The sequence below is a fragment of the Caulobacter sp. CCG-8 genome, assembly GCF_037402475.1.
Taxonomy (GTDB): Bacteria; Pseudomonadota; Alphaproteobacteria; order Caulobacterales; family Caulobacteraceae; genus Caulobacter.
Map to the genome: position 1 here is coordinate 1 of NZ_JBBEUD010000032.1, position 47508 is coordinate 47508.

The window sequence follows — 47508 nt, forward strand, 5'->3', positions numbered from 1 at the left end:
GGGCATGTCCCCGGCCTGCGCTCGCGTCCACCTCCGTCACCCTCGGAACAAGTCCCAGGATGACGGTTGAAAGGCGGGGCTCTTCACGTCGAAGACCGGCCGAACGACCGCGTTTCATTCGGTGAGGGTGTAACCACTCACCCTCCCATGGCTTCGCCATGGGCCCCTCCCTCTCTCAAAGAGAGAGGGAAACATGACGCCGCCTCAGTAGAAGCTGTCGCCCGCCTCCAGCCGGTCCTGCCGCGTCCCGTCGCACAGGGCGTAGCTGAAGCCCTTCTGGATCGACCAGGCGCCGACCTGGCCCGTCTTGCTCAGCGCCAGGAAGCCCACCTGCAGGTCCTTGGCGTCCGGCTTCTTCTTCAGGATGCGGGCGACGGCCTCTTTGCAGGCGTCCTGGGGCGAGCGGCCCTGGCGCATCAGCTCGACCACCAGGAACGAGCCGACGTTGCGGATCACCTCCTCGCCGACGCCCGTCGAGGTGGCCGCGCCGACGTCGTTGTCGACATAGAGCCCGGCCCCGACGATGGGCGAATCGCCGACCCGGCCGCGCAGCTTCCAGGCCATGCCGCTGGTGGTGCAGGCGCCCGACAGGTTGCCGGCCGCGTCCAGGGCCAGCATGCCGATGGTGTCGTGATTGCCCTTGCCGCCGGGCGTGCCCAGCTGTCCGGACGTCTTCCCGTAGTCGCCGACCTCGCTGTTGGCCCTGGGCGCGTACTTGGCCTCCTTCTTCCAGGCCTCCCAGGCGGCACGGGATTCCGGCGTCAGCAGTTCCTCGCGCGGAAAGCCCTGCTCCTGGGCGAACTGCAGGGCGCCGGCCCCGACCAGCAGGACGTGCGGGGTCTTCTCCATCACCGCTCGGGCCACCGAGATCGGGTGGGCGATGTGCTCCAGGGCCGCGACCGCGCCGCAGCCGCCGTGCTCGTCCATGATCGAGGCGTCCAGCGAGACGTGGCCGTCGCGGTCGGGATAGCCGGCCCGGCCGACGCTGTGGTTCTTCAGGTCCTGCTCGGGCACGCGGGCCCCGGCCTCGACCGCGTCCAGCGCCCGGCCGCCCTTCGACAGGATCGCCCAGGCCGCCTGGTTGGCCGGCACGCCGAAGTCCCAGGTGGAGATCACGCAGGGCTTGGTCAGCTGGATTCCGCCCGAGGGACCGGCCGCCGAGGCCGCGCCGCCCCCCATCAATCCCGACCCGACGAGCGAGGCGCCGATCAGGCCTCTACGATTCAGCATGGGTAAGCTCCCCGAAAGGCGCCAAAAGAACGCCGGTCACGAATCCGTACCACGAGCCTGGGAGCCGCCAAGATGTCCGACCGCGTGATCCTGGAAGTCTGTGTCGATACGCCCGCCGGATTGGCGGCGGCGATCGCCGGTGGCGCGGATCGCATCGAGCTGTGCTCGGCCCTGGCCCTGCAGGGCCTGACCCCGGCGCCGGGGCTGATGGCCATCGCGGCCGAGGCGGCGATCCCGATCTATCCGATGATCCGCCCGCGCCACGGCGACTTCGTCTACGACGCCCGCGAGGTGGACGCGATCTTCCGCGACATCGACGCCGCGCGGAAGGCCAGGCTGGCGGGGGTGGTGGTCGGCGCCAACCGGCCCTCGGGCGAGCTGGATGTCGATGTGCTGGCCATGCTGGTCGCCCACGCCGACGGGATGGGCGTGACCCTGCACCGGGCCTTCGACCTGACGCCCGACCCGTTCGCGGCCCTGGAGACCGCCATCGACCTGGGCTTCGAGCGCATCCTGACCTCGGGCGGCGCGCTGAACGCCATGGCCGGCTCGTCGATGATCGCCGCCCTGGTCGGCCAGGCGGCCGGCCGCATCGCCATCCTGGCCGGCGGCGGGGTCAATCCGTCGAACGTGGCCGAGCTGGTCGCCCGCACCGCCGTGCGCGAGGTGCACGGCTCGTGCAGCGCGCCGATGGTCGAGGGCCTGGCCCAGGGGCACGAGCACCGCGCCCACGAGCTGGGCTTCGTGCCGGACGGCCTGCGCGACACGGACGAGGCCGTGGTGAAGGCGGTGGTCGAGGCGCTTAGGGGGCTCTGAGCCTCATCCGCCATTTCTAGCGGTTGTCATCCCGCAAGCGCGTAGCGCTGTCCGGGACCCAGGTGAACCGCACCGCTTTCGCCCAGTCCCCTGGGTCCCGGACAGCCTCTGCGAGGCTTCCGGGATGACAACTTTAAGAGCGGAAGATCAGAACCGCGTGTCCATCGCCGGGATCGCGATCACCCCGGCCTCGCCGTCTTCATCCCCCCAGGCCAGCCGGCTCCCATCCGCCGAGACCGACAGCGAGCTGATCGCCGCGCCCTTTTCGGCCTTCAGGGTCTCGATGCGGCCCGATCGCATGTGGGCGCCCCAGATCTTGCCGTTGTCCTGGCCGGCGAGGGCCACCGGCAGCGCGTCGACGCCGGCGACCTGCACCACCATCGAGTCGCGCGAGAAGCCGATCTCGGCCGCTTCCTTGCCCATCGGGCCGTTGGACCCGGCGAACGGCCAGACCACGGCGCCGTTGGCGCCGGCGGTGACCATCAGATTGCCCTTGTCGAAGAAGGCCAGGCTCTTGATCTTGGACGGATAGCCGCCCATCCGCATGTCCTTGCCGTCGGCCAGCCGCCAACCGTGCAGCTGGTTGTCCTGCATGGCCGTGACCATGAACTTGCCGTCGGGGCTGAAGACCGCGGCGATATGGCTGCCGGCCCATTTCAGCGCCTGGGGCTTCTGGCCGTCGATCTTGGCCCACCACAGCCAGGCGCCGCCGTAGCCCACCGTGGCCAGGCGGCGGCCCTTGGGGTCGAAGGCCAGGCCCGAGACGGTCTTGTCGTGCGGGAAGACGCGCAGGAACTTGGCGTCGGCCACGTCGCGGACGTGGGCCTCCTTGCCGGCGGTGAAGGCGATCAGGCCCGAGGCGGCGCTGGCGGCGACGTGCTCGATCCAGCGGCCCTTGACCTCGGCCACCAGGGTGGCGGCGACCTCGTCGCCCTCGATCCGGCTCCAGACCACGCGGCCGTCGTCGCCGCCGGTGACGATTCCCCGGCCCGAGGGGTGGACGGCGGCGGCCAGCACCGCGCCGTCGTGGGCCTCGACGGTGACGAAGCCGCCCTCGTTCTCGAATCGCACCGTGCCGTCGCCCAGGGCGAAGGCGGCGCGACCGGCGCGGTCGAACAGGGCGGCGGTGACGTAGGCGTCGAAGGAATAGATCATTCGCGCGCCATACCGCGCCCCGACGCGGGCGCCTAGTCGGGCGTCAATACGCGCTCAATGCGCGTGGGGCGCGAGCCAGGCCCGGAGAACCCGTCCCCTGAACGGCGTTCCGTCAAAAAGAGTCACAAAAGGGGTTGCCATCGCGGCCTCTCGTCGGGCTTTACTTCCGCGCCCGTCTGCGCCAGACGTGGCCTCTAACATTTTTCGGGACCGCCACAGAGGCGGCCCTTGGGAGACAGTCAGGCAATGGCGGCTAAACTTGCTGGCGGGGGTGGTGGTCGCTACTCCCTCGGCCAGAACTCCGAAATCAACGTCACGCCCTTCGTCGACATCCTGCTCGTGCTGCTGATCATCTTCATGGTCGCCGTGCCGATGGCGACCGTGGCGATCAAGGTGGACCTGCCGCCGGCGACCCCGCCGCCGCCGAACGCCCCCAAGCCGAAGGAACCGGTGTTCATCTCGATCCAGAAGTCGGGCGCCCTGTACGTGGCCGACAAGCAGACGAGCCTGGACAACCTGCAGTTCGACCTGGACGCCAAGTTCACGGCCACCGGCCAGGCCGGACCGAAGGACGACCAGCGCGTCATGGTCCGCGCCGACGCCGACGTGACCTATGCCGACTTCATGGGCGTGCTGAACGCCCTGCAGACCGCCGGCTGGTACAAGGTCGGCCTGATCAACGAAGACATCCACTAAGGATCTCTTCCGCGATCATGCGAAAGATCAGGGGCCGGACGCCATGTCCGGCCCCTTTTTCGTGCCTGTCTCAGGGCTTGGGAGCTTGGCGCTTTACAAGCGTAAGAAACGGTAGAAAACTACACCTGTAACTTCAATCGATCCCGAACGGGGCATGGAGAGGAGACAGGTCATGGCGGCGAAACTGGCTGGGGCGGGCGGCGGGGCCTATGCGATCCGGCAGAACGCGGACATCAACGTCACGCCGTTCGTCGACATCCTGCTGGTGCTGCTGATCATCTTCATGGTCGCCGTGCCCATGGCCACCACCTCGATCAAGCTCGACATGCCGCCGGCCCGCAAGACGGACGTCCCGCCCAAGCCGCCGGTGCTGATCTCGATCCAGAATTCGGGCGCCCTGTACCTGGCCGGCCAGCCCACGCGGCTGGACACCCTGGCCGGCGACGTCAGCGCCCGGTTCGCCGCCGACGGCCAGACCGGCCCGCGCAAGGACCAGCGCCTGATGGTCAGCGCCCAGGCCGACGTGCCCTACGAGGCGCTGATGGGCGTGATCGACAAGGTCCACGCCGAGGGCTGGACCCAGATCGGGATCGTGAACGAGGATATTCGCTAGGCATTACGAGAAAGCCCCGTGCCGATGGTCCGGGGCTTTCTGACTTGTGCGGGCGAACACTTGCCCCCTACGGATCGCTTCGCGATCGTCTTCCCCCAGAGGGGGAAGAGCCTCGCGGGTAGGCTCCGCCCCCTATGGGGGCGGACAGACGGCGAAGCCGTCAGGTGGGGGCAAGTCGGTGTGAGCCTTCCTAAGCCGCCGTCGCCTCGAAACCGGCCTTCAGTTCGGCCTCGTCCAGGTCGCGGCCGATGAACACCATGCGGCTGTAGCGCTTGTCCTTGTCGGTCCACGGGCGCTGGAAGTCGCCTTCCAGGATCATGTGCACGGCCTGGAACACCAGACGGCGCTCCTCGCCCTTCACGTCGATGATGCCCTTGGCGCGCAGGATGTCGACGCCGCGGCGGGCCAAGAGGTCGTTGAGCCAGGCGGTGATCTTCTGGCCGTCCACCGGCTTGTCCAGCGTCAGGGATATGCCCTTCACGCCGTCGTCGTGGATGTCGCTCTTGTGGTCATGGTGGTGATGGTGGTCGTGACCGTGGTGGTCATGATCATGGTCGTGGTGATGGTGATCATGGCCGCAGTGCTCGTCGTGGACGTGGCCGTCCTCGCCGTGGGCCGGGTTCAGGAACTCCGGCTCCAGCTCGGTGATCCGCTCCAGGTCGAAGCTGTGCTTGCCGATGATGGTCTCGAGCGGGACGTTCGAGCGCTGGGCGCGGTGGATCGGGGCCAGCGGGTTGATGCGCTTGATACGGGCCTCGACGTGGCGCAGGTCGTCTTCCGAGACCAGGTCGGTCTTGTTCAGCACGATCTGGTCGGCGAAGGCGATCTGCTCGACCGCTTCCTTGGAATCGGAAAGCCGCAGCAGGATGTGCTTGGCGTCGACCACGGCGGTGACCGAGTCCAGATAGGTGCGGGCCTTGACGTCGTCGTCGACGAAGAAGGTCTGGGCCACCGGGCCGGGATCGGCCAGGCCCGTGGTCTCGACCACGATGGCGTCGAAGCCGCCCTTCCGTTTCATCAGGCCCTGGAGGACGCGGATCAGGTCGCCGCGCACCGTGCAGCAGACGCAGCCGTTGTTCATCTCGAACACTTCCTCGTCGGCGCCGACCACCAGGTCGTTGTCGATGCCCACCTCGCCGAACTCGTTGACGATCACGGCGTAGCGCTTGCCGTGCTCCTCGGTGAGGATGCGGTTGAGGAGGGTGGTCTTGCCGGCGCCGAGATAGCCGGTCAGCACGGTGACGGGGATCTTGCCGGAATTGGATGTGGTGTCGGTCATGGCCGCTATTTAGGTGTGAAGAGGCCTCGGTGGAAGCACCTCCAAACGCCGCTCATCCCGGCGAACGCCGGGACCCAGATCCTAAAGCGGGGAATCTGACGGGATGAGCGCCGCGTTCAAGGAACCCACCTCAAAGCCATTCCATCCGGGTCCCGGCGTTCGCCGGGATGAGCGGATCAAGAAGTCTAGGTCTTGAGGAACGCCACCGCCGCGCCGATCACGATCAGCGCGCCGCCCAGGATCAGCTCCTCGTACTGTTCCAGCCGAGCCAGGCCCAGGCGGTTGAAGCCGGCCAGGCTCAGGCCCGTGAAGATCAGCATGCCGGCCGAGGTGGCCGCCAGCAGCACCGCCGAAAGGGTCAGGAAGCCGGCCACGCCGTGCTCCATCCCCGCCAGATAATAAGGAAGGAAGGCCTCGCACGGCGACAGGGTCAGCAACACCACCAGGGCGGTGATGGCGGCGCGGTCGGAGGCGAACTTGCGGCCGGTCTCCAGGGTCGCGTGCTTGTGCCGGCCCTTGACCAGATAGAAGACGCCCAGCGCCGCCATCAGCCCGCCGACCACCCAATGGAAGGAATCGCCCAGGTGCGGCTGGGCCACCAGGCCCGCGGCCACCACGGCCAGGCCCAGCACGATGGTCAGGCCCACATGGCCCAGGCCCGCCAGCAGGGTGACGCCCAGGGTCCGCCCCGTCGTCCATTTCTGGGCGCGGCCCACCAGCACGAACGGCAGCCAGTGCGTGGGCAAGGCCGCATGCAGGAAGGCCACGACGAACCCGGTGGCGGCGACGGAGGCGAAGAAGGTCGTGTTCACGTCTGCGGCTATAGCCTGTTATAAAGTAACATACCAGAGGCTCTCTTCATGGAGCCGCGCATCGGACCGCGCCGGCGGGGGCTCCTGATTCCCCGTACGCGAGGCGCGAGGCGGGGCGGGACCTCCAAAGCTTCGCCCCTCTCCACTTCCATGCGGGCCGACGTTCGGCGCGGCTAGGGCTGCGTCGTGGATTTCGTCAAGCGTCAGGGCGCCGTTCGCCGTTGACTCAGGGGCTTTCGCCGGTATAAGTGCGCCCCTCTCGCCCGCAGGGTCTCCCAGCGGGCGTTCCCCATTTTGCGAACGCACGTTTCTTAAGGCGCTAACCTATGTACGCGGTGATCAAAACCGGCGGCAAGCAGTACCGGGTCCAAGCCGGCGATCTGCTGGTTGTCGAAAAGCTCGACGGTGAACCGGGCTCGGAAGTCGCTTTCGGCGAAGTCCTGATGCTTGGCGAAGGCGAGGCCGTGACGGTCGGCGCCCCCACGGTGGACGGCGCTGTCGTCTCCGGCACCCTGATCGAAACCCGCAAGGGCGAGAAGGTGAAGATCTTCAAGAAGATCCGCCGTCAGGGCTATCGCCGCACCCGCGGTCACCGCCAGACCGAGTCGGTCATCCGCGTGACCTCGGTCGCCGGCGCCGGCAAGACCAGCAAGTGGGACGGCACGGTCGACCTGACCCCGAAGGTCATCCTGAACGCGCGCGCTCGCGGCCTGGGCGACGCCGCCGTCGCCGCCGTGGCTCCGGTCACCCCGGCCAAGGTTGAAGTCGAGACCGTCGCCAAGAAGGCCTCGAAGTCGTCCGCCAAGGTGGAAGCCGTCGTCGTCGAGCACGCCGAACCGACCGCCGCCCCGAAGAAGAAGGCCGCGCCTAAGAAGGCCGCCGCCAAGGAAGACGGCGAAGCCTAAGCGGCTGCGCCTCTAAGGATCAGGAGAGCACAATGGCTCACAAGAAATCTGGTGGTTCGTCCAGCAACGGTCGCGACTCGGCTGGCCGTCGTCTTGGCGTGAAGAAGTTCGGTGGCCAGAAGGTCGCCGCCGGCAACATCATCATCCGTCAACGCGGCACCAAGTTCTGGCCGGGCGCCGGCGTGGGCATGGGCAAGGACCATACCCTCTTCGCGCTCGTCGAAGGTGCGGTGGGCTTTGTCACCAAGCGCAACAATCGGACCTACGTGAACGTGGCTCCGGTGGCCCAGGCCGCCGAATAGCGCGAACCTCGTAGAGATCCGGGTCGCGCTTTCCTCCAAGAAAGACGATCCGGACAGACGAAACCTAAGCGGGGAGTCCGGACGCCGGGCTCCCCGCTTTTGTTTTGTCCGCGCTCGAAATTTCCTGGCCGCAAAAGGACCCCAGGCCTGAAATCCGAGCGTCACGGTCCCCACCTAGAAGGACCGAGAACGGGAGGCGCGCCCAGGTGCGTAACCAAGACATGTGCGTGATCGAGAAGAGTCCGATCATCGAGACGCGGCGGCTGACGCTGCGGGCTCCTGAAGCCGACGACGCGCCGCGGATCGCGGCGCTGTGCGGCGACTATGCGATCGCCAAGATGACCACCCGCATGCCCTGGCCCTACAGCCAGGCCGAGGCCGACGGCTTCGTGGCCCGCTGCCAGGTCCAGGACCGGGGCAGGGACGCCACCTTCGTGATCGACTTGGAGGACACCGGCGTGGTCGGGGTGCTGGGCTTCTTCACCCCGCCCGTCGGCCACCTGGAGATCGGCTACTGGATCGGCCGGCCCTACTGGGGCCGCGGCCTGGCGACGGAAGCCGTCCAGGGGGCCATGGCCTGGGCCAAGGCTGATTGGCGCAAGAAGGTGGTCGTCGCCGGCCATTTCGCCGACAACCCGGCGTCGGGCCAGGTGCTGGTCAAGGCCGGCTTCCTGTACACGGGCGTGGTCGAGACCAAGCCCTCGGTCGCCCGCGGCGAGCCGGTGGACACCCGGATGATGGTGTGGCTGGCGTGAGGCCTAGGCCGCGCGGTGCGTGGCGATGGTCTTCTGCGGGCCTTCGCGGAAGCGCTTCTCGGCGACGATGATCCGTTCGCACAGGGCGTCCAGGTCGCTGAGCAGCGAATAGGTCGCGTAGATGGGGATCTCCATCATCGCCACCTGCGCCCGGGGCATGAACTCGCAGTACTTCTTCCACGCCACGTGGCCGTCGCGCGCGTTCATGGCGCGCTGGCCCAACGGGTTCCAGAGGTTCAGGGCCATCAGCTCGTCGCGGCATTCCCGCATCACGGGCAGGGCGATGAACAGGAACAGGAAGGTCGGCGTCGCGGCGCGGGCGAACTGCGGCTGCACCTGCATGTGCCAGATGCGGAAGGCCTCGAAGAAGTTGGCCTTGCGGGTCGGGTCCGGCGGCAGCCACTGCAGGTCCGGATTGATCAGCTCCTGGGCCGAGCCCGAGCGCTTGACCAGTTCGTCGGCCGTGCGGCCGTCGGCCATGGTCTTGTTCAGGGCGCCGATCGGGATCGCCAGGCGCTTGGCCACCTCGGTATAGGAGACCTGGCGGCCGGCCATCGGGGTCCACTGGCCGAAGTTGGCGGCGTTGGGCGCGCTGGCGCGCTTCATCGCCGCGGCCTGGTGCATCAGCTGATGGGTTTCGCGGCTCTTGGCGGCCTGCTGGCGGTCGAACTCTTCCTCGTGGACGGCCTGTTCGTCGGGCGTCATCCAGCGGGCCCGTCCGGGGCCGTAGGTGCGTTCGTGGCGATTGAGCAGGACGAAGTCGTGCTCTTCGGTGGGGCGGCGGCCGATGGCGGTCAGGAAGGCGCGGAAGTCGCGCCATTCGGGCGCCAGGCCCGTGCCCCGGCTCATCAGCATGTTCCGATGCAGCGACGCCTCGTGGGTGTACTTCCGACACAGGGTCGGCAGCGTCAGATCCTGCAGATCATGCGCAAAATCGGCGTCAGTAATTGTCGTCGTCAACGCCAGCCCTCCCCGCGCAATGGTCCTGTCGGCTTCCTCATGAGGTCGTTTGTCGCATGATCTCTTTTAACATTTCGTCACGATGACGAACGCGGTTCGACGCGTCAAAGTGTCGCCTAGACGACAAAAGACCGAGCCTGAACGCGGCGAGGCTTTGCCGTAGACCGGTTTCGGCTCGACGGACACGCCGCCTTACGACAAAAGACGCTCATGAAATTCTTGGACCAGTGCAAAATCTATGTCCGCTCCGGAAACGGCGGCGGCGGCGCGGTCTCGTTCCGACGCGAGAAGTACATCGAATACGGCGGCCCCGACGGCGGGGACGGCGGCCGAGGCGGCGATGTTTGGATCGAGGCGGTCGAGGGCCTCAACACCCTGATCGACTACCGCTATCAGCAACACTTCAAGGCCGGCACGGGCGTGCACGGCATGGGCCGCCAGCGCCACGGCGCGGCGGGCGAGGACGTGATCCTGAAGGTCCCCGTCGGCACCCAGGTGCTGGAGGAGGACAAGGAGACCCTGATCGCCGACCTCGACACCGCCGGCATGACCCTGCGCCTGGCCAAGGGCGGCAACGGCGGCTGGGGCAACCTGCACTTCAAGGGCCCGGTCAACCAGGCCCCGAAGTACGCCAATCCCGGCCAGGAGGGCGAGGAGCTGTGGGTCTGGCTGCGGCTGAAGCTGATCGCCGACGTCGGCCTGGTCGGCCTGCCCAACGCCGGCAAGTCGACCTTCCTGGCCGCCGCCAGCGCCGCCAAGCCGAAGATCGCCGACTATCCGTTCACCACCCTGACCCCGAACCTGGGCATGGTCGACCTGTCGACCAGCGAGCGCTTCGTCATGGCCGACATCCCCGGCCTGATCGAGGGCGCCAGCGAGGGCGCGGGCCTGGGCACCCGGTTCCTGGGCCACGTCGAGCGCTCGGCGGTGCTGATCCACCTGGTGGACGCCACCCAGGACGACATCGCCGGCGCCTGGACCACGATCCGCGGCGAGCTGGAAGCTTATGGCGACGAGCTGGCCGACAAGTCCGAGATCCTGGCCCTGAACAAGGTCGACGCCCTGGACGACGAGACCCGCGCGGCCAAGGCCGCCGAGCTCGAGGCCGTGGCGGGGATCAAGCCGATGCTGGTCTCCGGCGTCTCCGGCGAAGGCGTCACCGAGCTCCTGCGCGCCGCCTACACCCAGGTGCGCATCCGTCGCGGCGACGCGATCGAGGAGATCGAGGACGACGAGGACCACATCGAGGAGACCCCCGGGGGCTGGAAGCCCTGATGTCGGCGTCGGGGGGAGCGCTCAGCCGCGCCAAGCGCATCGTCTTCAAGGTCGGCTCGGCCCTGCTGGTCGACGCCGCCACCGGCGCGGCGGACCGCGCCTGGCTGGACGCCTTCTGCGCCGACGTCGCCCGGCTGCGGGCCCGGGGGCAGCAGGTGGTGGTGGTGTCGTCCGGGGCCGTGGCCCTGGGCCGCAGGCGCCTGGGCCTGACCGGCCGCAAGTCCCTGACCCTGCCCGAGAAGCAGGCCGCCGCCGCCGCCGGCCAGTCGGTGCTGATGCGGGCCTGGGAGGAGGCGCTGGAGCCGCACGGCGTCGGCGCCGCCCAGATCCTGCTGACCCGCGACGACACCGAGGTGCGCCGCCGCTGGCTGAACGCCCGCGCCACCGCCGAGACCCTGATCGCCCTGAACGTCGTGCCCGTGGTCAACGAGAACGACACGGTGGTGACCGAGGAGATCCGCTACGGCGACAACGACCGCCTGGCCGCCCGCGTGGCCCAGATGGTCGGCGCCGACCTGCTGGTGCTGCTGTCCGACATCGACGGCCTCTACACCGCCGACCCGCGCCGCGATCCCTCGGCCACCCACATCGAACGGGTCGCCGAGATCACGCCGGAGATCGCCGCCATGGCCGAGGGGGCCAACGCCTCGGCCGGGGTCGGCACCGGCGGCATGGCCACCAAGATCGCCGCCGCCCGCATCGCCCGGGCCGCCGGCTGCGCCACCCTGATCACCCTGGGCTCGCGCCCCGCGCCGCTGCAGGCCATCGAGGACGGGGCCCTGGCCACGGTGATCGAGGCCGGCGCCTCGCCCGCCGCCGCCTACAAGGCCTGGATCGCCGGCTCGCTGGCCCCCCAGGGCTGGCTGACCGTCGACGCCGGCGCCGCGGTCGCCCTGGCCAGCGGCAAGAGCCTGCTGGCCGCCGGGGTCCGCGCCGTCGAGGGGCCGTTCGACAAGGGCGACGCCGTGCGCGTCCGCGACGAGACCGGCCGCGAGGTGGCCCGGGGCCTGGTCCGCTACGACAGCGCCGACGCCCACAAGATCGCCGGCCTGCGCAGCGACGCCATCGAGGCCGAGCTGGGCTTCACCGAAGGCCCGATGATCCACGCCGACGACCTGGCGGTGGGCGGCTGATGGGCCGGGTCGCGCTCCTGACCCTGGCGGTCGGCGCGACGCTTCTCTCCAGCTGCGCCAGCCTGGCGCCCGCCCCGACGTGTCCGGTCGGCCAGAGCCCCGGCCGCCTGGTCCAGCTGGGCTTCGGCCGCAAGATCGGCGACCAGGTCGGCGTCTCCGAGGTCGACTTCGCCCGCTTCGTCGACGAGGAGCTGACCCCGCGATTCCCCGACGGCCTGACCGTGCTGGACGCCGCCGGCCAGTGGCGCTCGAACGCCGGCCCGATCGTGCGCGAGCCGTCGAAGATCGTCATGCTGGCCCTGCCCGGCCGCACCGGCGGCGAAGACCGGATCGAGGCCGTGCGCGCGGCCTATGTGCGGCGGTTCTCGCAGGAGGGCGTGATGGTGGTCACCCAGCCGGCCTGCGTGGGGTTCTGAGGCCCGGTTGACGGCCTTTCGACGGCCGGGCGATGATCGTACCGGGGAGGCGCGGTAGGAGACCTGGCATGACCACCCTGTTCGAAGTCCGCCCGATGACCGTGTCGATCGCGCGCCCGGCCGCCGAGGTCTACGCCTTCGCCCATCGGCCCGAGAGCTTCCCGCAATGGGCCGCCGGCCTGGGCGCGGGCCTGACCCGCGACGGCGACCGCTGGGTGGCCCACGGCCCCGACGGCGACGTCCACGTGCGGTTCTCGCCGCAGAACCCCTACGGCGTCCTGGACCACTGGGTGACCCTGGCGGACGGGACCGAGATCAGCATCCCGCTGCGGGTGGTGGCCAACGGCGACGGGGCCGAGGTGACCCTGACCCTCTTCCGCGTCCCCGGCATGGACGACGCCACCTTCGCGCGCGACCAGGGGATGGTCTCCGCCGACCTGGCCAGGCTCAAGGCCCTGCTGGAGTCATGATCAGCCTGCGCGCCCCGCGACCCGGCGACTTCGGCTGGATCGTCCAGCGGCACGGTCTTCTGTACGCGGAGGAACAGGGCTGGGACGCCCGGTTCGAGGGCGTGGTGGCCGGGGTGGTGTCCGACTACGTCAAGACCTTCGACCCGGCCCGCGAGGCCTGCTGGATCGCCGAGCATGCGGGCCGCTCGGTCGGCTCTATCATGCTGGCCCGCGAGAGCGACACGGTCGGCCGCCTGCGCCTGCTGCTGGTCGAGCCGTCGGCGCGGGGCCTGGGCGTCGGCGAGACCCTGATCCGCGAATGCCTGAGCTACGCCCGGACGGCGGGCTACGCCGAGATCATCCTCTGGACCCAGAGCAACCTGCTGCCCGCCCGGCGGCTCTACGCCCGCCACGGGTTCGTGCTGGAGGACAGCTGGCCCTATGACGGCTTCGGCCAGGGACTGGTGTCGGAGAGCTGGCGGCTAAAATTCCAGGCGGAGGATTAAACTCCGGCCCCGCTTGCGCCCTTTCGACCGCCGAGGCGTTCCCGTTGCCAACGCGGGGCTGGGCGTCATCCCCGTCGCATCCAGGGAAGACGGGCCATGGCCGATCAGCAGGACTTCAAGACCGAGGTGGGCGCCGGCGGCGAGACCCATCAGCACGTGCCGGAAAAGGGCCCCCACAGCCCCGAGGGCCACCTGACCACCAACCAGGGCATCCGGGTCTCCGACAACCAGAACCAGCTGAAGAGCGGCGAGCGCGGGCCGGTGCTGCTGGAGGACTTCGTCCTTCGCGAGAAGATCTTCCACTTCGACCACGAACGGATCCCCGAGCGGATCGTCCACGCCCGCGGCTCGGCCGCCCACGGCTTCTTTGAGCTCTACGAGTCGCTGGCCGACCTGACCAAGGCCGACCTCTTCCAGCGGGCCGGCGAGAAGACCCCGGTCTTCACCCGCTTTTCGACCGTGGCCGGCGGCGCGGGCAGCGTCGACACCCCGCGCGACGTGCGCGGCTTCGCCGTGAAGTTCTACACCCAGGAAGGTAACTGGGACCTGGTGGGCAACAACATCCCGGTGTTCTTCATCCAGGACGCCATGAAGTTCCCGGACCTGGTCCATTCGGTGAAGATGGAGGCCGATCGCGGCTACCCGCAGGCCGCCAGCGCCCACGACACCTTCTGGGACTTCATCAGCCTGATGCCCGAGAGCACCCACATGATCATGTGGGCCATGAGCGACCGGACCATCCCGCGCTCGCTGCGCACGATGGAGGGTTTCGGCGTCCACACCTTCCGACTGGTCAACGCGGCCGGCAAGTCGACCTTCGTCAAGTTCCACTGGAAGCCCAAGCAGGGCGTGGCCTCGACGATCTGGGACGAGGCGGTGAAGCTGGCCGGCGCCGATCCGGACTTCCAGCGCCGCGACCTGTTCGAGGCGATCCAGCGCGGCGACTTCCCCGAATGGGAGCTGGGCCTGCAGACCTTCGACCAGGCCTTCGCCGACAGCCTGCCTTTCGACGTGCTGGACCCGACCAAGATCATCCCCGAGGAGGTTCTGCCGGTGCGCATCGTCGGCCGAATGGTGCTGGACCGCTGGCCGGACAACTTCTTCGCCGAGACCGAGCAGGTGGCCTATTGCCCGGGCAACATCGTGCCGGGCGTCGACTTCACCAACGACCCCCTGCTGCAGGGGCGGCTGTTCAGCTACCTCGACACCCAGAAGAGCCGGCTGGGCACGGCCAACTTCCACCAGATCCCGATCAACGCGCCCAAGTGCCCGGTGATGAACTTCCAGCGCGACGGGCAGATGCAGATGTTGCAGCCCAAGGGCCGCGCCAACTACGAGCCCAACAGCCTGGCCGAGACGGCCGGCGAGATCGGCGGCCCGCGCGAATGCCCGGTGACCGGCTTCAAGACCTTCGGGGCGGCCGACGGCGACAACGAGCAGGGCGACAAGCTGCGGATCCGGCCCGAGAGCTTCGCCGACCACTACAGCCAGGCGCGGCTGTTCTTCCGGTCGCTGGACCCCGCCGAACAGGCCCACCTGGCCTCGGCCCTGGTGTTCGAGCTGTCGAAGGTGGGCATCGAGGCGGTGCGGACCCGGATGATGGGCAACCTGGTCAATGTCGATCCGGACCTGGCCAAGCGCGTGGGGGCGGGCCTGAACATGCCCGTGCCCAAGGCCTCGAAGTCGGCCGTGGCGGTGCAGGACCTGGACCCGTCGCCGGCCCTGCGGATCGTCAACGGCCCGCGCGCGCCCCAGGACATCAAGGGCCACGTGATCGGCGTCCTGATCGCCGACGGTTCCGACGGCGCGGCGGTCGACAAGCTGAAGGCGGCGATCAGGAAGGCGGGTGCGGTCGCCAAGGTCATCGCGCCGAAGATCGGAGGGGCCAAGGGCGCGGACGGGACGCTGATCCCGGCCGACGGCCAGCTAGCGGGCACGCCCTCGGTGACGGTGGACGCCGTCGCCCTGGTGCTGTCCGACACCGGCTGCGCGGCCCTGCTCAAGGAAGCTGCCGCCGTACAGTTCGTCATGGACGCCTTCGGGCATCTCAAGGCCATCGGCGCGACGGACGCCGCCAGGCCGCTGCTGGACAAGGCGGGCGTGGAGCCGGACGAGGGCGTCGTGGGCCTGGGCGCCGACTTCATCGCCGCGGCCGCCAAGCGGTTCTGGGATCGGGAGCCGAAGGTGCGGACGCTGGCTTAGAGGCTACGGCGCACCCACTTGCCCCCACCTGGCGGCTTCGCCGCCTGTCCGCCCCCGTAGGGGGCGGAGCGCTCTTCCCCCTGTGGGGGAAGACGACCGCGAAGCGGTCCGTAGGGGGCAAGTGTTCGCCGCTCTAGCCCATCAAATGCCCCCGCCAGGCCTCCCGCAGCACCTTCTTGTCGATCTTGCCCGTCGCGGTCAGCGGCACCGGGGCGAAGACCACGTCGTCCGGGGTCCACCACTTCACGATCCGCGGCGCCAGATAGTCCAGCACCTCGGCCTTGCCCACCGACGCGCCGTCGTGCGCCTCGATCACCAGCAGCGGTCGCTCCTCCCACTTGGGATGGGGGACGCCGATCACGGCGGCGATCTTCACGCCCGGGCAGCCGGCGGCGATGTTCTCCAGGTCGATCGAGCTGATCCATTCGCCGCCCGACTTGATGACGTCCTTCTGGCGGTCGGTGATGCGCATGAAGCCGTGCTCGTCCAGGGTGGCGATGTCGCCGGTGTCGAACCAGCCGTCGGCCTGGGCCGCGTCCTGGTCCTTGCGGAAGTAGCGCCGCACCACCCAGGGGCCGCGCACCTTCAGGGCGCCCGAGGTCTCGCCGTCGCGCGGGGCGGCCTGGCCGTCGTCGGTCTCGACCCGCAGCTCGATGCCGAACTGCAGCCGGCCCTGGCGGGTCCAGATGGCGTCGTTCATGGCGTCCTCGCCCAGGGCGGCCAGGGACGGGGTGGGGGTGGCGACCACGCCGATCGGGCAGGTCTCGGTCATGCCCCAGATCTGCAGCACGTCGACGCCGTACTGGGTCTTGAAGGTCTCGGCCATGGCGCGCGGCACGGCGCTGCCGCCGATCACGACCCGCTTGAGGGTGTCCGGCCGCTGGCCGGTCTTCTCCAGCCAGTCCAGGTACATCGTCCAGATGGTCGGCACCCCGCCGGTGAAGGTGACGCCCTCGCCCTGGATCAGGTCGTGCAGCGCCGCGCCGTCCATCTTGTCGCCGGGCAGGACCAGCTTGGTCCCGCAGATCGGGGCGCTGAACGGCACGCCCCAGGCGGTGGCGTGGTAGAGGCTGGAGCAGGGCATCACCACGTCGAAGGCGGTGAAGCCGAACGCGCTGTTCAGGCCGCCCGCCATGGCGTGCAGCACCACGGCGCGATGCGAATAGAGCACCCCCTTGGGATCGCCCGTCGTGCCCGAGGTGTAGCAGAGGAAGGCGCCGGCGTTCTCGTCGAAGCTCGGCCAGTCGATCGTCGCGGGCTCGCCGGCGATCAGGGCCTCGTAGGACAGGGCGCCGACCTGGCCGGGGATCGTCCGCTCCGGGCTCGACAGCATGACGAAGGTCTTCACCGTGGTGAGCTGCGGGGCGATCCGGTCGACCAGCTCGGCGAAGTTCCGGTCATAGGCCAGCACCGCGCTTTCGGCGTGGTTGATCGTGTAGACGATCTGCTCGTCGAACAGGCGCGGATTGGCCGTGTGCAGCACCGCGCCGATCCCGGGGATGGCGTAGAACAGTTCCAGGTGCCGGTGGGTGTTCCAGGCCAGGGAGGTGACCCGGTCGCCGGGCCCCACGCCCAGGCGGGCCAGGGCGTGGGCCAGCTGGGCCGAGCGGCGGAGGAGGCCCGCATAGTCGTAGCGCCAGTTGGGCTCGTCGATCAGCTTGGAGACGATCTCGCGCCCGCCGTGGGCCTGGGCGGCGTAGGTCACGATGCCGCTGATCAGCAGCGGCGCGGTCTGCATCAGGCCCGGGATCATGCCTGCTCCTCCCTTTTCTCGTTGGGAGGAGGGTAGGGGCGCTTGCTCGGTTCGTGAAGGCTCGCACTTGCCCCCACCTGACCGCTACGCGGTCTGTTCGCCCCATAGGGGGCGGAGCCTAAAGCGCGTCGTCGGCGGCAGGGCTCTTCCCCCTGTGGGGGAAGACGACCGCGTAGCGGTCCGTAGGGGGCAAGTGTTCGCCGCTAGAGCTTGGCCAGCACCGCATCGCCCATCTGGGCCGTCGATAGCTCGCCGCCCAGGTCGCGGGTGCGGGCCCCGCCGTCCAGGGCCGCCTTGACCGCCGCCAGCAGGACGTCGGCGGCCTCGGGGCGCTTGAGCGACCAGCGCAGGGCCATCTCGAACGACAGGATGGCGGCCAGGGGGTTGGCCACGCCCTTGCCGGCGATGTCGGGGGCCGAGCCGTGGATCGGCTCGTAGAGGCCCGGCTTGTCCGGGTCGCCGATCGCCGCCGAGGGCAGCATGCCCAGCGAGCCGGTCAGCATGGCCGCCGCGTCCGACAGGATGTCGCCGAACAGGTTGTCGGTCACGATCACGTCGAACTGCTTGGGCGCGCGGACCAGCTGCATGGCGCAGTTGTCGGCCAGGATGTGCTCCAGCTGGACGTCGGGATATTCGCGGGCGTGCAGCTCGGTGATCACCTGCTTCCACAGCAGGCCCGACTCCATGACGTTCGACTTCTCGGCCGAGTGGACCTTGTTGGTGCGGCCGCGGGCCAGCTCGAAGGCCACCCGGCCGACGCGCTCGATCTCGCTGGTGGTGTAGACGGCGGTGTCGAAGCCGCGCTTCTGGCCGTCCGGCAGGGTCTCGACGCCGCGCGGCTGGCCGAAATAGACGCCGCCGACCAGTTCGCGCACGAACATCACGTCCAGGCCCGAGACCAGCTCGGTCTTCAGGCTGGACGCGCCGGCCAGGGCCTCGAAGCAGTAGGCCGGGCGCAGGTTGGCGTAGACGTCCATGGCCTTGCGCAGGTTCAGCAGGCCGGCTTCCGGGCGCAGGTGGCGGGGAGCGTTCGCCCACTGCGGACCGCCGACCGCGCCCATCAGCACCGCGTCGCTGGCCAGGGCCGCGTCGCGGACCTCGTCGGTCAGCGGCGTGCCGTGGGCGTCGTAGCTGGCGCCGCCATAGATCCGCTCCTCGACGTTCAGGTCGGGCGTGAGGACGGCGGCCACCCGGCGCACCTGGGCGCAGACCTCGGGGCCGATCCCGTCGCCGGGCAGGAGCAGGAGCGTGGACATGGTGGAAGGCTCTCTAGATCAGATTTCGCGGTAGTCTGAGACGTCGAACGACGACATGCGGCGCTCGCCCACGCCCAGTTCGGGCCAGCAGGCGCGCCAGGCGGCCATGTGCGGGGCGGCGCGGTGGAAGGCCAGGGCCGCCTCGTCGACGAAGTGTTCGTAGACCCGGATCAGGCCCGGATCGAGCGGGTCCTCGGTCAGGGCGTAGTCCAGGCACCCGGGCTCGGCCCGGCTGCCCTCGACCTGGGCCTTCAGGTGCGGGCGCAGCTCGACCAGGCGCTCGGGCGCGACGCGGATCGTGCCGGCCAGGATGATCGTGCCGGACTTGGGCATCAGGCTTCCAGCCAGGGCCGGTCCAGCGCCCGCTTGCTCTCGAACAGGTCGATGTCGGTCGCGTGCTGCAGGGTCTCGCCGATGGCGTCCAGGCCCTTGAGCATCTTGTCCTTGCGGACGGGATCGATGTCGAAATGGAAGCTCTTGCCCGAGGGCGAGACCACGGTCTGCGCCGCCAGGTCGACGCTGACCATGTGGTTGCCGCCCTTGGCCTCGTCCATCAGCTGGGCGACTTCCTCGGGCTTCAGCACCACCGGCAGCAGGCCGTTGTTGAAGCAGTTGTTGTTGAAGATGTCGGCGAAGCTGGTCGAGATCACGCACAGGATCCCGAAGTCCATCAGCGCCCAGGGCGCGTGCTCGCGCGAGCTGCCGCAGCCGAAGTTGTCGCCGGCGATCAGCACGGACGAGCCCTTGTACTCCGGCCGGTTCAGCACGAAGTCGGCGATCTCGTTCCCGTCGCCGTCGAAGCGGAAGTCGTAGAACAGGCCCTTGGCCAGCCCCTCGCGCTCCACGGTCTTGAGGAACTGCTTGGGGATGATCTGGTCGGTGTCGATATTGGCCAGCGACAGGGGGGCGGCGCGACCGTCGAGGCGCGTGAAGGCCTGCATCAGTTCGTCTCCTCGAACAGGGCCCGCACGTCGGTCAGGTGACCCGCGATCGCCGCCGCCGCCGCCATGGCCGGCGAGACCAGGTGGGTGCGGCCGGCGCGGCCCTGGCGGCCTTCGAAGTTGCGGTTGCTGGTCGAGGCGCAGCGCTCCTGCGGGGCCAGCTTGTCGGGGTTCATGGCCAGGCACATCGAGCAGCCCGGTTCGCGCCAGTCGAAGCCGGCGGCCTTGAAGATGGCGTCCAGCCCCTCGGCCTCGGCCTGTTCCTTCACCAGGCCCGAGCCCGGCACGACCATGGCCTTGACGTGGTCGGCCACCAGGCGGCCGTGCAGGAAGGCCTCCTGCACCACGGCGGCGGCGGCGCGCATGTCCTCGATGCGGCTGTTGGTGCACGAGCCGATGAAGACGCGGTCGATGCGGGCTTCGCTGATCGGCTGGCCGGCCTTCAGGCCCATGTAGTCGAGGGCCCGGTGGGCGGCGGCGCGCTTGTCCGGGGTGGCGAAGCTTTCCGGGTCGGGCACGTTGCCGGTCACCGGGATGACGTCCTCGGGGCTGGTGCCCCAGGTGACCATCGGGACCAGGGCCGAGCCGTCGATGACCACGGTGCGGTCGAACTTGGCGTCCTCGTCGCTGACGAAGCCCTTCCAGTAGGCCAGGGCCATGTCCCAGGCCGCGCCCTTCGGCGCGGAGGGCTTGCCCTGGATGTAGGCGAAGGTCTTGTCGTCCGGCGCCACCAGGCCGGCCTTGGCGCCGCCCTCGATGGTCAGGTTGCACAGGGTCATGCGGCCTTCCATCGACAGGTCGCGGACCACCGGGCCGGCGAACTCGATGACGTAGCCGGTGCCGCCGGCCGTGCCGATCTCGCCGATCACGGCCAGGGCCACGTCCTTGGCCGTGACGCCGGGGCCCAGCTGGCCGTCGACGCGGACCAGCATGTTCCTGGCCTTCTCCTGGCGCAGGGTCTGGGTGGCCAGGACGTGCTCGACCTCGGACGTGCCGATGCCGTGGGCCAGGGCCCCGAAGGCGCCGTGGGTGGAGGTGTGGCTGTCGCCGCAGACGATGGTCATGCCCGGCTGGGTGCGGCCCTGCTCGGGGCCGACCACGTGGACGATCCCGTTGCGGATGTCGCCCATCGGGAAGAACTCGATGCCGTTGTCCTCGACGTTGCGGGCCAGGGTCTTGAGCTGCAGGCGCGCCTCGTCGTCGGCCACGGCGTCGACGCCCTTGGCCTGGCCCTCGGTCGGGATGTTGTGGTCGGCCACGGCGAGCGTGCGGTCGGGCCGGCGCACCTTGCGGCCGGCCGCGCGAAGGCCGGCGAAGGCCTGCGGCGTGGTCACCTCGTGGATGAGGTGCAGGTCGATATAGAGGATCGCTTCGCCGTCCTGTTCGTTGACGACGTGAGCGTCCCAGATCTTGTCGTAGAGGGTCTTCGGTGCGCGGGTCATGATACCCGGGCATCTAGGCCCTGAGGACGGGCGCGTAAAGCGAGGAAACGCCAAAATTCACGCCCGGCGGCGGCAAGCCAAGTGAAACTTGCCTCGGCGGAGCTATGCAGAGGCCTTGCTGCGCATGTTTCTTGCCCCTACGCCCAGCCTGAGCGACGAGGACCGCGAGCGCGGCCTGCGACATCTGGTCCGGGAGGCGGGCTGGTCCAACGCCGTCACGGCGGTGACCAGCGGCGTCATCCTGACCGCCTTCGCCCTGCAGCTGGGCGCGTCCAACACCACCATCGGCCTGCTGGCGGCGATCACCTTCTGGGTCCAGCTGCTGCAACTGCCCGGCGTGCTGATGGTCGAGGGGCTGCGGACCCGCAAGCGGATCTCGGTGCTGGCGAGCCTGATCAGCCGCTGCGCCCTGGTCGGCATGGCGCTGCTGGCCCTGACCGGCGGCGGCAAGCTGGCCCTGGCGGGGCTGGTGGCGGCCCAGGTCTTCTACTGCGGGATCGCCACCTTCGGCGGCTGCGCCTGGAACGCCTGGGTGCGCGACCTGGCGCCCGAGCAGCGGATGGGCCAGATCTTCGCCAAGCGGACGATCAACGCCACCCTCGTCGGCCTGGTCGCCAGCCTCGCCGCCGCCGTGGCCCTGGACCGCGCGCCGGAGGGCTCGGTCCTGCGGCCCTTCCTGTTCGCCGGCCTCTACGGCGCGGCCTTCCTGGCGGGCCTGCTCAGCTGCCGCGAGCTGGCCCTGACGCCCGAGCCGCAGATGCCCGCCCCGGCCGAGCGGGTGAAGCTGCTGCCCCTGCTGCGCGCGCCGCTGAAGGACGTGAACTTCCGGCGGCTGATCGCCTTCCTGGCCAGCTGGCAGTTCGCGGTGAACCTGGCCACGCCGTTCTTCACGGTGTTCTTCGTCAAGCAGCTGGGCCTGTCGGTCACCTTCGTGGTGGTGCTCAGCGTGGTCAGCCAGGCGACCAACGTCCTGGCCCTGCGCTCGTGGGGCCTGCTGTCGGACCGCTTCGCCAACAAGTCGGTGCTGGCCGTCGCCGCCCCGCTGTTCATCGCCTGCATCGCGGCCATGGTCGGGGCCTCGCAGATCCAGGACCGGTTCTGGGTGATGGCCTATCTGGTGGGCCTGCACGCCCTGATGGGCCTGGCGACGGCCGGGGTGACCCTGTCGTCGGGCAACATCGCCCTGAAGCTGTCGCCGCGCGGCTCGGCCACGGCCTATATCGCCGCCAACGCCCTGATCAGCTCGGCGGCGGCGGGCCTGGCGCCGCTGCTGGGCGGTGTGTTCGCCGACTTCTTCGCGGCCCGCCGGCTGGAGATCCTGGTCCGCTGGACCAGTCCCGGCGACGTGCTGACCCTGATGCCGCTGCGGGTGTCGAACTGGGACTTCTATTTCCTGATCGCCGCGATCCTGGGCCTCTACGCCCTGCACCGTCTGGCCATGGTCAAGGAGGCGGGCGAGATCGACAGCCGGGTCATGGTGGGCGAGGTGCTGGCCCAGGCCCGGCGCGACGTGCGCAACGTCTCGCCGATCGCGGGCCTGCGGATGCTGACCGACGTGCCGGCCGCCGTGCTGCGCGACGAGCGGGTGCGCAAGCGGCTGCAGCGGATGCGCGATCGCCGCGACGCCCGGCAGGCGACGCCCGCGCCCAAGCGGCGGCCGCCTCAACGCCGCGTGACGGTCAGGTGACGGGGACATGCCCTCGCGGCGTGTCCCAAGGTCCTGGCTCGGTGGATGCCGATGGGGACACGCCGCGAGGGCATGTCCCCGGATTCCAGACGCAAAGAGGGCGCGCCATCTGTTTTCGGCGCGCCCTCATATCGCATTTCCTTCGGTGGCCATGACGCCGTTTCCGAAGAGGGCCACTCCCTAGCAAGGGGGCGGTCTATAAGCCCGTCGCAAAGCGGTGGGGGTGCGTTTACCAAACACCAAAGAACGGCGTTTTGTCAATATATTCGTATGGTTGCGCAATAGCTTAGCCGTAGAATCCCTTGGGCGGTCAGGGAAAACGGCGCTCGAAAACGGCCAAAGAAAAAGGCCCCGGCGTCTCCGCCGGGGCCTCGTTCGTCTCGAAGATCGCGAGCCTTATTCGGCGTCGGCGGCTTCCACCTTGCGGACGTTCGAACGCTCGGCGATGCGGGCCGACTTACCGCGACGGTCGCGCAGGTAGTACAGCTTGGCGCGACGGACGACGCCGCGACGCTTGACTTCGATGCTTTCGATGCTCGGCGACAGCAGCGGGAACAGACGCTCCACGCCTTCGCCGAACGAAATCTTGCGGACGGTGAAGCTCTCGTGCACGCCGCCGCCGGCGCGGGCGATGCAGACGCCCTCGTAGGCCTGGACGCGCTCGCGCTCGCCTTCCTTGATGCGCACGTTGACGCGCAGGGTGTCGCCGGGCTCGAAGTCCGGGATCGCGCGGGCCGCCAGCAGACGGGCGGCTTCTTCCTGCTCGAGTTCGGCGATGATGTTCTTAGCCATGGTCTAGTCTCCTTTGGGCTTACCCGTTTTCGGGTCGCCTTTTGCCTGTTGATTGGCGAGATGCGCTTCCCAGAGGTCTGGACGCCGCTCGCGGGTGGTCTCTTCACGCATACTGCGCCGCCACTGGGCCACCTTCTTGTGGTCGCCCGACAGCAGCACCTCGGGGATGTCCAAGCCTTCGAACGTCCGCGGTCGCGTGTACTGCGGATGCTCGAGGAGGCCGTCCTCGAAGCTCTCTTCCTGCGTGCTCTCGAAATTGCCCAGAACCCCTGGAGCCAATCGAACGCACGCCTCGATCACGACCATCGCCGCTGCCTCGCCACCGGCAAGAACAGCGTCTCCGACCGAGACCTCCTCGAACCCCCGGGCGTCGAGCACCCGCTGGTCCACCCCCTCGAAACGGCCGCACAGGACGATGACGCCCGGCGCCTTGGCCCATTCCTTGACGCGCGCCTGGGTCAGGGGCCGACCCCGGGCGCTCATGTACAAAAGCGGCCGCCCGCCGAGGTCCACGCTGTCCAGCGCGGCGGCGATGACGTCCGCTTTGAGTACGGCTCCCACGCCTCCACCCGCGGGGGTGTCGTCGAGGAAGCCGCGCTTATCCTTGGAAAACCCCCGAATGTCCAGTGTTTCCAATCGCCACAGGTCCTGCTCCTTCCACGCCGTACCGATCAGCGAGACGCCGAGCGGGCCGGGAAAGGCCTCGGGGAACATGGTCAGGACGGTGGCGGTGAACGGCATGGGCGCTCCATAGCGCCCAAATGCTCCGAAAACGAGAGGGCCCGGAGAACGGGCCTCGCCCTCTCCTTAGGTCAGGATGGTTTTCGGCAGGGGTTTGCCGGCCTCGGCGGGCATCAGGGGAGGAGTCAGCTTCACCGGCTCGCTGGTCGGGCCGGCGGTCGGCGCGACGTGGTGCACGGGAGCCACGGCCAGCACGCCGGCGGTGGTCAGGGTGGCGGCGAAAAGCGCCGTACCGACGCGGATCTTCTTCCATGAAACCATGGGCCAGGGTCTTCCTGTGTTTCGGGTCGTCCAAACCAAAGCCCGGGAGAGGGGGAGGTTCCCGTTTTTTGCGGCCCTGGCGAACCTCTTGCCTCTAGGCCAGCCAATGGGACTTCGCCAAGGCGGCATTACGACGCGTCGGCCATATTTCGGCGTCCGCCCCGCCAGCGGGCGCCTGTCGCCACGGGGCTGTCAGCAGCGGGTCATCAAGGTCCGATTTCCGCGAGACGACTAGGGCTGGATTGCTCGATACTCCGCCCGCCAGAGCCATCGGAGCCGCCGCCATGACCACGACCGCCGACCAGTTCCACGCCCTGCACGCCGGACCGGACGTGCTGGTCCTGCCCAACGCCTGGGACGCGGCCAGCGCCGCCCTGATGGAGGACGCCGGGGCCAAGGCCGTGGCCACCTCCAGCGCCGCCGTGGCCTGGGGCCGCGGCTACGCCGACGGCGACGCCCTGCCGGTCGCGACCCTGATCGACGTGATCGCCGGCGCCGCCCGGGTCATCAAGGTCCCGCTGACCGCCGACATCGAGGGCGGCTACACCGACGACCTCGCCGAGCTGTCCGAGACCGTCAAGGCCGTGGTCGGGGCCGGGGCGGTGGGGATCAACCTGGAGGACGGCCGCCGCGATCCGGACCTGCACGCCCGCAAGGTCGCCGCCGCCCGCGCCGCCGCCCAGGGCGCGGGGGTGGACCTGTTCATCAACGCCCGCACCGACGTCTATCTGGCCAACCTCGCGGAGGGCGAGGCGGCCCTGGCCGAGACCCTGCGCCGCGCGGCCCTCTACAAGGACGCCGGGGCCAGCGGCATCTTCGTGCCGATGCCGGTCGAGGAGGACCTGCTGGCCCAGCTGGCCGCCGGGATCGCCCTGCCGGTCAACGCCATGGGCCGCCCGGGCATGCCGTCGGCCGAGCGCCTGGCGGAACTGGGCGTGCGTCGCCTCAGCTCGGCCACCGGCCCGTTCCGCGCGGCCTACGGCGCGATGCTGGCCGCGACCCGGACCTATCTGGCCGACGGCGACACCACCGGCTACGCGGCGTCGAGCCAGGGGCTGCCCGACCTGAACGCCCGCTTCGGCTAGGGCTTGGCGGCCACAGGCGGCGGCGCGGGGTCGGGCTGCCAGTTGAAGCGGATCGGCAGGACGATGGGCAGGCCGTCCAGCGGCTCGCCTTCCTTGCTCCACGGATTCATGGTCATCAGCTTGACCGCCTCCATGGCCGCCGCGCCGAAGTCCAGGCCGGCGGGCTCCTCGCGCCGGACCTGGCAATCCGTCAGCGCGCCCTGGGTGTCGACGACGCAGGCGACCACGCCCAGTCCGGTGTTGACCCCGGCCTTCATCGCGGCCTGGGGATAGACCAGGGCCATCCCCTCGGGCGTCAGGGTGCGGATCCATTTGGGCGCGGTGATCTTGCGGTTGTCGGGGCCCGTCGGATCGCGGAAGTGGAACGGCACATCGACGGTGTAGTCGCCCAGGGTCTTCACTTGGTCCGGCTGGAAGGAGACCTTGAAGGCGGGGGCCAGCGAGCGGGCCGCCTTGCCGAAGCCCTTGCCGGCCGGGAGCTCCGAATGCACCTCGCAGGAGGTGAGGCCGCCGGTCTTGTTCAGGTCGCAGCGCAGGACCACCTGACCGGTCGTGGCGCCCTTGGCGTCGGCCGGCCAGGCTGCGCGCACCTGGGCGCTGGAAGGCGTGCTCGCCCACGGCGGGTCCAGCACCAGGGTGTTGGCCGGCCCCGCGGGCTGGGGCATGTTCTCGAACCCCGACCAGACGACCGGGATGGTGACCTCGGTTTCCTTGGGCTTGCCGTTGCGGATCTTGGGCTTCATGCGGAACAGCGAGGACAGCTGGAGGGCGGCCGCGCCGAAGCCCATGTTCTCCGGTACCTGCTGCACGACTTTGCAGTCGCGGAGGAAGCCCTCCACATTGACCTTGCACGCGATCGTCGCCCGGGCGTTGGCGGGCGGCTTGCGGCGCGCCGCGACGGGATAGACCCCCAGCAGCTGGGCGGCGGTGGGCTTGGCCATCCAGTCGGCGTTGGAGTCGCCGGGGGCCAGGAAGCTGTAGGTCCGCTCGAACCGCCGCCCGGCGATGGGAACGCCGGCGGCGTCCTTGGCCTTGACCCGCTCCTTGGCCGACAGGGCGAGGGCCGCCGCGCCGAAGCCTCTGCCGGCGGGCTCCTCGCTGGTCACCTTGCAGTCGGACAGCCGGCCGCTCGCATCGGCGGTGCAATCCAGATCGACGTCGCCGGAAACCTTTTCGGCGAAGGCGGCCTTGGGATAGGCCTCGGCGACGTCCTGAGGCTTGGCGCGCTGGTCGAAGATCGGCTGGGCCAGGGTCTCGTCCGCCGTCAGCCCGACCGAAGGCGTCGCGACCGCCAAGGCCGTCGCGGCCAGGGCCGCCAGAAGTCTCACGCTCATAATCCCCCCGATACGCGTACGGGCCGCAACACATGCAGCCTAGGGGCGAGCATAGGCGCCCTTGATGACAAGCGCCAGCATGGCGCGACCGCCTGAGGTGTTTCCGCTTCGCCCCTGACCGCCTATCTTCCCGGCCATGACCGACACCCTCGCGCCCGATTCCTCCGCTGCTCCGGAAGCAGACCGTCCCATGACCCAGGACGGCCCCGCCGTGCGGCTGTTCCTGGTCGACGGCTCGGCCTATCTGTTCCGCGCCTACCACGCCCTGCCGCCGCTGACGCGCAAGAGCGACGGCCTGCCGGTGGGCGCCGTCCAGGGCTTCTGCAACATGCTGTGGAAGCTGATGCGCGACATGCAGGGCGATGCGCCCACCCACCTGGCGGTGATCTGGGACCACTCCGAGAAGACGTTCCGCAACCAGCTCTACGACAAGTACAAGGCCCATCGCCCGCCGCCGCCCGAGGACCTGATCCCGCAGTTCCCGCTGGTGCGCGAGGCCACCCGCGCGTTCGGCGTGCCGGCCATCGAGCTGCCCGGCTACGAGGCCGACGACCTGATCGCCGCCTATGCCTGCAAGGCCCGCGACCTGGGCGGCGAGGCGGTGATCGTCTCGTCCGACAAGGACCTGATGCAGCTGGTCGGCGAGGGCGTCTCGATGTTCGACCCGATGAAGGGCGTGCGCATCGACCGCGAGCAGGTGTTCGAGAAGTTCGGCGTCTATCCCGAGCGGGTGGTCGACGTGCAGTCGCTGTGCGGCGACAGCGTCGACAACGTGCCGGGCGCGCCGGGCATCGGCATCAAGACCGCCGCCCAGCTGATCAACGAATACGGCGACCTCGACACGCTGCTGGCCCGGGCCGGCGAGATCAAGCAGCCCAAGCGCCGCGAGACCCTGATCGAGTTCGCCGACCAGATCCGGCTGTCGCGCCAGCTGGTCAAGCTGGACTGCGACACCCCGCTGCCCGAGCCGATCGACGACCTGGTGGTGCGCGAGCCCGACAAGGCCGTGCTGGCCGACTTCCTGGAGCTGATGGAGTTCCGCTCCCTGGCCCGCCGGGTCGGCGACGGCAACGCCGCGGCCGCGCCGCGCACCTTGGACCGTCCGGTCAGCACCCCGACCGCGCCGGTGCTGGGCGTGTCCTACATGGGCGCCGCCGCCCGGGCGGCGGCCAATCCGGTGGCCGACCCGGCCATGATCGACACCACGGCCTATGTCCGCATCCAGGACATCGAGACGCTGAACGCCTGGGTCGCCAAGGCCGCGGCCAAGGGGATCGTGGCGTTCGACACCGAGACCGACGCCCTGTCCTCGGCCACTGCCGGCCTGTGCGGCGTGTCGCTGGCGATCGCGCCCGGCGAGGCCTGCTACATCCCGGTCGGCCACTGCGAGAAGGACGGCCTGGCCCTGGAGGCCGCGGCGGATCTCGTACAGATCCCGCTCGAGGAAGCGATCGCCGCGCTGAAGCCGCTGCTGGAAGACCCGGCGGTGCTGAAGGTGGCCCAGAACGCCAAGTACGACATTGCCGTCCTGGCCCGCCACGGGATCGAGGTGGGTCCGATCGAGGACACCATGCTGATCAGCTACGTGCTGGAGGCGGGCCTGCACGGCCACGGCATGGACGAGCTGTCGGAGCTGTGGCTGGGCCACAAGCCGATCCCGTTCAAGCAGGTGGCCGGCACGGGCAAGGCGCAGATCAGCTTCAAGCACGTGGGTCTGAACGAGGCGACGGCCTACGCCGCCGAGGACGCCGACGTCACCCTGCGGCTCTACAATGTGCTCAAGCCCCGCCTGGCCGCCGAGGGCCTGCTGACGGTCTACGAGACCCTGGAGCGTCCGCTGCCGGCGGTGCTGGCGGCCATGGAGAACGAGGGCGTCCGCGTCGATCCCGACACCCTGCGCCGGCTCTCGAACGAGTTCTCGATGCGCATGGCCGAGTTCGAGGCCAAGGCCCAGGAGCTGGTCGGCCGGCCGTTCAACCTGGGCAGCCCCAAGCAGATCGGCGACGTGCTGTTCGGCGAGATGCAGCTGAAGGGCGGCAAGAAGACCGCCACCGGCCAGTGGTCCACCGACAGCGACGTGCTGGAAGCCCTGGCCAACGAGCACGAGTTGCCGCGCGTGCTGCTGGACTGGCGCCAGCTGTCCAAGCTGAAGGGCACCTACACCGAGAACCTGATCGCCGCGATCGCGCCGGGCGGGGCCAACCGCATCCACACCTCCTACGCCCTGGCGGCGACCACGACGGGCCGCCTGTCGTCGTCCGACCCCAACCTGCAGAACATCCCGATCCGCACCGAGGAGGGCCGCAAGATCCGCAAGGCCTTCGTGGCCGCGCCGGGCAAGGTGCTGATCAGCGCCGACTACAGCCAGATCGAGCTGCGCCTGCTGGCCCACATCGGCGACATCCCGCAGCTGAAGACGGCCTTCCAGGAGGGGCTGGACATCCACGCCATGACCGCGTCGGAGATGTTCAACGTGCCGATCGAGGGCATGCCCTCGGAAGTGCGCCGCCGGGCCAAGGCCATCAATTTCGGCATCGTCTACGGCATAAGCGCGTTCGGCCTGGCCAACCAGCTGTCGATCCCGCAGGGCGAGGCCGGAGCCTACATCAAGACCTATTTCGAGCGCTTCCCGGGCATCCAGGCCTATATGGAGGCGACCAAGGCCTTCGTGCGCGAGCACGGCTACGTCACCACCATCTTCGGCCGCAAGATCAACATCCCCGACATCGGCGGCAAGTCGGTGGCCCACCGGCAGTTCGCCGAGCGGGCGGCGATCAACGCCCCGATCCAGGGCGCGGCCGCCGACGTCATGCGCCGGGCCATGGTGCGCATGCCGGGCGCGCTGAAGGCGGCGGGGCTGTCCAGCAAGATGCTGCTGCAGGTTCACGACGAACTGGTCTTCGAGGCCCCGGAAGCCGAAGCCGAGGCCACCATCGCGGTGGCGCGCGAGATCATGCAGGGCGCGGCCGAACCGGCGGTGGCCATCTCGGTGCCGTTGACGGTCGAGGCCCGGGCCGCGGCCAACTGGGACGAGGCCCACTAGGAAAAGTCGCGCGTCCGGCGAGATTTTTCGTCGGACGCCCGCGCGCCACTTGAGGTGGTTTTCCGCCAAGAGCGGCTCCGCGTCCTTTGGCGGATACAATCTTGGATAAGAGTTATTTCGGTGAACGCAGTTATTATCGAGGAATAGAATATGTAGCTGCGACGTTGCGCCACAGTACAGTTAATGTCGTGGAAACCTTGGCGCTCCAGTGATGGGTCGAGTGACGCGTGCTTCAAGGCTGCTGCTAAATACCCGTGGTCCATGAAGTTTTGCGTCGCGACCTCAATGGAGCGTGGCTATGAACTTCGGCGACCTGAAAATTCCGCACAAGCTGCTGGCTGTGTTCGCCGTAATGCTCACCACGATCGTGGCGATGGGCGTCACGCTCTTCATCAACCAGATGGAATATGAGGGCTCGGTCGCGCGCACCGAACGGGCCTACGAGTCCCTGCGGGCCGCCGACACCGCCGCCTTCCGCCTGACCCGCCAGGAGAACTCGCTGCGCGGCTTCCTGCTGTCGGGCGACGAATACTACGTCAAGCGCCTGGAGGAGGCCCACAAGCCGAAGTTCCTGGCCGCCCTGGGCGACCTGCGCAAGCTGGCCGACGGCGACCAGGCCGACCTGACCCGCGTGGCCGCCGTCGAGGCCGCCTACGCCAACTACCGCACCCAGGCCATCGAGCCGGGCGAGAGCCTGGGCCGCGACCCGCTGACCCGTCCGCAGGCGGTCGAGCTGGTCAAGCACGACGGCGTCGCCGACAAGGCCGTCGAGCCGGTCGAGAACGCCATCGAGGACATCACCAAGGACGCCGAGGCCGTGCTGGCCACCGAGGCCGCCGCCCAGAAGAAGGCCTCGCTGGAGACCACCCTGGCCCTGGTCATCGGCATCGGCGTCACCATCGCCATGGCCGTGGCGGGCGGCCTGCTGCTGACCGGCGGCATCGCCGGTCCGGTGGCGGCCATGACCGCCGCCATGCGCCGCCTGGCCTCGGGCGACAACGGCGTGGTCATCCCCGCCGCCGGCCGCAAGGACGAGATCGGCCAGATGGCCGCCGCCGTCGAGACCTTCAAGCAGGCCGCGCTGGAGAAGATCCGCCTGGAGGGCGCCGCCGCCGATCAGCGCGCCGCCACCGAGGCCGAGCGCGCCGCCGTGGCCGACGAGAAGGCCGAGGTCGAGCGCAGCGACGCGGTCAATATCGGCGCCCTGAACGAAGCCCTGGACCGCCTGGCCGGCGGCGACCTGACCCACCGCATCACCATCCCGTTCTCGCCCAAGGCCGAGAGCCTGAAGTCCAACTTCAACGCCGCCGCCCAGCGCATGCAGGAGGCGATGCAGGCCATCTCGGTCGCCACCGGCGGCGTCAACAGCGGCTCTGACGAGATCGCCTCGGCCTCGGACGACCTGTCGCGCCGCACCGAGCAGCAGGCCGCCTCGCTGGAGGAGACCGCCGCCGCCCTGGACGAGATCACCGCCACGGTCCGCAAGACCGCCGCCGGCGCCAAGGAGGCCTCGTCGGTGGTCGCCGCCGCCCGCGGCGACGCCGAGAAGTCCGGCCAGATCGTCAGCCAGGCGGTCAGCGCCATGACCGAGATCGAGGCCTCGTCCAACCAGGTCAGCCAGATCATCGGCGTGATCGACGAGATCGCCTTCCAGACCAACCTGCTGGCTCTGAACGCCGGCGTCGAGGCGGCCCGGGCCGGCGACGCGGGCAAGGGCTTCGCGGTGGTCGCCCAGGAAGTCCGGGCCCTGGCCCAGCGCTCGGCCGAGGCCGCCAAGGAGATCAAGACCCTGATCTCCACCTCGACCCAGCAGGTCGAGGCCGGCGTCAGCCTGGTCGGCCAGACCGGCGAGGCCCTGCAGCGCATCGTCGACCAGGTGGCCGCCATCGACACCCTGGTCACCGAGATCTCGGCCTCGGCCACCGAACAGGCCACGGGCCTGAACCAGGTCAACAGCGCCGTGAACCAGATGGACCAGGTCGTCCAGCAGAACGCCGCCATGGTCGAGGAAGCCACCGCCGCCACCCACTCGCTGAAGGGCGAGGCGGGCGAGCTCTCGGCCCTGGTCGGCCGCTTCAAGCTGGGCGCCGCGGCCATGGCCGCGCCCGCCCGTTCCAGCGCCCCGGCCCGTCCCGCCACCGCCGTCCGCCCGGGCCGCGCCTCGGCGCCGGTCTCGCGCGGGAACACCGCCCTCGCCACCAAGGTCGAGGACTGGGAAGAGTTCTGATCGAGGTCCCCTCGTCGATCGGATAGGAGAGGCTCCCTGGATTTGTCCCCCGGGGAGCCTTTTTCTTTTGGCCTAGTACCAGCCCGCCTCGCGCAGCATCCGCGCATACGCCCGGCTGACCGGGGCCTCGACGCCGCTGGTCAGGGTCAGGGTGGCGCGGCCGTCGCCGCGCCTGGCGTCGCGCACCGCCGCCTTGGCCACCCACCAGGAGCGGTGGGTCTGGGCGCCCTCGATCCCCTCCAGCTCGGCCACGGCGTCGCACAGCCGCAGTAGGATCAGGTCCTGGCCCTTGGAGGTGTGCAGGCGCAGATAGTGGTCCTCGGCCTCGACGGCGTAGATCTCGCTTCCGCGCAGGCGCGGCGGCAGGCGCTCGAGGAAGCGCGGCGGCGGAGCCTCGGGCGGGGCGGCGTGGGTCTGGATCGTCGGACGGGTGGCCAGAGTCATCAGGGCGGTCATGCCGGCGGTCATCACCAGGGTGATCCCGAAATAGGTCGCCGCGATCTGGAGCGTCAGCGGCGTCCGGCCGCCGGCCACCCAGACCAGGACCGTGAACAGCGGCGTCAGCACCGCCACGATCGCCAGGGCCCGCCACCAGGTGGAGTCCAGCCCCGGCCACAGCCGGTCGACCGTCAGGGCCACGGTGGTGCCCAGCACCGCGCCCAGGCTCGACAGGCCGATCCAGTAGACCAGGCGCGAGACCAGCGGGGAGTCGCCCGTGCCCAGGGCGCCGATCAGGGCCAGGAAGGCGCCGGCGATCACCGCCACCACCAGCGGCCGCAGATAGCTCTTCAGGACGGTGGTCGTTGGCGCTTCGCCAATGGCGGGCGCCCGCCGTTCACGAACTGCCGACGCTTTCTCACGCACCTTCGGATGACCCCTGCCGCCGTCGATCCTAAGCCGGACCCGACCCGATCGCCCCAGCTCCGGCGCGATCGCTTCGGGGAGAAACAAGATGTCCGACGCCAGCCTGTCAATCGGTCCACGCCGCTTTCTGCGCACCCTGCTCATCGGGGTGGCGGTCACCGTGGCCCTGATCCTGGCCGTGGGCGCCGCCCAGGGCCGCGGACCCGCCGCCGTGCTGGCGGGCTTCCTGCACCTGAAGGGCCACCTGCATGCGCCGGACCTGGGGCCGCTGGCGGCGGCGTCGGTCCAGATCAAGGTCCACGTGGCGGCGGTCTCCACCGCCCTGGCGATCGGGATCGTCCTGATGCTGGGCCTGAAGGGGACGACCGTCCACCGCACCCTGGGCTGGATCTGGGTGGTCGCCATGGCGACGGCGGCGATCTCGTCGCTGTTCATCCACCGCGCCAACGCCGGGAGCTTCAGCTTCCTGCACCTGTTCGCCGGCTGGACCCTGATCGCGCTGCCGATGGGCGTGTTCGCCGCCCGCAAGCACAATGTCCGCCTGCACGGCCGGACGATGACGGGCCTGTTCGTCGGCGGCCTGCTGATCGCCGGGGCCTTCGCCTTCATGCCCGGCCGGTTGATGTGGCAGGTGGTGTTCGGCTGACCCCGGGAACGCGTCGCGCTTGCCAGGGCCGCGCCGGGAGGCCTACGAACGGTCAAGCAACGCGCGGACCACGGAAGATGACGTCGCAAGTTCGAGCCCCTCGCGTCCAGCCGGCCGCCCCGAAGTCAGCGACGGGGGCCAAGCCGGCGGGGCGGGGACGTCCGTCCAAGGCCACGGGGCGGGACCTGAAGGAGACCATCCTCGACGCCGCCGAGGGCCTGTTCGCGCGCCACGGCTTCCACGGGGTGACCATCCGCCAGGTCGCCGCCGAGGCCGGCGTCGACACCGCCCTGATCCACTACTATTTCGGCGCCAAGCGCGAGCTGTTCGACTCGGTGTTCCTGCGCCGGGCCGAGATCCTCAACAGCGCCCGCGTCCTGTCGATGGACGCCTACGAGAAGAGCCACCCCGGGACCATGACCGTCGAAGGGGTGATCGAGGCCTTCATCGAACCCCTGCTGCGCATCTCCCAGGACGGCGGCCAGGGGTGGAAGAGCTACTTCGCCCTGGTGGCCCAGGTGAACAACACCCCGGCCTGGGGCGGCGAGACCATGGCGCGGTTCTTCGACCCCGTCGTCCACCGCCTGGTCGACACCCTGAAGGTGGTCCGTCCGGACGCCCAGGACCGCGACCTCTACTGGAGCTACCAGTTCCTGACCGGCTCGATGATGCTGGCCTTGTCCGAGACCGGACGCATCGACTCCCTGTCGGGCGGCGAGTGCCATTCCAGCGACCTGGGAGCGGTGCGCGCGCGCCTCTTCGCCTATTGCGCCGCCGGCTTCGAGGCGGTGATCGCCCGCGCTCCGCAGGGCTGATTCCCCAATCTTGTCAGTAGGCTGACCAGTCGTCAGACCTTCATTTCATCACTTGGTGAAAAAAGGCTGGCGCAAAGCTTCCGTCTGGGTGACAGTGTTATCCAATTCGCGGGCCGATGAATTCGCGAAAGCCGGGAAACGCGTCCGTTGAACGGGGCTGTCCGGCACGGGACGGAACGCATAAGGGGAGGGGAAACCCAATGAAGACGATGCTCAAGCTCGCCTTGATGGCGGGCGCCGCCTGGTCGGCGACGGCCGTGACCGCCATCGCCCAGGAGGCCGCGCCGGCGCCCGGCGCCAACGCCGCGCCGATGGTCGAGGAATTGATTGTCACCGCCCGCCGCCGCGAGGAGGCCCTCAAGGACGTGCCGGTGGCCGTCTCGGCCTACGGCGCCGAGAAGCTGGAGCGCATCGGCGCCGGCGACATCACCACCCTGCAGCAGACCACCCCCAACCTGACCCTGCAGATCGCCCGCGGCTCGAACTCGACCGTGATCGCCTTCATCCGCGGCGTCGGCCAGCAGGACCCGCTGTGGGGCTTCGAGCCGGGCGTGGGCCTCTATGTCGACGACGTCTACATCGCCCGTCCGCAAGGCGCGGTGCTGGACGTCTACGACGTCGACCGCATCGAAGTGCTGCGCGGCCCGCAGGGCACGCTCTACGGCCGCAACACCATCGGCGGCGCCATCAAGTACGTGACCCGCAAGATCACCGGCGAGCCGGAGTTCAACATCAAGGGCACGATTGGCTCGTACAACGAACACAACGAGATCGCCTCGGTGAAGGGCAAGCTGAGCGACCAGCTGGGCCTGTCGCTGGCCTTCGCCAAGTACGACCACGACGGCTATGGCAAGAACCTCAACACCGGCGCCGAGCACTACGACAAGGACGTCCTGTCCAGCCGCGCGACCCTGGAGTTCACGCCGACCGACCAGCTGTTCTTCCGCCTGTCGGGCGACTACCTGAAGGACAACTCCAACCCCCGCCACGGCCACCGCGAAACGCCCGCCATCGCCTTCGGCGGCGCGCTGATCCCCGGCGGCAGCCCGCCGGCGGACGTCTATGACACCAACGCCGGTTCGGGCGACTACAACCAGGTCATCACCAAGGGCGTGTCGCTGCTGGGCGAATGGACCCTCAACGACGCCCTGACCTTCAAGTCGATCAGCGCCTATCGCAGCGGCTCGACCAACGGCACCATCGACTTCGACGAACTGCCCGGCGCCTATCTCGACGTGCCGGCCCACTACAACGACCATCAGTTCAGCCAGGAATTCCAGCTGGTCTATTCGTCGGACCGCATGCAGGGCGTGGCCGGCGTCTACTACATGAGCGCCACGGCGGCCGGGGCCTTCGACACCGTGGTCTCGCAGGCCAACACCACCACCGCGACCTCGGGCTGGGTCGACACCGAGAGCTGGGCGGCCTTCGCCGACGTCAGCTACGACCTGACCGAGAAGCTCTCGCTGTCGGTGGGCGGCCGCTACACCAAGGACGACAAGACCGGTCACGTCTATCGCCAGAACTTCACCGGCATCCGCAGCCCCCTGTTCGGCAACAGCGTCGCCGTGCCGGGCCTGTTGCGCTCGAACTTCACCAATTCCAAGGACTTCGAGAAGTTCACCCCGCGCGTCAGCCTGCGCTACAAGTTCGACGAAGAGCGGACGGGCTATGTCTCCTACAGCCAGGGCTTCAAGTCCGGCGGCTTCGACATGCGCGGCGACGTCGTCCTGACCCCCGACACCGTCAACGGCTACGAGCCCGAGACGGTCGACACCGTCGAAGGCGGCCTGAAGGGCACGTTCTTCGACCGTCGCCTGAGCCTGAATTCGGCGATCTTCTACTCCAAGTACAAGGACCAGCAGGTCACCCTGCAGACCCCGGTCGGCGCGTCGATCGCCAGCCAGGTGATGAACGTCGGCAGGTCGCACATGTACGGCCTGGAACTGGAAGGCGTTGCCGTCCTGACCCACGCTCTCAGCGCCAACTTCTCGCTGGGCTACGTCAAGGCGAAGTACGACGAATACCTGGCCCTGGACCTGACCCAGGTCCCGCCGGTCAAGCGTGACTTCGCCGACTCCCGCGTGTTCCAGAACACGCCGGAATGGGTGGGCAACGTCGGCCTTAACTGGACCACCGACCTGGGCGACCGCGGCAGCGTGACGGTGACGCCGATGGCTTCGTATCGCGGCGACTTCAGCATGTTCGAGGCGCCCAGCGTCCTGGATCAGAAGGCCTACTGGCTGTACGACGCCAACATCACCTGGGCCTCGCCGGACGGCGGGCTGAAGGTGATCCTGCAGGGCAAGAACCTGTCGGACGAACGCTACCGCGTCGGCGGCTACAACTTCCCCAACGGCGCGACGGGCGTCTTCGCCAACTCGGTCAGCGCCTTCTACGGCCCGCCGCGCACCTACAGCGTGACGGTGGCCGCCAAGTTCTAGGTCTCCCCTCGACCTCGACTATCCGGCGGCGGCTTGCTGAAACGGGCCGCCGCCGTTTCTTTGTCCACCTCACGAATCGCGGCGGGATCAGATGAGCGACGCACAGAAGCAGACCTCCACCGGCGGCTCGCGCTATCGCTACGTCGTGCTGGCCATGCTGATCCTGGTCTACACGCTCAACTTCCTGGACCGGCAGATCCTCGGGATCCTGGCCAAGCCGATCAAGGAGGAGTTCGGCCTGACCGACGGCCAGTTCGGCCTGATGAGCGGCCTGGCCTTCGCCCTGCTCTACACCACCCTGGCTATTCCGATCGCCTGGCTGGCCGACCGCTTCAGCCGCGTGTGGATCATGGCCGCCGCCCTGACCCTGTGGAGCGGATTCACCGCCCTTTGCGGGTTCGCCGGCGGCTTTTCCCAGCTGTTCCTGGCCCGGATGGGCGTGGGCATCGGCGAGGCGGGCGGGGTGGCGCCAGCCTATTCGATGATCGCCGACTACTTCCCCAAGTCGCAGCGGGCCCGGGCCCTGGCGGCCTACGCCTTCGGCATCCCGCTGGGCACGGCGGCCGGTGCCCTGGTGGGCGGCCTGCTGGCCGTGCACTTCGGCTGGCGCACCGCCTTCATCGTGGTCGGGATCATCGGCGTCGCCCTGGCCCCGGTCTTCCGCTTCGTCGTGCGCGATCCGCGTCGGGGCGGGGCCGACATGGCGGCCGGCGACACCACCACCGTCCAGGCCCCCGCCGCGCCGCTGGGCGAGGTGGTCGGGGTGCTGGCGAAGAAGCCCAGCTTCTGGCTCCTCTCGTTCGGCGCGGCCTCGTCGTCGGTCTGCGGCTACGGCGTGGCCCTGTGGCTGCCGTCGTTCTTCATGCGCAGCCTGGGCCTGACCCTGCGCGAGACGGCCTGGTACTATTCGGGCATCGCCTTCTTCGGCGGCCTGCTGGGCATCTGGCTGGGCGGCGCCGTGGCCGATCGACTGGGCGCGAAGTCCAAGGCCGGCTATCCGCTGACGCCGGCCGTGGCCTTCCTGATCTCTGTGCCCTGCTTCCTGCTGGCCATGAACAGCGGGTCGCTGGTCGGCGGGATGGGCGGGAGCGCGGCCCTGGCCCTGGCCTTCGCGATCTTCCTGATCCCGACCGGACTGAACCTGGCCTGGCTGGGACCCATCACCGCCGCCGTCCAGCACCTGGCCCCGGCCCCGATGCGCACCACGGCCTCCGCCCTGTTCCTGCTGATCAACAACCTTTTGGGGATCGCGGTCGGCACCTACTATTTCGGCCTGGTCTCGGATCTGCTGAAGCCCACGTTCGGGGCTGAATCCCTGCGCTGGTCGATCTATACCGGCATGGGGTTCTACCTGGTCGCGGCCCTGCTGTTCTTCCTGGCCTCGCGACGGCTGGCCAAGGACTGGGTCGACTAGGCTGAGACGTTTGGGCGCAGCGGCGAAAACGCCACCGTTCCGACACGTTCAGGTTACAAGAGCCCGCTGACGAACGCGGGACCGCGACCATGGGCAGTGACGACCGGCATATCTTCCATGACCCCACCGGGCGGCGGGACCGGAGGATGCGGCTGATCCTGGGGATCGTGCTGTCGGCCCTGGCGGCGATCGTCGCCGCCTTCCTGGCCACCCTGGCCTTCGCCCCGCGCCTGCCCTCGGTGACGCTGAAGGACCCGCACGTCCTGTCGTCGCTGCACAAGGAATCGGCGCACCGGCTGAAGCCGAACCTGGACTGGCGCAAGGTGCCCCGCCCCACGGCGAGCGCCACCCAAGGGGGAGAAGGGGGCTCGGCCCAGTCGCGGCCGATCAGCGTCGGCTTCTATGTCAGCTGGGACGAGGACTCCCGCGAGTCCCTGCGCCGCAACATCGACAAGCTGGACGTGGTCTCGCCGCAGTGGGTGGCGCTGAAGGGCCCCGGCGGCGACATCGCCGTGGACGACGACCCGCAGGGCGTGGCCCGGATCGCCGCCGCCCCGAACCATCCGGCCGTGCTGCCCCTGGTCCACAACTCGGCCAACGCCGCCTTCAACGGACCGCTGGGCGACGCCCTGCTGGCCAATCCCCAGGCGCGGGCCAAGCTGATCGCCGGCCTGGCCGACCTGGCCGTCCGGCGCGGCTACGGCGGCTATGTCTTCGACCTGGAGAACCTGTCGCCCAAGGGGCTGGCCAACTATCCCAAGCTGCTGGACGAGGCCCGGGCGGTGCTCAAGCCCCAGGGCCGCGAGGTCTGGGTCACCGCGCCGTTCGACGAGCAGGGCTGGCCGCTGAAGGCGCTGCAGGACTCGTCCGACACCCTGGTGCTGATGGCCTACGACCAGCACTACGCCGGCGGCGATCCCGGGCCGAACGCCGGCCAGGACTGGTACGAGAGCGAACTGGCCAAGCGGTTCGCCAAGCTGGACCCGGGCCGCACGATCCTGGCCCTGGGCGCCTACGGCTACGACTGGACGCTGAAGAAGGACGGGACCCCCGCCTCGGGCGCGCCGGCCACCTTCCACGAGGCCATCCGCAACGCCCAGGACGCCGACGCGACCATCGACATGGACGACGACGCCCTGAACCCGACCTACACCTACACCGACGACAACGGCGACGGCCACGTGGTCTGGTTCCTGGACGCGGCGACCCTGTTCAACGAGGTCAAGGTCACCGACGCCTGGAAGCCGCGCGGCTACGGCCTGTGGCGGATGGGCATGGAGGACCCGGGCGTCTGGAGCGTGCTGGGCAAGCCCTACGGCCAGGCCTCGGCCCAGGCCCTGACCAGCATCCCCGCCGGCCAGAGCGTGGACTTCGACGGCGGCGGCGAGGTCCTGCGGGTGACCAACCTGCCCACCCCCGGCAAGCGGTCGCTGGAGTTCGACCCCGACACCGGCCTGATCGCCGACCAGACCTACGACGTCCTGCCCAGCTCGTACGTGATCCAGCGCTACGGCCAGAAGCCCGGCCTGGTGGCCCTGACCTTCGACGACGGCCCCGACCCGCGCTGGACGCCCAAGATCCTCGACATCCTCAAGGAAAAGAACGCCCCGGCCACGTTCTTCGTGATCGGCGAGAACATGCAGAACCGGCCCGACCTGGTGAAGCGCGAGGTCGCCGAGGGCCATGACGTGGGCAGCCACACCTGGACCCACCCCAACATCGGCGAAATCCCCGTCGCCCAGACCGACGTCGAGCTGAACGCCACCCAGCGGCTGTTCGAGGTGATCACCGGCCGCTCGATGCGCCTGTTCCGCCCGCCGTTCTTCGGCGACGCCGAGCCGTCGACGCCGCACGAGGTCACGCCCCTGCTGTCGGCCCAGACCCTGGGCTATCTGGCGGTCGGCCTGCGGATCGACACCGACGACTGGCAGAAGCCCCCGCCCCAGACGATCATCGACCGCACGCTGGAGCGCCTGGACCACCCCGGCGACCGGCCCGGCCAGGTGGTGCTGCTGCACGACGCCGGCGGCAACCGCGCCAACACCGTCAAGGCCCTGCCCGAGCTGATCGACCAGATCCGCGCGCGTGGCTACCGCCTGGTGACGGTCGGCGAGCTGGCGGGCATGACGCCCGAGCAGGCCATGCCCAAGAGCGACCGCGACCCCATCGCCCTGGCGCTGGACCGGCTGGGCTTCGGCCTGTTCCGGGGACTGAAGGTGCTGCTGACCACCCTGTTCCTGACCGCCATCGCCCTGGGCCTGGCGCGGCTGGTGTTCCTGGCCTGCCTGGCCCTGGTCCACCGCTGGACGCACGAGAGCCCCGAGAACCTGGACCCCGCGACCGGCCCGCTGGTCAGCGTGCTGATCCCCTGCTTCAACGAGGAGAAGGTGATCGCCGCCTCGGTGTCGCGGATCCTGGAGTCCGAGTGGAGGAACATCGAGGTCCTGGTCCTCGACGACGGCTCCAAGGACAACACGGCCGAGGAGGTGCGCCGCGCCCACGGCGACAATCCGCGCGTGACGCTGCTGAGCTTCGAGAACGGCGGCAAGGCGCGGGCGGTCAACCGCGGCCTGGCCGTGGCCAAGGGCGACTATGTCGTGGCCCTGGACGCCGACACGCTCTTCCCGCCGAAGACCATTGGACGCCTCGTCCGCTGGTTCCAGGATCCCCGGATCGGGGCGGTGGCCGGCAACGCCATCGTCGGCAACCGCCTGAACATCGTCACCCGCTGGCAGGCCCTGGAATACGTCACCGCCCAGAACCTGGAGCGCCGCGCCCTGGCCGCCCTCGGCGCGGTGACCGTGGTGCCCGGCGCGGTTGGGGCCTGGCGCAAGAGCGTGCTGGACGACCTGGGCGGCTATCCGGCTGACACCCTGGCCGAGGACCAGGACCTGACGATCGCCTGCCAGCGCGCCGGCTGGAAGGTGGCCTTCGACCCCTCGGCCCAGGCCTTCACCGAGGCGCCGGACACCGTCAGCGGCCTGCTGAAGCAGCGCTTCCGCTGGTCGTTCGGCACCCTGCAGTGCGTCTGGAAGCACCGCGCGGCGCTGTTCAATCCCAAGACGCCCGCCCTGGGCTTCGTGGCCCTGCCGCAGATCTGGCTGTTCCAGATCCTGCTGGCCGTGGCCGCGCCCCTGGTCGACCTGGCGGTGGTCTGGAGCCTGATCTCGGGTCTCTACGGCGCCGTCGCCCACCCCGTGGAGTGGTCGCCCGACGACACGATCCGGGGGCTGCTCTACTGGGCGGTGTTCATCCTGGTCGACCTGTCGGCCGGCGCCCTGGGCATGGCCCTGGAGAAACGCGCGCCCTGGGCCGACCTGCCGTACCTGCCCGTCCAGCGCTTCGGCTACCGCCAGCTGATGTACTACGTGGTGGTCAAGTCGGTGCTGACGGCGGCGCGCGGCGGACGTGTGGGCTGGGGAAAACTCGAGCGTCGGGCGACCGCGACGGTCAAGTGATCGGCAACCCAGGGGGTATGACAAGGCTGTCATTCGCTCCTGCGAGTGGTAGCGGTACCTTTTTTGTGGACGGGATGAGGGCGGCTTGACCCTTGGGAAGCCGATGTTCGGTGAAAAAGTCCAAGCGGTTCCGGGCTTGCGCGACAGAACCCCACTTTTTCAGATAGGCTGATTAATCGGTCCAAGCGCGGTTGCGCCTGCGAAATCACGCTCCTATAACCCGGCCACAATTTTCAGAAGCCGTCGTCGAGACCGGTCCCTCATGAACATCCACGAACACCAAGCCAAAGCCGTCCTCGCAGAGTTCGGCGCTCCCGTTCCGCGCGGCTATCCCGCCTTCACCGTCGAGGAGGCCGCGGCCGCCGCTGAAAAGCTGGGCGGTCCGGTGTTCGTCGTGAAGTCCCAGATCCACGCCGGTGGCCGTGGCAAGGGCAAGTTCGAGGGCCTGGGCCCCGACGCCAAGGGCGGCGTCCGCGTCGTCAAGTCGGTCGCCGACGTCAAGTCCAACGCCGAGGAAATGCTCGGCCGCGTGCTGGTGACCCACCAGACCGGCCCCAAGGGCAAGCAGGTCAACCGCCTCTACATCGAAGAGGGCGCGGCGATCGCCAAGGAATTCTACCTGTCGCTGCTGGTCGACCGCGAGACCTCGATGGTCTCGGTGGTCGCCTCGACCGAAGGCGGCATGGACATCGAGGACGTGGCCCACGCCACCCCCGAAAAGATCCATAGCTTCTCGATCGACCCGGCGACGGGCGTGTGGCCGACCCACCAGCGCGCCCTGGCCAAGGCCCTGGGCCTGACCGGCGGCCTCGCCAAGGAAGCCGCCACCCTGCTGACCCAGCTCTACACGGCGTTCCTGGCCAAGGACATGGCCATGCTGGAGATCAACCCGCTGATCGTCACCGCCGACGACCACCTGCGGGTCCTGGACGCCAAGCTGTCGTTCGACGGCAACTCGCTGTTCCGCCACCCGGACATCCGCGCCCTGCGCGACGAGAGCGAAGAAGACCCCAAGGAAATCGAAGCCTCGAAGTACGACCTGGCCTACATCGCCCTGGACGGCGAGATCGGCTGCATGGTCAACGGCGCCGGCCTGGCCATGGCCACCATGGACATCATCAAGCTGTACGGCGCCGAGCCGGCCAACTTCCTGGACGTCGGCGGCGGCGCCTCGAAGGAGAAGGTCACCGCGGCCTTCAAGATCATCACCGCCGACCCGGCCGTGAAGGGCATCCTGGTCAACATCTTCGGCGGCATCATGCGCTGCGACATCATCGCGGAAGGCGTCATCGCCGCCGTGAAGGAAGTCGGCCTGAAGGTTCCGCTGGTGGTCCGCCTGGAAGGCACCAACGTCGAACTCGGCAAGAAAATCATCTCGGAAAGCGGCCTGAACGTCATCGCCGCCAACGATCTGTCTGACGGCGCCGAGAAGATCGTCGCGGCCGTGAAGGGTGCTCGCTAATCATGTCGATCCTCATCGGTTCTGAAACCAAGGTCATCTGCCAGGGCATCACCGGCGCCCAGGGCACGTTCCACTCCGAACAGGCCATCGCCTACGGCACCAAGATGGTCGGCGGCGTCACCCCCGGCAAAGGCGGCCAGACGCACATCGGCCTGCCGGTGTTCGACACCGTCGGCGAAGCCAAGGAAGCCACCGGCGCCGACGCCTCGGTGATCTACGTCCCGCCGCCCTTCGCGGCCGACTCGATCCTGGAAGCCATCGACGCGGAAATCCCGCTGATCGTCTGCATCACCGAAGGCATCCCGGTGCTGGACATGGTGCGCGTGAAGAAGGCCCTGCAAGGCAGCAAGTCGCGCCTGATCGGCCCGAACTGCCCCGGCGTCCTGACGCCCAAGCAGTGCAAGATCGGCATCATGCCGGGCTCGATCTTCTCGGAAGGCTCGGTCGGCGTCGTGTCGCGTTCGGGCACCCTGACCTACGAAGCCGTGTTCCAGACCACCAACGCGGGCCTGGGCCAGACCACGGCCGTCGGCATCGGCGGCGACCCGGTCAAGGGCACCGAGTTCATCGACGTGCTGGAGCTGTTCCTGGCCGACGAAGCCACCAAGTCGATCGTCATGATCGGCGAGATCGGCGGCTCGGCCGAGGAAGAAGCGGCCCAGTTCCTGAAGGACGAAGCCAAGCGCGGCCGCAAGAAGCCCATGGTCGGCTTCATCGCCGGCCGCACGGCTCCTCCCGGCCGTCACATGGGCCACGCCGGCGCGATCATCTCGGGCGGCAAGGGCGGCGCCGAGGACAAGATCGCGGCGATGGAAGAGGCGGGCATCCGCGTCTCGCCGTCGCCGGCCAAGCTGGGCGAGACCCTGCTCGAGGTGCTCAAGGGCTAACAGACGACACCGAAACCCCGCCCCGCGCGGGGCCCAGGTTTTTTGCGACCGCCAGTCGACGATCCGAAAAAATCACCTGGGCCCCGTTCGTTATACGGGCGTCCGGTGATTGAGAGACTATATTTACGCAACGGCACTAAGCAGTGGCGTAAAAGGATCGTAAGGCAAAGACGATGGCGGACGACGCAGGCATCATCAATCAGGTCTTGACCGAGACCTCGTTCCTCTACGGAGCCAACGCGGCATTCGTGGAAGATCTCTACGCCCGGTGGGCGGAGAACCCCGGATCGGTCGAGCCCTCTTGGGCCGCCTTCTTCGCCACGCTCTCGGACCAGGCCGACCAGGTCAAGGCCGCCGCCAAGGATCCGGCCTGGACCCCGCGTCCGACCCCGGCCCTGCGTCCCGACTGGCTGTCGGCGATCGACGGCCAGTGGCCGACCGTCGCCCCGGCCGTCGAGGCCAAGGTCTCCAAGGCCATCGAGGCCAAGGCCCCCGGCTCGTCCGCCGAAGCCGTCCGCGCCGCCACGCTGGACAGCCTGCGCGCCATCATGATGATCCGGGCCTACCGGATGCGCGGCCACCTGGCCGCCAACCTCGACCCGCTGGGCCTGGAACCCAAGCCCGCCGCCCCCGAGCTGGACCCGGCGACCTACGGCTTCGCCGAAGCCGACTACGACCGCCCGATCTTCCTGGACTTCGTGCTGGGTCTGGAGACCTCGTCGATCCGCGAGATCCTGACGATCCTGCGCCGCACCTACTGCGACGCCGTCGGCGTGCAGTACATGCACATCTCGGACCCGACCGAGAAGGCCTGGCTGCAGGAGCGCATCGAGGGCCGCGACAAGGAGATCGTGTTCTCCAAGGAGGGCAAGGTCGCCATCCTGAAGAAGCTGATCGAGGCCGAGGGCTTCGAACGCTTCCTGCACAAGCGTTTCCCCGGCACCAAGCGCTTCGGCCTGGACGGCGGCGAGGCCATGGTCCCGGCCATGGAGCAGATCATCAAGCGCGGCGGCGCGCTGGGCGTGAAGGACATCGTCCTGGGCATGCCGCACCGCGGCCGCCTGAACGTGCTGGCCGCCGTGATGGGCAAGCCCTACCACGTGATCTTCCACGAATTCCAAGGCGGTTCGTCGGTGCCCTCGGACATCGAGGGTTCGGGCGACGTGAAGTACCACATGGGCGCCTCGTCGGACCGTGAGTTCGACGACAACAAGGTCCACCTGTCGCTGACCGCCAACCCGTCGCACCTGGAGATCGTCAACCCGGTGGTGATCGGCAAGGCCCGCGCCAAGCAGGCCTTCACCCTGCGCGAGCAGCCCGACGCCGGCCGCGGCCACGTGCTGCCGCTGCTGCTGCACGGCGACGCGGCCTTCGCGGGCCAGGGCGTGGTGGCCGAGTGCTTCACCCTGTCGGGCCTGAAGGGCTACCGCACGGGCGGCACCATCCACTTCATCGTCAACAACCAGATCGGCTTCACCACCAGCCCGCGCTATTCGCGCTCGTCCCCGTATCCGTCGGACGTGGCCTTGATGGTCGAGGCCCCGATCTTCCACGTGAACGGCGACGATCCCGAAGCCGTCGTCTTCGCCGCCAAGGTCTCGACCGAGTACCGGCAGAAGTTCGGCAAGGACGTGGTCATCGACATGTTCTGCTACCGTCGCTTCGGCCACAACGAAGGCGACGACCCGACCATGACGTCGCCGATCATGTACGCCAAGATCAAGGGGCACCCGCCGACCCGCGAGCTTTATGCCAACCGCCTGATCGGCGAGGGCGTGATCACCCAGGCCGAGTCCGACGCCTGGGTCAGCGAATTCGAGAGCTTCCTCGACACGGAATTCGAGGCCGGCAAGGGCTACAAGGCCAACAAGGCCGACTGGCTGGACGGCAAGTGGAAGGGCCTGGCCCTGCCGGGCGACGAAGACCGTCGCGGCAAGACCGCCTTCCCCAAGACCCGCCTGCTGGAGATCGGTCGCCAGATCACGACCGTCCCGGACCGCATCGACGCCCACAAGACCGTCAAGCGCGCCATCGAGAACCGCCGCGAGGCGATCGAGAAGGGCGAAGGCATCGATTGGGGCACCGCCGAGCACCTGGCCTTCGCCACCCTGCTGGACGAGGGCTTCCCGGTCCGCCTGTCGGGTCAGGACTCGGTCCGCGGCACCTTCACCCAGCGCCACTCCGACGTCATCGACCAGAAGACCGAAGAGCACTACACGCCGCTGAACAACATCCGCGCCGGCCAGGCCCACTACGAGGTCATCGACTCGGCCCTGTCGGAAGAGGCGGTGCTGGGCTTCGAATACGGCTTCTCGCTGGCCGACCCGAACACCCTGACCTTGTGGGAAGGCCAGTTCGGCGACTTCGTGAACGGCGCCCAGGTGGTGATCGACCAGTTCATCAGCTCGGGCGAGCGCAAGTGGCTGCGGATGAGCGGCCTGGTGATGCTGCTGCCGCACGGCTACGAAGGCCAGGGCCCCGAGCACAGCTCGGCGCGCCTCGAGCGCTTCCTGCAGTCGTGCGCGGAAGACAACATGCAGATCGTCAACTGCACGACGCCGGCCAACTACTTCCACGCCCTGCGTCGCCAGATGCACCGCGAGTTCCGCAAGCCGCTGGTCGTCATGACGCCCAAGAGCCTGCTGCGCCACAAGCGCGCCGTCTCGAACCTGTCGGACTTCACCGAGGGTTCGGGCTTCCACCGCGTGATGGTGGACGGCGCCGAGGCCGGCTGCGACGTCGGCGGCGTCACCCTGAAGAGCGACGATCAGATCAAGCGCGTCATCGCCTGCTCGGGCAAGGTCTACTTCGACCTGATCGACCAGCGCGCCAAGCTGGGCCGCGACGACGTCTACATCGTGCGCCTGGAGCAGTTCTATCCGTGGCCGATGAAGTCGCTGATGCAGCTGCTGGGCCGCTTCAAGAACGCCGACCTGGTCTGGTGCCAGGAAGAACCCAAGAACATGGGCGGCTGGACCTTCGTGGATCCGTGGATCGAGCTGACGCTCGACAAGCTGAACGTGAAGGCCAAGCGCGCCCGTTACGTCGGCCGTCCGGCCTCGGCCTCCACGGCCGCGGGTCTGATGAGCCGTCACATGAAAGAGCTCGAGACCTTCCTGAACGAAGCGTTCGCCTGATCGCTTCGTCCTGCCTGATCTGAACCCGCCCGACCTGAACACGAGACAATCGGAACCCCACATGGCCGACATCATGACCCCCGCCCTCGGCGAATCCGTCACCGAAGCGACGGTGGCGCGCTGGACCAAGAAGGCCGGGGAGGCGGTGAAGAAGGACGAGCTGCTCGTCGAACTGGAAACCGACAAGGTCAGCCTGGAAGTCGTGGCTCCGGCCGACGGCGTCCTGGCCTCGATCGCCGCCGAGGAAGGCGCGACCGTGGTGCCGGGCACGGTGCTGGGCGTGGTGACCGAAGGCGGCGCCGCGACCGCTGCTCC

General features: G+C 69.0%; 40 protein-coding genes. 25 read left to right on the top strand and 15 right to left on the bottom strand.

What is annotated here, in order from left to right:
- Positions 1–204: 204 nt before the first annotated feature.
- Complete coding sequence (locus WAE60_RS22525) at positions 205–1230, bottom strand: N(4)-(beta-N-acetylglucosaminyl)-L-asparaginase (protein ID WP_337688940.1); 1026 nt, start codon at positions 1228–1230, stop codon at positions 205–207.
- Between the two features lie 72 nt (positions 1231–1302).
- On the opposite strand from WAE60_RS22525, the gene WAE60_RS22530 reads away from it, so the two are divergent.
- Positions 1303–2046, top strand: coding sequence for a copper homeostasis protein CutC (locus tag WAE60_RS22530; protein ID WP_337688942.1), 744 nt, complete (start codon positions 1303–1305; stop codon positions 2044–2046).
- A gap of 147 nt (positions 2047–2193) precedes the next feature.
- On the opposite strand, the gene WAE60_RS22535 is transcribed toward WAE60_RS22530, so the two are convergent.
- Positions 2194–3201 carry a hypothetical protein gene (locus WAE60_RS22535; RefSeq protein WP_029910984.1) on the bottom strand — a complete coding sequence of 336 codons (1008 nt, stop codon included), beginning with the start codon at positions 3199–3201 and terminating at the stop codon, positions 2194–2196.
- A gap of 246 nt (positions 3202–3447) precedes the next feature.
- Between WAE60_RS22535 and WAE60_RS22540 the strand changes: the two genes are divergently transcribed.
- Both WAE60_RS22540 and WAE60_RS22545 read left to right on the top strand, forming a co-directional pair.
- Complete coding sequence (locus WAE60_RS22540) at positions 3448–3897, top strand: biopolymer transporter ExbD (protein ID WP_029910987.1); 450 nt, start codon at positions 3448–3450, stop codon at positions 3895–3897.
- A 172-nt stretch (positions 3898–4069) separates the two neighbouring features.
- A complete protein-coding gene (locus tag WAE60_RS22545; protein WP_337688945.1) occupies positions 4070–4510 on the top strand; it encodes a biopolymer transporter ExbD in 441 nt (146 codons plus the stop codon).
- A 190-nt stretch (positions 4511–4700) separates the two neighbouring features.
- On the opposite strand, the gene WAE60_RS22550 is transcribed toward WAE60_RS22545, so the two are convergent.
- The gene (locus WAE60_RS22550; protein WP_029910994.1) at positions 4701–5789 is read right to left on the bottom strand and encodes a GTP-binding protein; all 1089 of its coding nucleotides are present in this window, start codon (positions 5787–5789) and stop codon (positions 4701–4703) included.
- Positions 5790–5974: 185 nt separating this feature from the next.
- Positions 5975–6601: a hypothetical protein gene (locus tag WAE60_RS22555; protein WP_029910997.1), complete on the bottom strand. Its 627-nt coding sequence runs from the start codon at positions 6599–6601 to the stop codon at positions 5975–5977.
- Between the two features lie 326 nt (positions 6602–6927).
- Here WAE60_RS22555 and rplU point away from each other — a divergent pair, with 326 nt between their 5' ends.
- From rplU to WAE60_RS22570, 3 genes are all read left to right on the top strand, one after another.
- The gene (rplU, locus tag WAE60_RS22560) at positions 6928–7506 is read left to right on the top strand and encodes a 50S ribosomal protein L21 (RefSeq protein ID WP_029911000.1); all 579 of its coding nucleotides are present in this window, start codon (positions 6928–6930) and stop codon (positions 7504–7506) included.
- Between the two features lie 32 nt (positions 7507–7538).
- Positions 7539–7808, top strand: coding sequence for a 50S ribosomal protein L27 (gene rpmA / locus WAE60_RS22565; RefSeq protein WP_029911003.1), 270 nt, complete (start codon positions 7539–7541; stop codon positions 7806–7808).
- Between the two features lie 221 nt (positions 7809–8029).
- Positions 8030–8563, top strand: coding sequence for a GNAT family N-acetyltransferase (locus WAE60_RS22570; protein ID WP_029911006.1), 534 nt, complete (start codon positions 8030–8032; stop codon positions 8561–8563).
- 3 nt (positions 8564–8566) lie between these two features.
- Here WAE60_RS22570 and WAE60_RS22575 read toward each other — a convergent pair whose 3' ends face one another.
- A complete protein-coding gene (locus WAE60_RS22575; RefSeq protein WP_231499435.1) occupies positions 8567–9412 on the bottom strand; it encodes a hypothetical protein in 846 nt (281 codons plus the stop codon).
- A gap of 321 nt (positions 9413–9733) precedes the next feature.
- Here WAE60_RS22575 and obgE point away from each other — a divergent pair, with 321 nt between their 5' ends.
- The 6 genes from obgE (at position 9734) to WAE60_RS22605 (ending at position 15504) form a co-directional block, all read left to right on the top strand.
- The gene (obgE, locus tag WAE60_RS22580) at positions 9734–10798 is read left to right on the top strand and encodes a GTPase ObgE (RefSeq protein WP_029911012.1); all 1065 of its coding nucleotides are present in this window, start codon (positions 9734–9736) and stop codon (positions 10796–10798) included.
- On the top strand, positions 10798–11931 hold the full coding sequence (gene proB / locus WAE60_RS22585; RefSeq protein WP_029911015.1) for a glutamate 5-kinase: 1134 nt from the start codon (positions 10798–10800) through the stop codon (positions 11929–11931). The genes obgE and proB overlap by 1 nt, the downstream gene beginning before the upstream one ends.
- A complete protein-coding gene (locus WAE60_RS22590) occupies positions 11931–12347 on the top strand; it encodes a DUF3574 domain-containing protein (RefSeq protein WP_029911018.1) in 417 nt (138 codons plus the stop codon). Before proB ends, WAE60_RS22590 begins: the two co-directional genes overlap by 1 nt.
- A 68-nt stretch (positions 12348–12415) precedes the next feature.
- On the top strand, positions 12416–12817 hold the full coding sequence (locus WAE60_RS22595; RefSeq protein WP_337688953.1) for an SRPBCC family protein: 402 nt from the start codon (positions 12416–12418) through the stop codon (positions 12815–12817).
- Complete coding sequence (locus tag WAE60_RS22600; RefSeq protein WP_029911024.1) at positions 12814–13302, top strand: GNAT family N-acetyltransferase; 489 nt, start codon at positions 12814–12816, stop codon at positions 13300–13302. Before WAE60_RS22595 ends, WAE60_RS22600 begins: the two co-directional genes overlap by 4 nt.
- 96 nt (positions 13303–13398) lie before the next feature.
- Complete coding sequence (locus tag WAE60_RS22605; protein ID WP_337688956.1) at positions 13399–15504, top strand: catalase; 2106 nt, start codon at positions 13399–13401, stop codon at positions 15502–15504.
- A gap of 133 nt (positions 15505–15637) precedes the next feature.
- Here the strand turns inward: WAE60_RS22605 and WAE60_RS22610 are convergent, their stop codons facing one another.
- From WAE60_RS22610 to leuC, 5 genes are all read right to left on the bottom strand, one after another.
- Positions 15638–17257 carry a long-chain fatty acid--CoA ligase gene (locus tag WAE60_RS22610; protein WP_337688957.1) on the bottom strand — a complete coding sequence of 540 codons (1620 nt, stop codon included), beginning with the start codon at positions 17255–17257 and terminating at the stop codon, positions 15638–15640.
- 203 nt (positions 17258–17460) lie between these two features.
- Positions 17461–18513: a 3-isopropylmalate dehydrogenase gene (gene leuB / locus WAE60_RS22615; protein ID WP_337688959.1), complete on the bottom strand. Its 1053-nt coding sequence runs from the start codon at positions 18511–18513 to the stop codon at positions 17461–17463.
- Between the two features lie 18 nt (positions 18514–18531).
- Entirely contained in the window at positions 18532–18846 is a 315-nt protein-coding gene (locus WAE60_RS22620; RefSeq protein ID WP_029911035.1) for a putative quinol monooxygenase, read from the bottom strand.
- A complete protein-coding gene (gene leuD, locus WAE60_RS22625) occupies positions 18846–19454 on the bottom strand; it encodes a 3-isopropylmalate dehydratase small subunit (RefSeq protein ID WP_029911039.1) in 609 nt (202 codons plus the stop codon). The genes WAE60_RS22620 and leuD overlap by 1 nt, the downstream gene beginning before the upstream one ends.
- Positions 19454–20896: a 3-isopropylmalate dehydratase large subunit gene (gene leuC, locus WAE60_RS22630; RefSeq protein WP_337688964.1), complete on the bottom strand. Its 1443-nt coding sequence runs from the start codon at positions 20894–20896 to the stop codon at positions 19454–19456. Before leuC ends, leuD begins: the two co-directional genes overlap by 1 nt.
- 124 nt (positions 20897–21020) lie before the next feature.
- Between leuC and WAE60_RS22635 the strand changes: the two genes are divergently transcribed.
- On the top strand, positions 21021–22583 hold the full coding sequence (locus tag WAE60_RS22635) for an MFS transporter (protein WP_337688966.1): 1563 nt from the start codon (positions 21021–21023) through the stop codon (positions 22581–22583).
- Between the two features lie 396 nt (positions 22584–22979).
- Here the strand turns inward: WAE60_RS22635 and rplS are convergent, their stop codons facing one another.
- The 3 genes from rplS to WAE60_RS22650 form a co-directional block, all read right to left on the bottom strand.
- On the bottom strand, positions 22980–23375 hold the full coding sequence (rplS, locus tag WAE60_RS22640; protein ID WP_029911047.1) for a 50S ribosomal protein L19: 396 nt from the start codon (positions 23373–23375) through the stop codon (positions 22980–22982).
- A 3-nt stretch (positions 23376–23378) separates the two neighbouring features.
- Positions 23379–24116, bottom strand: a complete 738-nt coding sequence (gene trmD, locus WAE60_RS22645) for a tRNA (guanosine(37)-N1)-methyltransferase TrmD (RefSeq protein WP_337688968.1) — start codon at positions 24114–24116, stop codon at positions 23379–23381.
- Between the two features lie 66 nt (positions 24117–24182).
- Positions 24183–24377 carry a hypothetical protein gene (locus tag WAE60_RS22650; protein WP_029911052.1) on the bottom strand — a complete coding sequence of 65 codons (195 nt, stop codon included), beginning with the start codon at positions 24375–24377 and terminating at the stop codon, positions 24183–24185.
- A 284-nt stretch (positions 24378–24661) separates the two neighbouring features.
- On the opposite strand from WAE60_RS22650, the gene WAE60_RS22655 reads away from it, so the two are divergent.
- Positions 24662–25462, top strand: coding sequence for an isocitrate lyase/phosphoenolpyruvate mutase family protein (locus WAE60_RS22655; protein ID WP_337688971.1), 801 nt, complete (start codon positions 24662–24664; stop codon positions 25460–25462).
- On the opposite strand, the gene WAE60_RS22660 is transcribed toward WAE60_RS22655, so the two are convergent.
- Complete coding sequence (locus WAE60_RS22660) at positions 25459–26796, bottom strand: TonB family protein (RefSeq protein WP_337688973.1); 1338 nt, start codon at positions 26794–26796, stop codon at positions 25459–25461. The genes WAE60_RS22655 and WAE60_RS22660 overlap by 4 nt on opposite strands.
- Positions 26797–26986: 190 nt before the next feature.
- Between WAE60_RS22660 and polA the strand changes: the two genes are divergently transcribed.
- On the top strand, positions 26987–29839 hold the full coding sequence (gene polA / locus WAE60_RS22665) for a DNA polymerase I (RefSeq protein WP_337688975.1): 2853 nt from the start codon (positions 26987–26989) through the stop codon (positions 29837–29839).
- A 298-nt stretch (positions 29840–30137) separates the two neighbouring features.
- Entirely contained in the window at positions 30138–32066 is a 1929-nt protein-coding gene (locus WAE60_RS22670; RefSeq protein WP_337688977.1) for a methyl-accepting chemotaxis protein, read from the top strand.
- Positions 32067–32138: 72 nt separating this feature from the next.
- Here the strand turns inward: WAE60_RS22670 and WAE60_RS22675 are convergent, their stop codons facing one another.
- Positions 32139–32930 (bottom strand): LytTR family DNA-binding domain-containing protein, encoded by a 792-nt coding sequence (locus WAE60_RS22675; RefSeq protein ID WP_337688978.1) that lies wholly within the window; start codon positions 32928–32930, stop codon positions 32139–32141.
- A gap of 88 nt (positions 32931–33018) precedes the next feature.
- Between WAE60_RS22675 and WAE60_RS22680 the strand changes: the two genes are divergently transcribed.
- The 9 genes from WAE60_RS22680 to WAE60_RS22720 form a co-directional block, all read left to right on the top strand.
- On the top strand, positions 33019–33576 hold the full coding sequence (locus WAE60_RS22680; protein WP_337688980.1) for a DUF2306 domain-containing protein: 558 nt from the start codon (positions 33019–33021) through the stop codon (positions 33574–33576).
- Between the two features lie 77 nt (positions 33577–33653).
- A complete protein-coding gene (locus WAE60_RS22685) occupies positions 33654–34391 on the top strand; it encodes a TetR/AcrR family transcriptional regulator (RefSeq protein ID WP_029911073.1) in 738 nt (245 codons plus the stop codon).
- Positions 34392–34591: 200 nt separating this feature from the next.
- Positions 34592–36835, top strand: coding sequence for a TonB-dependent receptor (locus WAE60_RS22690; protein WP_337688981.1), 2244 nt, complete (start codon positions 34592–34594; stop codon positions 36833–36835).
- Between the two features lie 91 nt (positions 36836–36926).
- Positions 36927–38249: an MFS transporter gene (locus tag WAE60_RS22695; protein WP_337688983.1), complete on the top strand. Its 1323-nt coding sequence runs from the start codon at positions 36927–36929 to the stop codon at positions 38247–38249.
- A 146-nt stretch (positions 38250–38395) separates the two neighbouring features.
- Positions 38396–41707, top strand: coding sequence for a glycosyltransferase (locus WAE60_RS22700; RefSeq protein WP_337688986.1), 3312 nt, complete (start codon positions 38396–38398; stop codon positions 41705–41707).
- 262 nt (positions 41708–41969) lie between these two features.
- Positions 41970–43169, top strand: a complete 1200-nt coding sequence (gene sucC, locus WAE60_RS22705) for an ADP-forming succinate--CoA ligase subunit beta (protein WP_029911082.1) — start codon at positions 41970–41972, stop codon at positions 43167–43169.
- Between the two features lie 2 nt (positions 43170–43171).
- Positions 43172–44056 carry a succinate--CoA ligase subunit alpha gene (gene sucD, locus WAE60_RS22710; protein ID WP_029911084.1) on the top strand — a complete coding sequence of 295 codons (885 nt, stop codon included), beginning with the start codon at positions 43172–43174 and terminating at the stop codon, positions 44054–44056.
- Positions 44057–44229: 173 nt separating this feature from the next.
- Positions 44230–47193, top strand: a complete 2964-nt coding sequence (locus WAE60_RS22715; protein ID WP_029911087.1) for a 2-oxoglutarate dehydrogenase E1 component — start codon at positions 44230–44232, stop codon at positions 47191–47193.
- A gap of 61 nt (positions 47194–47254) precedes the next feature.
- The coding region (locus WAE60_RS22720) for a biotin/lipoyl-containing protein (protein ID WP_337688990.1) at positions 47255–47508 on the top strand (254 nt) is incomplete at its 3' end.

Bases quoted from the DNA above. Each gene is read 5' to 3' on its own strand.
- rplU (WP_029911000.1), top strand. From the start codon at position 6,928: ATGTACGCGGTGATCAAAACCGGCGGCAAGCAGTACCGGGTCCAAGCC.
- WAE60_RS22535 (WP_029910984.1), bottom strand. From the start codon at position 3,201: ATGATCTATTCCTTCGACGCCTACGTCACCGCCGCCCTGTTCGACCGC.
- WAE60_RS22590 (WP_029911018.1), top strand. From the start codon at position 11,931: ATGGGCCGGGTCGCGCTCCTGACCCTGGCGGTCGGCGCGACGCTTCTC.
- sucC (WP_029911082.1), top strand. From the start codon at position 41,970: ATGAACATCCACGAACACCAAGCCAAAGCCGTCCTCGCAGAGTTCGGC.
- WAE60_RS22635 (WP_337688966.1), top strand. From the start codon at position 21,021: ATGTTTCTTGCCCCTACGCCCAGCCTGAGCGACGAGGACCGCGAGCGC.
- WAE60_RS22570 (WP_029911006.1), top strand. From the start codon at position 8,030: ATGTGCGTGATCGAGAAGAGTCCGATCATCGAGACGCGGCGGCTGACG.
- rplS (WP_029911047.1), bottom strand. From the start codon at position 23,375: ATGGCTAAGAACATCATCGCCGAACTCGAGCAGGAAGAAGCCGCCCGT.
- leuD (WP_029911039.1), bottom strand. From the start codon at position 19,454: ATGCAGGCCTTCACGCGCCTCGACGGTCGCGCCGCCCCCCTGTCGCTG.
- proB (WP_029911015.1), top strand. From the start codon at position 10,798: ATGTCGGCGTCGGGGGGAGCGCTCAGCCGCGCCAAGCGCATCGTCTTC.
- WAE60_RS22595 (WP_337688953.1), top strand. From the start codon at position 12,416: ATGACCACCCTGTTCGAAGTCCGCCCGATGACCGTGTCGATCGCGCGC.
- rpmA (WP_029911003.1), top strand. From the start codon at position 7,539: ATGGCTCACAAGAAATCTGGTGGTTCGTCCAGCAACGGTCGCGACTCG.
- leuC (WP_337688964.1), bottom strand. From the start codon at position 20,896: ATGACCCGCGCACCGAAGACCCTCTACGACAAGATCTGGGACGCTCAC.
- WAE60_RS22575 (WP_231499435.1), bottom strand. From the start codon at position 9,412: ATGAGCCGGGGCACGGGCCTGGCGCCCGAATGGCGCGACTTCCGCGCC.
- WAE60_RS22670 (WP_337688977.1), top strand. From the start codon at position 30,138: ATGAACTTCGGCGACCTGAAAATTCCGCACAAGCTGCTGGCTGTGTTC.
- WAE60_RS22680 (WP_337688980.1), top strand. From the start codon at position 33,019: ATGTCCGACGCCAGCCTGTCAATCGGTCCACGCCGCTTTCTGCGCACC.
- polA (WP_337688975.1), top strand. From the start codon at position 26,987: ATGACCCAGGACGGCCCCGCCGTGCGGCTGTTCCTGGTCGACGGCTCG.
- WAE60_RS22650 (WP_029911052.1), bottom strand. From the start codon at position 24,377: ATGGTTTCATGGAAGAAGATCCGCGTCGGTACGGCGCTTTTCGCCGCC.
- trmD (WP_337688968.1), bottom strand. From the start codon at position 24,116: ATGCCGTTCACCGCCACCGTCCTGACCATGTTCCCCGAGGCCTTTCCC.
- WAE60_RS22695 (WP_337688983.1), top strand. From the start codon at position 36,927: ATGAGCGACGCACAGAAGCAGACCTCCACCGGCGGCTCGCGCTATCGC.
- sucD (WP_029911084.1), top strand. From the start codon at position 43,172: ATGTCGATCCTCATCGGTTCTGAAACCAAGGTCATCTGCCAGGGCATC.
- WAE60_RS22685 (WP_029911073.1), top strand. From the start codon at position 33,654: ATGACGTCGCAAGTTCGAGCCCCTCGCGTCCAGCCGGCCGCCCCGAAG.
- WAE60_RS22610 (WP_337688957.1), bottom strand. From the start codon at position 17,257: ATGATCCCGGGCCTGATGCAGACCGCGCCGCTGCTGATCAGCGGCATC.
- WAE60_RS22690 (WP_337688981.1), top strand. From the start codon at position 34,592: ATGAAGACGATGCTCAAGCTCGCCTTGATGGCGGGCGCCGCCTGGTCG.
- leuB (WP_337688959.1), bottom strand. From the start codon at position 18,513: ATGTCCACGCTCCTGCTCCTGCCCGGCGACGGGATCGGCCCCGAGGTC.
- WAE60_RS22605 (WP_337688956.1), top strand. From the start codon at position 13,399: ATGGCCGATCAGCAGGACTTCAAGACCGAGGTGGGCGCCGGCGGCGAG.
- WAE60_RS22660 (WP_337688973.1), bottom strand. From the start codon at position 26,796: ATGAGCGTGAGACTTCTGGCGGCCCTGGCCGCGACGGCCTTGGCGGTC.
- WAE60_RS22550 (WP_029910994.1), bottom strand. From the start codon at position 5,789: ATGACCGACACCACATCCAATTCCGGCAAGATCCCCGTCACCGTGCTG.
- WAE60_RS22600 (WP_029911024.1), top strand. From the start codon at position 12,814: ATGATCAGCCTGCGCGCCCCGCGACCCGGCGACTTCGGCTGGATCGTC.
- WAE60_RS22525 (WP_337688940.1), bottom strand. From the start codon at position 1,230: ATGCTGAATCGTAGAGGCCTGATCGGCGCCTCGCTCGTCGGGTCGGGA.
- WAE60_RS22715 (WP_029911087.1), top strand. From the start codon at position 44,230: ATGGCGGACGACGCAGGCATCATCAATCAGGTCTTGACCGAGACCTCG.
- WAE60_RS22530 (WP_337688942.1), top strand. From the start codon at position 1,303: ATGTCCGACCGCGTGATCCTGGAAGTCTGTGTCGATACGCCCGCCGGA.
- obgE (WP_029911012.1), top strand. From the start codon at position 9,734: ATGAAATTCTTGGACCAGTGCAAAATCTATGTCCGCTCCGGAAACGGC.
- WAE60_RS22700 (WP_337688986.1), top strand. From the start codon at position 38,396: ATGCGGCTGATCCTGGGGATCGTGCTGTCGGCCCTGGCGGCGATCGTC.
- WAE60_RS22545 (WP_337688945.1), top strand. From the start codon at position 4,070: ATGGCGGCGAAACTGGCTGGGGCGGGCGGCGGGGCCTATGCGATCCGG.
- WAE60_RS22620 (WP_029911035.1), bottom strand. From the start codon at position 18,846: ATGCCCAAGTCCGGCACGATCATCCTGGCCGGCACGATCCGCGTCGCG.
- WAE60_RS22540 (WP_029910987.1), top strand. From the start codon at position 3,448: ATGGCGGCTAAACTTGCTGGCGGGGGTGGTGGTCGCTACTCCCTCGGC.
- WAE60_RS22655 (WP_337688971.1), top strand. From the start codon at position 24,662: ATGACCACGACCGCCGACCAGTTCCACGCCCTGCACGCCGGACCGGAC.